We start from the raw sequence: 55797 nt of genomic DNA, 5'->3' as shown, positions 1-55797 counted from the left end.
GTGCCGGGGGTCTGCGGCTCAGGATCGGGGGGCCCGGCCACGGGGGGCAGCGGGGGCGGGGTGAGGGTGGTGCTCATCGGACTTCTCCTGTCTGCGGCTGTCCGCCGTCATGCGAGATGTAGGCGAGTGCGGCGAGCACCCGTCGGTTGCCGGACTCGTCCTGCTCGAGGTCGAGCTTCTGGAAGACGGCCGTGATGTGCTTCTCGACACTGCCCTCGGTGACGAAGAGCGTCCGTGCGATCGCCTGATTGGACCGGCCTTCGGCGATGAGCGCCAGCACGGCGGCCTCGCGGTCGGTCAGCCGCCGCATCCGCTCGTCCCGGGTGCGCCGGCTCAGCAGTTGGGCGACGACCTCGGGATCGAGCACCGTGCCGCCGGCGCCGATGGTCTCCACTGCGGCGAGGAAGTCGGTCACATCGGCGACCCGGTCCTTGAGGAGGTAGCCGAGGGCGCCGCGCCTGGTCGAGATGAGGTCTGACGCGTAACGCTCTTCGACGTACTGCGACAAGACGAGCACCGCGAGCTCGGGCAGCCGTGCCCGCAGGGCGAGGGCCGCGCGAATCCCCTCGTCGGTCCAGGTGGGAGGAAGACGCACGTCGAGGATGCAGAGTTCGGGCGCCGACTCGTCGACGGCCTCGTCGAGGCGCGTGGCGTCGGGGAGGGCCGCGACCACGACGTGCCCCGAGTCCTCGAGCAGTCGGACCAGGCCTTCGCGCAGCAACGCGGAGTCTTCGCAGATCAGGATGCGCATGGGATGCTCACCTCCACCGAGGTCGGTCCGCCGATCGGACTGTCGATCCGCGCCTGCCCGCCGGCGGCGAGCACGCGGTTGACGATGCCGTCGAGGCCGCCGCCGGGAAGCACGCGCGCTCCCCCGACACCGTTGTCCTCGACCCGCGCCCAGAGCGTACCGCCGTCCCGGCGTCGCACGACCACTCGAACTCCCGTGCCACGGGAGTGCTTCGTCGCGTTGGTCAGCGCCTCGGCGATCGCGAAGTAGGCGGCGGCCTCGGCATCCCGGCTGCAGCGTCCGTCCAAGCGGACATCGAGGTGCACGGGCACGATGGAGCGGGCGGCAACCGCCGACAGGGCGGCATCGAGACCGCGGTCGTCAAGCACGGCGGCGTGGATGCCGCGGGCCAGCTGTCGCAGTTCGGTGATGGCCGCCTTCGTCGAGGTGTGCGCCTCGGCGATGAGGGCCTTCGCGGCCTCCGGGTCGCTGTCGATCTTCTGCTGAGCGAGCCCGAGCGTCATGCCGACCGAGACCAGCCGCGGCTGAACCCCGTCGTGCAGATCGCGCTCGATGCGAGTTCGTTCGACATCCGCGGCGTGGACGGCGCCTGCCCGCTGGACGCTGGAGGTCCGCGCGGCCTCGGCGAGCTGCGCCTCCCGCGAGGGCACCATGATCGCCCGGGCGAGCACGCCGTGCAGTATGGCGAGGCCGACGATGGCGGCGGCAGCGAGCAGCGCGGCGATGATGCCGGCGGGCACCGCGAAGACGACCGGGACGTCGAGCCCCGTGCCGAACAGGCGCACGTGAGTGCTGTCTTCGGCGTACAGCGGGGCGAACGTCAGCGCGATCGCCGAAGTGAGTACGCCGATCAGGCCGAGCACGATCCAGCCGAGCACCGTCGCGATCGCCGCGCTGGCGACCGCGCGCCACACGCCGGGGTCGATCAGCTGCAGCCACATCGTGCGCATCAGCCCGCCGAAGCCCGGCCGTCCGCTCGACCGCGGGCGGCGCACCGGCAGGCCGAAGCCGTACAGTCCGTCGACACGCGCCGTCTCGAGCCATGCCAGGCCGAACAGCGCGTAGTCGAAGGCGATGAGGAACAGGATGCCGATCCCGAGGACGGGAAGCAGGCCCAGGCCGAGGCTGAGCAGGGTGATCAGGATCGTGAAGAAGATGGGGCCGACGACTCCGAGGGCGGCGAGCTGGAGCACGGCGCCGCCGGTGGCCAGCGGGCTGACCCGCCGAGGTGGGGAGGACTGTGCGGCCCGGATATCGGGTGAGGCGTGGGAGGTCATGGCTCCACGGTAGGACGCGGGGCCTTCGGACGCCCCCGAGGCATCCGCCCTCTTCGATTCGGGTTATCCCCCGGTCACCCGAGCATGCGCTTGATCTCGGCGATGTTGGCCTCCGACTCGGCGAGTAGCCCCCGCAGCTTCTCGACCGTCGCGGCGGAGAGGTCGGCGCCCGACGTCTCGGGTGCCGGAGCAGCGTCCTCGGGCTTGGGTGAGAGGAAGAAGTTCGCGAGGTAGCCGGTGAACGTGCCGAAGATGCCGACGCCGACCACGATGATGACGGTGCCGGTGATGCGTCCCAGCTGGCTGACCGGATACTGGTCGCCGTAGCCGACGGTCGAGATCGTGACGATCGTGTACCAGATCGCGTCGGACGCCGTCGTGATGTTCGCATCCGGGGCGTGCTCCTCGAACGCGAGCATGATGAGGCTGCCGAACTCCAGCACCAGGATCCCCATGAGCAGCAGCACATACAGCGCACTGCCGGCACGGTCCTTGATGAGCGCGCGCCCGATCGCCCTGACGCCCACCTTCTTCAGCAGTCGGTAGACGCGCACGAGCCGGAAGACGCGCAGGATCTTGAGCTGCGGGAAGGGGAGGCTCGCCAGCAGATCCGCCCAGCCGAAGTGCTTGAAGAAGTAGGCGCTCGCGGAGGGAGCCGTGAAGATCCGGTAGGTGAAGTCGGCCAGGAAGATGATGCTGAAGATCGCGTTCATCACTTCGAGCACCGTGTCGAGCGAATTGTCCCGCACGGCCAGCAGCAGCACCAGGTTGAGGATCGAGAGGATCGAGAGGATCCCGATGAAGATCTCGTAGCCGGTGCTCTTCAGCTCGCTGCGCGGCTTCTTGACCTTCATTGTCGTGACGATACTCGTCTGCGATCTCGCGCGAGCGCGTTATTTCGCGAGGCGCTCCCCGAGCCACGCGCGCGCACGAGTGAGAAGACCGCGAGCGAGGTCCGAGTCGGAGGCCCACGCCTCGAACCCGTGGGGCGCGCCCGAGACGATCTCGAGGGTGGTGTCGACGCCGGCCTCTTCGAGCCGCCGGGCGTAGTCGATGTCCTCGTCGTGGAACAGCTCGATGTCGGATGCGTAGATCCAGGCCGGCGGAAAGCCGGCGAGCGCGGTCCGGCGGGCTGCCGCGGCATACGGCGGCAGCGTCTCGGTGCCGAAGTGGCCGCCGAGGTACGACGACCATCCGACGAGGTTGCTGCGGTTGTTCCAGATGAAGTGGTCGGTGTCGTCGTGGCTGCGGTCCGCAGCCGTGCGGTCGTCGATCATGGGGCAGAACAGCCACTGCGCGGCGATCGCGTCGCCCTCGTCGTGGACGCGCTGGACGAGGCTCGCGGCGAGTCCGCCACCTGCGCTCTGCCCGCCGATGGCGAGGCGGTCGGCGTCGAGACCGAGTTCGCCGAGGTTGCTGTGCAGCCACTGCCAGCCGGCGAAGCAGTCGTCGATGGCGGCGGGGAACGGATGCTTCGGCGCGAGGCGGTAGTCGACCGAGACGATCGTCACCCCGAGCTCTCGCGCGGTCTCTCCGCAGTGCACGTCGTCCATTGCGGCGGCGCCCAGCACCAGGCCGCCGCCGTGGATCCACAGCAGCCCGGCGCCCGACGGCTCGGCGGGGATGTAGACGCGGAGCTTGACCCCGCCGGCGCGCACGATGCGCCGCTCCACGCCGTCGACCCGCTTGCCCGGCATGAGCGGGGACGCGGAGCCGACGAGCCACCTCAAGAGCCCGCTTTCGAGGTTCATCTTCGGCAGCTTCTTCGTGGCGGGCTGCAGGCTGGGGTCGACGCGCGAGATGTCCATGTGTCAGCCCCGGTCCCGCACGGGGGCCATGCGGGTCCCCGCGCTCATCACCCAGCGCGGCACGCGGAACGACGGCCGGTTGCGGTCGAGGTCGGCGATCCGCGCCAGCTCATCGGCGGTGAGCGCGAAGTCGAAGATGTCGAAGTTCTGCGCGATGTGGCCGGCGTCGGTGGACTTCGGGATCGCGATGAAGCCCGACTGGATGTGCCAGCGCAGGATGACCTGCGCCGGGCCCTTGCCGTACTTGGCCGCCAATTCGGCGAACACCGGCTCCCCGAGGAGCTTCTTCGAGCCGTGCCCCAGCGGGTACCAGGCCTCCCCCACGATGTCGTGCTTCGCGTGGAACGCGGAGAGCTCCTCCTGCGCGGAGTACGGGTGCCGTTCGACCTGGTTGATCACCGGCCGGATCTTGGCCGCCGCCAGGATCTTCTCCAGGTCGCTGATCAGGAAGTTGCTGACCCCGATCGACCGCACGGTCCCGCGCCCGACCGCCTCCTCCATCGCCTTCCAGCTGCCGACGACGTCGCCGAACGGCTGGTGCAGCAGCAGCAGATCGACGTAGTCGGTACCCAAGCGCTCGAGCGACGCTGTAATCGCCTGCTGCGTCTTGGCGTACCCGAAGTCGCTGACCCAGACCTTGGTCGTGAGGAAGATCTCCTCGCGCGCAACTCCGGAGGCCGCGATCCCGCGCCCCACCGCGCGCTCGTTCCCGTAGATCGCGGCCGTGTCGATCAATCGGTGACCGACGCGCAGGGCGGTCTCGACGCTGAATTCGCATTCCGCCACGTCGTTGACGAGGTACACGCCGAGGCCGATGCTCGGCATCGACCGGCCGTTGCTGAGTGCGAACGATTCCATGAAGATCACGCTAGACCTCGAAAGATAGGTGATCTCACCGATTCACCCCCATGCTCCGTGCGGTGTGATCAGAGGCACGACCACCTGGGTCGCACACTGGGGAAGGGAACCCACATGCCGCTCTACATGGATGTCCACCACCTCGACGGACCTGTCACTGTCGCGGACGTCGCCGCCGCACATGCGGCAGACCTCGCCCACCAGGACGAGCACGACGTGCACTACCTGCGTTACTGGGTCGACGAGAGCGCCGGCAAGATCTTCTGCCTCGTCGACGCGCCGAATCCCGAGGCCGCGAACATCGTGCACCGCGAAGCCCACGGTCTCGTCGCGGACGAGGTGAACCTCGTCGTAGAGGGGGTATGAGCGCTTAGATGGGCACATGCTCGTTGAGCGCGAGAGTCTCCTGGGGGAGCTGGCCGTAGCGCTCGACACTGCGCTCGGGGGACGGGGCCGCCTTGTCTTCCTCGGCGGTGAAGCCGGGGTCGGCAAGTCGGCCCTCGTCCGCGCGTTCGGAGAATCCGTCGTGGCGCCGGCGAAGGTCCGGGTCGGCGGCGTCGACAACCTCACCACCGCGGACGCGCTCGCCGCGTTCCAGGATGCGGTCCCCGAGATCGTGCCCCGCCTCGAGGCGGGCGGCGAACGGATCCGACTCTTCCGCGCACTGCGCAGCACGCTCATCGCCTCCCCGGGGCTCCTCATCCTCGAGGATCTGCACTGGGCGGATGAGGCGACCCTGGATGCCCTGCGCTTCCTCGCCCGCCGCCTGGACGGCGTCCCCGTCCTGATCATCGCGACCTACCGCTCCGACGAGGCGCGGGCGCGGCATCCGCTCACCCTGCTGATGGGCGACCTGACGACGGTGGCGAGCGTCCGCCGCCTGATGGTCCCGCCGCTCACCGTCGACGGCGTCGCGCTGCTCGCGGAGCAGGCGGGCGTGGCGGTCGACGCCGCGATGCTGCACGCCCGCACGGACGGCAACCCGTTCTTCGTGACCGAATCGCTCGCCGTGGGCGGCGAAGACCTTCCCGAGACGGTGAGCGATGCGGTGCTGGCCCGCGTCGCACGCCTCTCGCCGGGTGGTCAGGATGCCGCGGCCGCCGCCGCGATCCTGGGCACCGTCGCGGACGCCGCGCTGCTCTCCGCTGTCGCGGGGCGGGATGTCGCCGCCCTCGACGAGTGCGTCGAGGCGGGCGTGCTGGTGCCGACTGGCGACGGATTCGGCTTCCGGCACGAACTCGCGCGGGACGCGGTCGAGCGCAGCCTCTCGGCGGCGCGTCGGAGCGAGCTGCATCGACGCGCGCTCGGCGCCCTCACCGCGCGGACTCCGGAGGACTCGCGCACGCTCTCCCACCATGCCGCGGGGTGCGGCGACGATGCCGCGGCGGCGTACCACGCGAGGCTCGCCGGGGAGCGCGCCGCACGACTCAACGCCCATCGTGAAGCCGCCGCGCACTATCGGATGGCGCTGCGACACGGGTCCGCGGCATCCGACCGCCCCGCACTCTTCGTCGCCCTGTCGTACGAGTGCTATCTGACCGACCAGCTGCCCGAGGCACTCACGGCGCGCCAGCGTGCGCTGGAACTCCACGAGCTCGCCGGCGATGCGGCACTCGTCGGCGACGACGAGCGCTGGCTCTCGCGGGTGTCCTGGTTCCTCGGTCGCGGCCCTGACAGCGAGCGCTATGCCGCTCGCGCGATCGCGAGCCTCGAGCCACTCGGACCCAGCCGGGCGCTCGCCATGGCGTACAGCAACTTCGCGCAGCTGCGGATGCTCGCGAGCGACGACGCCGAGGCGGTGCTGTGGGCCCGGCGGGCGCTCGCGCTCGCGATCGAGTTCGGCGACGTCGAAATCGAGTCCCACGCGCTCAACAACCTCGGCGTGGTCACCATGACATCGGGCAGCATTCCCGAGGGCGAAGCGCTGCTCGCCCGGAGCCTCGACCTCGCGCTGGCAGCCGATCTGTCCGAGCACGCGGCACGCGCGTACACGAATCTCGCCTCGGAAGCGGTCGCCGAGCATCGGTACAGCGCCGGCCTCGTGCACCTCGATGCCGGCATCGCATACTGCGAGGATCGCGACCTCGACTCGTGGGCGCGCTACATGCGGGCGTGGCGGTGCGTGGCTCTCGGCGACATCGGACGCTTCGACGACGCCCTCGCGGATGCGCTGCTGCTGCTCGACCACCCGGACATCGCGCCCGTCTCGGCGATTCCCGCCGCCGCCGCCGCCGGGCGAGTCCTCGCGCGTCGAGGGGAGGAGGCATCCGCCTTCCTCTCCCACGCGACCGAGCTCGCCGCCGGCACGCGGGAGATCCAGCGCATCGCCCCCGCCGCGTGCGCTGCCGCCGAGGACGCGTGGCTGCGCGGCACGACCGGCACGATCGGACCGCTGACGGATGCCGCATGGACCCTCGCGCTCGCTCATTCCGACCCGTGGGCCGTGGGTGAGCTCGCCTGGTGGCGGATGCTCGGCGGATGCGAGCGGGAGACCGATCTGCCGCTCGCCGAGCCGTTCCGTCTCGCTCTCGAGGGAAGTCCCCTCGCCGCCGCGGACGCGTGGGATGCCCTGGGAAGCCCGGTCTGGAGCGCCTATGCCTGCGGACTCGCGCCGGATGCGGCATCCGCGGATCGCGCGGTGCGCGTGCTCGATGCCCTCGGCGCCGCCCAGTCCGTGCAGGCCGTGCTGCGCACCAGGCGCGAGCTCGGCCTGCCGCTCCCCCGCCGTCCGCGCACGGCGGCCCGCACGCAGCCCGGTCAGCTGACCGCACGCGAGCTCGAGGTGCTCGGGCTGCTCGATCGCGGACTGTCGACGGCGGAGATCGCGGCGACGCTCATCGTCTCGCCGCGCACGGTCGATCACCACATCGCGGCGGTGCTGCGCAAACTCGGCGAGCCGACCCGCGCCCGCGCCGTCGCCGCGGCGCGCCTACTGGGACTGCTCGACCGCTGACGAGACTTCGACGCGCGTCGGCTCAGAGCTCCTTGGTGAGGCCGCCGTCGATGAGGAAGTCGGCGCCGGTGACGTTGCCGGCACGGTCGCTCGCGAGCAGGAGCACGAGGTCGGCGACCTCTTCAGGCTCGGTGAATCGTCCGGTGGAGAATCCGCCGCCGCCCTCGATGATCCTGCGGCGGGCTTCTTCGGGCGTGACGCCCATGCTCTTCGCGACGGTCGCGGCCACTCCGTTCTCGCCGAGCCAGAGCGGGGTCGAGACCGGTCCGGGACTGATCGTGTTGAAGCGGATGCCGCGAGGCCCGAACTCCTTCGACAGCGACTTGGAGAGGTTCCACACCGCTGCCTTCGTGGCCGCGTAGTCGATCACGCCGGGGTCGGGAAGGAAGGCATTGACCGAGCCGATCGTCACGACGTTTCCGCCCCCACGCTCGAGCAGCAGCGGAATCGCCGCGCGCGTGGTGCGCACGGCTGCCATCAGGCTGAGGTTCAGGGTGGCCAGCCAGTCGTCATCGCTGACTTCGAGGAATCCGGCGGTTCGCGGGGCGACCGCACCGACGTTGTTCACGACGATGTCGAGCCCGCCGAAGTGCGCAGCTCGAGACACGAGCTCGGCAGGTCCCTCGGCGGTGGAGAGGTCGATCGCGACCGCGAGCACCTGACCCGTGTCTGCCAGGGCGCCCAGCTCATCGGTGATCGAACGAGCCCCGGCAACGACATTCGCGCCCTCGGCGACGAGGGCGCGAGTGATCGCAAGCCCGATTCCCTTGCTCGCGCCGGTGACGACCGCGACTTTGCCTGCCAGATGAAGGTCCATCTTGCTGACGCTAGTGGCCGTGGGAGCGCTCCACCAAATGGGTCGAGTCGGCCCCGCCGCGACCTACCGAAGGGCGGCTCGCTGCGCGGCGACGACGGCAGCCATCGCGGGCGCGGCGCTGCGCGCGAACCGCGGGAAATTGAGGAATCCGTGCGGCATCGCGGGATAGTCGACGAGTTCGACCTCGACGCCCGCCGCACGCAGCGCCTCGGCATACAGCACGCCGTCGTCGTGCAGGGGGTCGTGGCCTCCGACGATCACGATCGCAGCGGGCAGCCCGGCCAGCGATGCGGCCTTGAGCGGTGAGACGCGCCAGTCCGCGTCGTCACCGGCGTAGAGCTCGCCGAACCGCTTCATGTCGGCGGCGGTCAGGATGAAGGCGTCCGCGTTCGCGCGGCGGGACGCCGTGTCTCCGCCCCCGGTCGCCGGATAGAGCAGAGCCTGGTGGCGGATGCCGGGGCCGCCGTCATCTCGCGCCATCAGTGCGACGACCGCGGCCAGGTTGCCGCCGGCCGACTCCCCCATGATGCCGATCCGCGCCGCGTCGGCGCCCAGCTCCGTCGCATGCTCGGCGGCCCACGCGAGCGCGGCGCGGCAGTCGTCGATGCCGGCGGGGAACGGATGCTTCGGCGCGAGCCGGTAGCCGACGGACACGACGATCGCGTCCAGGTCCTTCGCGACGGTGCCGCACATCCAGTCGCCCCCGCGGAGGTCGCCGAAGACGAACCCGCCACCGTGGAAGTAGACGATCAGCGGTCGCGTTGCGCGGGGACCCTCCGGCGTGTAGACGCGGATGGGGATTCCGTCGACCGTGCGATCCTCGCTCGTCACGCCTTTCGGGCGAGATCCCATCAGGATCGCCGCGATCGCCTCCGGGGCTCCGGCGCCGCTCGATCGGTCGATCTGCTCCGGCGTCGCCTTGGCCACCGACGACCCGGGGAGGCGTCTCATGACCTTGCCGATGCGCCGCATCCCTGGGGCGAGTGGTTCCATGATGCCGACCTTAACGCCGAAGCCCTCCCGCGGTGCACTGCGCACCGCGGGAGGGCTTTCGGACTGGGCTCAGCTGATCTTGCGCTTGTAGATCGCCATCGCCGCGAAGTACGCGACGACCAGGATGCCGACGCACCACGCCAGGGCGACCCAGATATCGGATGTCACCGGCTGACCGGAGAAGATGTCGCGGATGGTGTCGATGATGGGCGTCACGGGCTGGTTCTCAGCGAACCACGCGACTGCCGGGGGCATCGTGTCGGTGGGGACGAAGGCCGAGCTGATGAACGGCAGGAAGATCAGCGGGTACGAGAACGCACTCGCACCGTCCACGGTCTTGGCCGACAGACCGGCAATCACGGCGATCCACGTCAGAGAAAGGGTGAACAGGATCAGGATGCCGGCTACCGCCAGCCAGCCGAGCACACTCGTGCCGGTGCGGAAGCCCAGAATCAAGGCCACGCCGACCACGATCACGATCGACGCCATGTTGGCGACGAGCGAGGTCAGCACGTGCGCCCAGAGCGAGCTCGCCCGGGCGATCGGCATCGACTGGAAGCGCTCGAAGATGCCGCCCTGCAGATCCAGGAAGAGCCGGTAGGCGGTGTACGCGATGCCCGACGCGATCGTGATGAGCAGGATGCCGGGGAGCATGTAGTCGATGTACGAGACCCCGCCGGTGTCGATGGCGCCGCCGAACACGAAGACGAAGAGCAGCATCAGGGCGACCGGGGTGACGGCAGTCGTGATGATCGTGTCGGGGCTGCGCAGGATGTGGCGCAGCGACCGTCCGGTCAGGACAGTGGTGTCGCCGAAGAAGTGCGTGGTGGTCATGATCGCTCCTTGATCTCGGTCCCTGAGCCTGTCGAAGGGTCGCCGACGAGGGCGAGGAAGACGTCTTCGAGGCTGGGCTGCTTCTCGACGTATTCGACCTTCGCGGGCGGCAGCAGCTTCTTGAGTTCGGCGAGCGTGCCGTTGACGATGATCCGACCCTCGTGGAGGATCGCGATCCGATCGGCGAGCTGCTCCGCCTCGTCGAGGTACTGCGTGGTGAGCAGCACCGTGGTGCCCCGGCCGGCGAGCTCCTTCACCGTCTGCCACACCTCGATCCGCGCCTGCGGGTCGAGGCCCGTCGTCGGCTCGTCGAGGAAGATGACCGGCGGGTTGCCGATGAGGCTCATCGCGATGTCGAGGCGACGGCGCATGCCACCGGAATAGGTCGCGGCCTTCCGGCCCCCGGCATCCGTAAGGGAGAAGCGCGCGAGCAGGTCGTCCGCGATCTTGCCCGGGTTCTTCAGGTGTCGCAGCTTCGCCACCAGCACGAGGTTCTCGCGTCCGCTGAGGATCTCGTCGACGGCCGCGAACTGGCCGGTGAGGCTGATCGATTCGCGCACGTCCTGCGCCTGTGCGGCGACATCGAAGCCGTGCACATTCGCGGTGCCTGCGTCCTGCTTGAGCAGCGTGGACAGGATCCGGATGACCGTGGTCTTGCCGGCGCCGTTCGAGCCGAGCAGGGCGAAGATGCTGCCCCGCGCCACGTCGAAGTCGACGCCACGCAGCACGTGCACCTCTTTGAAGGACTTCTCGATTCCGCTGACGCGGATCGCGGCATCCGTGGTCATTGTCCGTCCTCCTTGCTGAGTCCCTGAATGGTGTCGGTCAGGCGGGCGCGCTCCTTGTCGATCCAGCGCTTGCCCGAGTAGGCGGCGGCGAAGGCCTCGGCGAACTCGACGGGGTCGTCACCGACGATCTCGTCGACGGGCGTCCCATCGGCGGCGGCCCGCTCCCACAGGTCGGCGAAGTCGTTCAGCATCGTCATCATCACGGCAGGGTCGCCGTCGGTGATCCCGCCGTTGTACATGAAGTAGCGCTCGAAGGCCTTCGCGGCCGTTCCATACGGCTCGGGCAGCGCCGCGATGCGGGCCTTGTACTGCCGGTATGCCTTCTTGTCATCGAGCGATCCGGTGAGGAACTCGATCCACTTTGCAGCCATGATTACTTCTCTCCTTCGCGCTGGTCATTCGTCTGGTCTTGGTGGAGCTGTTCGATGCGTTCTGCGAGGAAACTCCACGTCCCCCAGAACTCGCCGAGCTGCGCTCGGCCGTTCGCGTTGAGCGAGTACACCTTGCGCGGCGGACCCTTCTCGGACGGAACCTTCTCGACATCCACGAAGCCCCGCTGCTCGATGCGTACGAGCAAGGCGTAGACGGTGCCTTCGACGATGTCCGAGAAGCCCTGCTCCCGCAGCCAGGCCGTGATCTCGTACCCGTACGCGGAGCGCTCGGCGAGGATCGCGAGCACGATGCCTTCGAGAGTGCCCTTGAGCATCTCCGTCATCTGGTTTCCCACGACTCACCTCCTATCTACTCGGTGTTGCTGACTACTGGTAAACGGTAACACTAAGTACTGGTAGTTGGCAACACTGAGTAGCAACTTTTTCCTACGGCGACGCGCGCGGGTGGGCGATACTGGCGCCGTGAGCCCTGATGACGTCTACGCATACTGCGCCGCGAAGCCCGGCGCCTGGGAGGACCAGCCCTGGGAAGGCGACGTCGTCTTCAAGGTGGGGCCCGGCGAGCGCGGCAAGATCTTCGCCTTCTTCGGCGACGGGCACGCGATCGGCGTCAAAGCGGCGACGACCCGCGACGAAGCCGACGAGTGGATCGCGCGGTATCCGCAGGATGCCCGGGTCTCGGCGTACATCGGCCGGTCAGGCTGGAACTCGCTGAACACCGGCGGCGGCATCCCGGAAGACGAGCTCCGTGAGGCGATCGACCGGTCCTATGAGCTCGTCGTGGCGGGGCTGCCGAAGAAGTACCGCGAGTTCGGCGCCTAGGCGACCAAGCCTTCGGTGAACCGATCTCGTAGCCGATCGTCTCGAGGGCTATCTTTCTCGCATGGGGACGACGCCGAGCGGGTGGTACGACGATGGTCACGGCACGATGCGCTGGTGGGACGGTTCCCGCTGGACGGAGCACGTCGCTGCAGCGGGCACGGACACGCCGGTGGATGTCCCACCGCCGGCCGATGGCGGCTACGCGCCGCAGGGCTCCGTGATCACTGAAGCACCCGCGGGCGCACCCCCCGCACCCGTCCCGCCGACGAAGTCGAAGCTGTGGATCGTGTGGGCGGTGCTCGGGGTCGTGGTGCTCGGCGTGCTCATCCTCGCCGCGGTCTTCATTCCGCGGCTGTTCGTCGGGCTGCTCGGTCAGGGCGCGGGGGCGGGAGGCGATCTGACGGCCGACCAGCAGGCGGCAGTCGCCGCCACCCAGCTGTACAACGACGCGTGGCAGGATGCCGACTGCGATGCCTACATGTCATCGACCACCGAGGCATTCCGCACGCAGTCCGGTCTCACGGACTGCTCGGCGTTCGAGAGCCAGGCGGAGGCGTTCGCCGTCGCCGCGGACGACTACACGGTCACGCTCGTCGATGTCCAGGAGGAGGGCGGCAAGATCCTCGTGGGCACCACCGAGACGTACACTCTCCTGCTCGACGAAGGGGGCACCCCGCTCGACGAGCCGAGTGCGGAGTCGATCGACTGGGTGTACATCGTCGTCGCGGACGGCGAAGACTGGCTCATCGACGACATGCGGTAATCGGGTCTATGATCCGGCCATGGGCGGCTCTGGGGGCTGGAACGATCGTCGCCGCGCGCCGCGGCATCCCTCACGGTGGGCGTTCGCCGCTGCGGCACTCCTCGCATGCACCGGATTGCTCACCACGATCCCCGCGACAGCGACAGCCGCCGAGCCGTCGCCGTCGCCCTCCGGCGACAACACCGCGGAGGTCATGAAGGCCATCGCGCAGTACGACCAGGCATTCGCGGAAGCCGACTGCGACGCCTTTTTCGAAGTCACCACCGCCGGATTCCGGAACTACCTCGCAATTCCCGATTGCGAGACCTTCGTCAACCGGGCGCACGGCCGCTCCGAGATCATGGACCCGATGGAGTTCACACCGATATCCATCGGCGGCACGGGTCGTGCCACCATCGCTGCGCTGGTGCACGTCAAGTTCGACAGTCTCATCGACCAGAACTTCGAACGGGTACCATCCCCTGTTCCGGTCGAATTCGACTACCGGTTCCATCTCGTGCATTTGGGGGGCGCCTGGAAGATCCAGGATGTCCACGATCTCACCGGCGGACGCACGCAAGGGCTGGTGAGCGCCGAGGAGCAGCAGGCGGTCGACCGACTGATGGTCGATTGGCAGTCCGCCTACTCGACCGGTGACTGCGACGCTCTGATGGCCTCGACGACGGCGGGCTATCGGGAGACCATGAAATGGCCGGACTGCGCGACCTTCCAGCAGTACATCGCCGATCAGAACGCGTACTGCCCGATGGACGTGCACCAGGAGGACATCCGCTTCCATGACAGCCTCGATGTGCACAACACCGAGATCGAGCTCGACGTGGTCGAGGTGTGCACGCTCGACACCGACGAGGCCGGCAATCCGCTCGATCCGCCCTACCAGTCCGGCGCCCCCTACCGGTATCACCTGGTCGACGTGGACGGCACCTGGCTGATCGCCGAAGGCGACGACCAGGCCGCGGCCGAAGACGATGCCGACAACACGAACGAACGTGCGGCGCTCGAGACGATGGGTGCCTATAACCAGGCATGGAGCGATGCGGACTGCGTCGCCTACGCGAGCACGACCACCGAGGGACTGCGCGACTCGTATGGCCTCTCGGGATGCGCCGCGTTCGGCCCAGCTGCGAGAGAGTGGAGCGCGGGGGTCGCCAACTTCGCGTTCACTGCAACAGACATCGAACGGCCGTCCGCGACCCGCTTCGAGATCAAGTCCCACGAGACCTTCGACTCACTGACCGACGCCGATGGTCAGCCCTTGGACGCACCGGTCCTCATCGACGAATACTGGGTCTACACGATCGACCTGGTGCAGGGCGAGTGGGTGATCTCCGACATCGTCATGCTGGTGTGATTCAAGACCGGCGGATGCGCGCCTTCGAGACCAGCACCATGGCCACCGCGGCACCGACGGCGCCGGCACCGGCTGCGACCCAGAAGGCCAGCGAGAATGCGGCCGTCGGGGCTGCGGCCGAGACGGCGCCGGCGGCCAGCACCGCGCTCACGACCGGAGCGGCGGCGGCCGAGCCGATCGTGCGCACCACGCTGTTCAGGCCGGTGGCGGCACCGGTCTCGTTCGCGGGCGACCAGGTCACGACCAGCTGCGCGCAGATCGCATAGCCGATGCCGTTGCCGAGGCCGAGCACGGCGAAGCCGACGATGACGACGACGGGCATGGTCGGCCAGATCGCGAGGACGACTGCGCCGACTCCCATGACCGCGGCGGCGAGGACGGCGGTGACGGCGCCGCCCACGCGAGCGACGAGCACCGGCGTCAGCCGGCCGCCGAGGAAGACGAGGACGGCGCTCGGGAGCATCGCCAGCGCCGAGGCGGTGACGCTCATCCCCCAGCCGTACCCCGTGCCGGCCGGTGCCTGCATGAGCAGCGGCAGGGCGATGTAGAAGACATAGGGGACGAAGCCGACGACGACGGTGAGCAGACTGAGCAGCGCGATCGGCCCCTGACGGAACGTGCGCACATCGACCACCGGGGCTGCGCTGCGGAGTTCGACCAGGACGAGCGCGATGAGCAGCACAATGCCCGCGGCGCCCACGCCGATGGTGAGCGGTGAGGTCCAACCCCAGGCGCCCCCCTGCGACACGGCGAGCAGCACACCGACGAGGCCACCGGCGAGCAGCCCGATGCCGGGCCAGTCGATCGGCCCGCTGGCGATCGCTGCGGAGCCGCGGGGCACCCAGGCGAGCACCATCGCGGCAGCGACCAGGATCAGGATCGCGCCGAGGATGAAGATCCACCGCCACGACAGCACGTCCACGACGATCCCGCCGACGACGAGGGCGAGACCGGCACCCAGCCCGATCATGCCGGGGATCCAGCCGAATGCCGCCGCGAGCCGCGGGCCCTTCAGGGTCGACCGCGCGAGCGCAAGCGCGAGCGGGAAGGTCGCGGTGCCGACGCCCTGCAGGGCACGGGCTGCGAGCAGCACGCCGAGGTTCGGGGCGACAGCGGCCAGGAGGGTCGCGGCGGCGAACACCATCATCGAGATGAGCATGACCCGGCGGTGGCCGAAGCGGTCGCCGAGCTTGCCGACCACGGGCGAGAAGACGGCACCGGCGAGCAGGAACGCCGTGAGGATCCACCCCGTGCCGAGGCTCGACGCACCCAGTTCCTTGCCGATCGTCGGCAGCGCGGGCACCACGAGGGTCTGCATGAGTGAGAACGCGAGCACCGCCGCGCTGAGCGCGAAGGTGAACCGGCCAGGGTGACGCAGCTCGGGCGAAGCAGGGGCTGCGCTGACTGCGGGGACGCTGGGAGCGGCCGGCTCCAGAACGGTGGTCGCGAGGGACATGGGGTTCGCTCTCTGTCGTGCGGGATTAAAGGTATCGGAACGGAACTTCCGTTCCGATACAACCGTAGCACTGTCTACACTGATGTCATGCCCGAGCCCGTCGCCCCCGATCGCCGTCTGCCCGGACGACAGCAGGAAGCTCGATCGAACGACTCCGCCGTGCTCGCGGCCGCGCGCGAGGTCTTCTCCGCTCGAGGGCATGACGCCTCGATGGCCGAGATCGCCCGCCAGGCGGGCGTCGGCGTCGCCTCGATCTATCGCCGCTATCCGACTAAGGAAGCTCTGGTCGAGGCTCTCCGCGTGAACGCCGTGAGCGACGCGGCCCTGCTCGCCCGCGAAGTCGCCGCCGGCGACGATGCGGCGCCTGCGGGGGCCGTGGCCACTTTCCTCGCTCGGCAGATCACCGGCGCCACCGGTCCGATCCTGCAGCCGCCTGGCGGCGGCAACCCGATTCCCGCCGAGCTGGCGGCCACTTCAGAGGAGCTGCGCGGCAGCCTCGAACTCCTTGTCGCCCGAGACCAGGCCGACGGCCTGCTCCCCCACGGATTCACGACCGCCGATGTGATGCAGCTCCTCCTGCACCTGCGCCCGGCGCTGCCACTGCCGCGGGCCCAGGCCGACGCCCTGCACCTCCGCTACCTCGACTTCGCGATGCGAGGCCTCCACGAGCAGGCTCGCGCAGGCCTCGCGCTCAGCGAAGGACCCCACTGGGATGAGTGGATGGGCTCCTGGCGCGACTGAGCCGGGAGCCGGATTTCTCCGCCGTGCGATAGCACGCGAGCCCCACCGAGAAGGAATGACATGAGCGCCACACCGATCATCCCCGGGTTCCACCCCGACCCTTCGATCTGCCGGGTCGGCGACGACTACTACCTGGTCAACTCGTCCTTCGAGTACCTGCCGGGGGTGCCGATCTTCCACAGCCGCGACCTCGTCACCTGGGAGCTCATCGGCAACGTGCTCGATCGCGAGGACCAGCTGTCGCTGCCGTCGTCGGCCGGCAGCAGCGGGATCTTCGCCCCGACGATCCGTCACCACGACGGCCGGTTCTGGATGATCACGACGAACATCAACCGGGTGCGCGATGGGCATCTGATCGTCTCTGCGGCCGAGCCGGCAGGGCCGTGGTCTGAGCCCGTCTACACGACAGGGGCTCTCGGCATCGACCCGGATCTGTTCTGGGACGCAGACGGCACCTGCTATCTCACCTGGGCCGGCGGCTGGGACGGGGGTCTGCCGATCATGCAGGTCGCACTCGATCCCGCGACCGGCGAACTGCTCGGCGAGCCCCGCGGCATCTCGAGCGGAACCGGACTCGCGAATCCCGAAGGACCGCATATCTACCGCCGCGGCGACTGGTATTACCTGCTGCTCGCCGAGGGCGGCACCGAACGTGGGCACACCGTGACGATCGCGCGGTCGCGCTCGGTCGACGGGCCGTACGAGGGCAATCCGGCGAATCCGATCCTCAGCCACCGCAGCACGATCGACCCGGTGCAGAACACCGGGCACGCCGACCTCGTCGAGACGGCGGACGGCTGGGCGATGGTCTACCTCGGCGTGCGCCCGGTCGGCCCGAGCCCCCATTTCCACCTGAACGGGCGCGAGACCTTCCTCGCGGGCGTCGAGTGGATAGACGACTGGCCCGTCGTCGACGAGTCGGCATTCGAGATCCCACCCTGGTCGGGTGACCTCGACGACGACTTCTCGTCGCCCGCGCTCGACCTGCGTTGGATCGCGCCGGGCGTGCACCCGGCGTCGATAACGAGCCCGGCACCCGGCGGCGGCATCGAGGTGCGGCATCCGGAATCTCTCGACCACCGCCCGCTGCTCGCGACCCGCGTCGAGCACTCGGCGTGGGAGGCGCAGGCGACGGTGGCGTCGGGCAGCGCCCGGCTCGTGCTGCGCTCCGACGATGCACACTGGGTGGCGGTCGAGTCGACGGGCGGCGCCGTCTCGGCTCGCGCAGTGGTCGGGCCGTTCGACCAGGTGCTCGGAACAGCCGACGCTCCGGCGGGGTCGACTGTCACGCTCGCGATCCGCTCGAGCGCGCCCGCCCAGGGCATGTTCGGGATGACGTCGACCACCGACACGCTCGAACTCGGGATGATCGGCGCCGATGGATTCCAGCCGATCGCCTCACTCGACGGCCGGTACCTCTCGACCGAGGTCGCCGGGGGGTTCACCGGCCGGGTCATCGGCGTCGAACCGCTGCCCGATCAGGACGAGCCCGCGATCCTCCGGCACTTCCGATACCGCGGCCTCTGATCGGGGAGGATGGTTCCATCACGTCTCGATGATGAGGAACCCCATGTCCAGCACCCCGACCGCACTTCTGCGCGACGCCCGCGACCAGCTCGTCTCGCTCCGTGAGGACTACTCCAGGGCCCTGGCGGAGTTCCGCTGGCCCGAGATCCACGGCGCCTTCAACTGGGCGATCGAATGGTTCGATGTCATCGCCCGCGGCAACGCCGCCCCGGCGCTCATCATCGTCGAAGAGGACGGCAGCCGGACTGTCCGCTCGTTCGACGAGATGGCGACCCGCTCGGACCAGCTCGCCGCATGGCTCAAGACGCTCGGGGTCGCGCGCGGCGATTCCGTGATGCTCATGCTCGGCAACCAGGTCGAGCTCTGGGAATCGATGCTCGCGCTCATCAAGATCGGGGCGATCATCCTGCCGACGACGGTCGCGATCGGCGGCGCCGACCTCGATGACCGCATCGTGCGCGGCTCGGTCGGATATGTCATCGCCTCCGGCGGCCACGCGGACAAGTTCGAAGGCATCAGCACGCCGGTCACCGGCATCCGGATCGGGGCCGGCCCCGCAGACTGGGCCGCCTACGACGACGCCTTCCTGACCCCGGCGACGCCGCAGGATCACCCCGGCACCCGGGTGGACCAGCCGCTGCTGCACTACTTCACGTCGGGAACCACGAGCCGGCCGAAGCTCGTGGAGCACACCCACGCGTCGTACCCGATCGGTCACCTCACCACGATGTACTGGCTGGGCCTCCGCCCCGGTGACGTGCACCTCGCGATCAGCTCGCCGGGCTGGGCGAAGCACGCCTGGAGCTGCTTCTTCGCACCGTGGATCGCCGAGGCGACGATCTTCGTCTACAACTACGAGCGCTTCAACGCCGAGCGGATGCTGCAGACCATCCGCTCCGAGAGCATCACGTCGTTCTGCGCACCCCCGACGGTGTGGCGGATGCTCATCCAAGCCGACCTGTCCCTGGGAGCCGGCGTGCTCCGTGAGGCGATCTCGGCGGGCGAGCCGCTGAATCCCGAGGTCATCGGCCAGGTGCGCCGGCACTGGGGGCTCACCATCCGCGATGGCTACGGCCAGACCGAGATGACCGCTGTCATCGCCAACTCACCCGGCGGCGTCGTCAGGGACGGCGCCATGGGTCGTCCCCTGCCCGGCTGCCCGATCGTGCTCGTCGACCCGATCACCGGGACGGAGTCCGACGAGGGAGAGATCTGCATCGACCTCTCGAAGCAGCCGACCAACCTGATGACCGGGTACGTCGGCGACCCCGAGCGCAACGCCGAGTCCACGGAGGGCGGCTACTTCCACACCGGCGACATTGCCTCGCGGGATGCCGACGGGTACCTCACTTACATCGGCCGCACCGACGATGTGTTCAAGGCCTCCGACTACAAGATCAGCCCATTCGAACTCGAAAGCGTGCTCATCGAGCACCCGGCCGTCGTCGAAGCGGCGATCGTGCCGGCGCCCGATGAGCTTCGGCTCGCCGTCCCGAAGGCGTATGTCGTGCTCGCCGCGGGATTCGAGCCGACATCCGACACAGCGGACGACATCCTGAGCTACGCGCGAGAGCACCTTGCCCCGTTTCAGCGGATCCGGCGCCTCGAGTTCTTCGACCTGCCCAAGACGATCTCGGGCAAGATCCGCCGGGTCGAGCTGCGGCAGCGGGAGGAGCGGATCGCCCGCGGCGAGCAGACCTGCCAGGAATGGCGGGATGACCGGCTGCGAGGCCTGCCGAAGGCACCCGTGGACGGCGAGAACGCCGAAGCCGAGGAGTAGGTCGCGACGCGCCGTTGCATCTCTGCATCGGCTCTGGCCCCGGCATCCCGGCCCGCACTATCTTGAGCGCATGCGATGCACTGAGCGAGCGAGCGAGACGAAGTGACTCAGACTGCCGGGACCGGCATGCCGCTGCGCGACTACCGGATCCATCGGTACGTCAACGCCTTCTGCCCGCACTGCCACGAGGAAGACCCCGATCGGGCGCTCTCCGAGGTCCGGCGCCTCTCCGGATGGCTCGCGGTGCGCGACGGCAGCGTCTGGCTGGAACGCGGATGCCCCGACCACGGCATGGTGCGCACGATGTATGACGAGTCGGCCGAGATCCTCCGTTACCTCGAAGAGTGGACCGCGCCGACGAAGGTGCACGGCCCGGACATCGTCGGCAACTTCAAGCCGGTGCCCTCCGCGTACGAGGACGGGCTGCCGCAGATGCAGACGCAGCACACCTGCATCCTGCTCGAGGATCTCACCGACCACTGCAACCTGCGCTGCCCGACCTGCTTCGCGGAGTCGGGTCCTGCGGCGAGCGCGGTCGCGCCGCTCGCCGCGGTGCTCGCGTCAGTGGACGCGCGCCTGGCCAAGGAGAACAACCGCATCGACGTGCTGATGCTCTCCGGCGGCGAGCCGACGCTCTACCCGTGGCTCGAGCAGCTGCTCGACCACCTCGTCGCCCGGCCGATCGTCCGCATCCTGATCAACTCGAACGGTCTGCGCATCGCCCAGGACGACGCCTTCGTCGAGACGCTGCGCAAGCACCGCGAACGGGTCGAGATCTACCTGCAGTACGACGGCGAGAGCGCCGAGGCATCCGCCTTCCATCGCGGAGCAGACATCCGGCGCTTCAAGCAGCGCGCGATCGAGCGGCTCTCTGCCGCCGGCGTCTTCATGACCCTCACGATGACCGCGACGCTCGGCGTCAACGACGGCGAGATCGGCGCGGTCATCCGCCGCGCGATGGCCACGCCCTATGTGGGCGGGGTGACCGTCCAGCCCGTGTTCGGCTCAGGGCGATCGGCCGGCATCGACCCGAACAATCGGCTCACCCACACCGGCGTGCTCGCCCGGCTTGAAGGACAGACCGACGGCGAGGTCACCTGGCGCGACCTGACGGCGCTGCCGTGCAGCCATCCGCACTGCTGCTCGGTCGGCTATCTGCTGCGCGACGACTCCGGGGTGTGGCGGTCGCTGACGAGCCTCATCGGTCACGACCAGCTCAAGGAGTTCCTCGACCTCGAACCCGACATGCTCGCGAACCGCATCGCCGACCACAAGATCTCCCAGGCCATGCGCGACGTCGTGAAGGGCTCGCTGCTGGATCTGCTCAGCGAGCAGTCGTCGCTGACGCACCCGTCGATGTCGACGATCTGGCGCGACATCTGCCAGAACTGCGACCTCGGCATCGGCACGCTCACCGCGCTCGCGACCTCCACCCTGCCCGGCCAGCACAAGCGCCTGCGCGCCATGCTGGGCGAACGCGTGATGCGGATCACGGTCAAGCCGTTCATGGACATCAACACGATGATCGAGGAACGGCTCACCCAGTGCTGCGTGCACGTCGCGACCGTCAATGAGACGACCGATGCGCACCAGTGCGCCCCGTTCTGCGCCGTGCAGGCGTGGGCGCCGCTCTCGCGCACGCGGCTGTCGACCGCGACCGGCGGCACCCGCCGCCAGCTCCCGGTGACCGTGTCATGACCGCCGCCGACTTCAGCGACCTCAACCGGTACGACGAGTCGGTCGGCGACCCCGCGCCGCCGTTCGATCCACTTCGGCTCTGCATCTACACGACTGTCGCGCTGATCGCGTTCCTGCTCGGCCCGATCGCCGTGCTCGGCTTCTCGATCCTCGCGATCGCCGGGTACGCGCGGGCGCGCCGCAATGGGCTGCTGCGCTCGCGCTGCAAGCTCGGCGACACCCGGCTGGTGCTGCTGTACCTCTCGGTCGTCGCGGTGTCTGCGGCCATCGCGACTCCCTTCTGGGTCACGTTCTGGATCGACCGGCTGGTCTGAGCCGATGTTCCCCACGCTGCAGGAGCTGTTCGGGTGGGGACCGCCCATCGACACCCACTCCGCCTTCGTCGCCCTCGGCATGATGGCGGCGAGTGTGGTGTTCCTGATCGAGAAGCGCCGCCGAGGGGTGACCGATCCCCGCATCCCGTACCTCGTGCTCGGCGCGCTGGCCGGCGCGGCGGTGGCATCGCGCCTCGGGACGTGGGCGCAGCATCTCGATCCGACGAAGAACCTCAGCCTCGGCGAGCAGCTCGCCTTCGGCAACGCCTCGATGCTCAGCGCCCTCGTCGGGGCATGGCTCGGCGTGCATGTCGCGAAGCGGATCGTGCGGTATCCCCTGCGCACCGGCGACCTGTTCGCGCCGGCGGTCGCGCTCGCGATGGCGATCGGACGATTCGGATGCTTCTTCACCGAGCACCCCGGAAGCCCGACCGGCGCCGGCTGGGGCATCGTCCTCGACGCCGAGACCGCGGCGCGCGTGGGGTCGCCGGCGGGGGTGCCGCTGCATCCGTCGTTCCTCTATGAGATCGCGTTCCACGCCGCCGCCTTCGCGGTGATCTGGTTCTGGCTGCGGCACCGGGACATCGCGGCCGGCGAGATCCTCACCCTCTACATCGCCGCGTATGGGCTGTTCCGCTTCTTCGTGGAGTTCGTCCGCGGCAACGACATCGCCTGGATGGGTCTCACCAGACCACAGCTCTTCCTGCTCGTGACCATCCCGCTGCTGCTCGGCCGCATCGCGTTCAAAGCGCGCCGGGGAACGCTGCTCCGAAACGAAAGGATCCCCGCACGTGGATAAGACGCCTGAGAACGAGCCGGAGGATCCGACGCCACCAGACGGCGAGACGGATGCCGCGACCCCGGCCGCGGAGCCCTCTGGGGAGGCGGCACCACCGCCTCCCGCGCCGCCGTACGAGGCCTGGGCGCCACCGACACCGCCCGGCCAGGCCCCACCCACCCAGGGCTATGCGGGCTACGGTGCCGTGCCGCCCATCGACGCGCCCCCGGAGAAGCGCCCGAGTGTCGGAGCGGGCATCGGCATCGGCTTCGTCCTGCAGCTCGCCGGAGTGGTGCTGTTCCTGCTGACGCTCTTCGTGATCCCGTACCCGGTGCTGATGCTGTGGCCGTTCATCCTGATCACGGTGGGCTTCGCGGCGTTGCTCTTCTCAAAGAAGTGGCGGCGCTTCGCCACCGGCGTGCTGATCGTCGCCGCCGCCATGTGGATCGTCGTGATCGGGCCCTGCTACGGCATCCTGCTCGTGCCGGGCATGATCGCCTAGCGCTATCCCGCGGGCTGCACCTTCGGCTTCGCGAACTTCGCCAGTCGGTGCGCCCATCGCACGGCGAAGCGCACCGGGATCCCGACGGCGACCACCGCGAGGCCGGCCGCCGAGCGGTCCTTGCGGCCCAGGGCGACCTTGCGCTCCCACGTGTCGCGCGCCGCTCCCCCGCGGCGATCCCGCGGCGGCTTCGGGGGCAGCTCCCCCGCCCTTCGACGGGCGACGAGCTCCTCGATGCGAATCACCCAGTCATCGGCAGCCGCGTCGTGGAAGTAGTTGTCGGCGCGCCACTCGAGGTCGGGCTGCCGGAAGTCCCCAGCGATGACCGCGCTCTCGGAGGCGAGCAGCCCGCTGCCGAGGAATACCGTGTTGATCAGCTTGTCGGTCACCCCGAAGCTGTCCAGGGCGATGACCGGTATGCCGCGGGCGATCGCCTCGATGGCGGCCGTGGAACTGACGGTCACGAGCCCCTCCGCCGTGTCCAGCGCTCGGCTCATTGCGACGGTCGAGACCACGAGGTTGGGCGGCAGGGGCGCCAGCCTGGCGAGCAGATCGGGGATGCCGATGCGCTGCCGGTGGGTCTGATGCTCACCCTTGACGGCGCGCTCCTTCACCACGACGCGACGACTCGGGTCGGCCTCGGCCGCCGCGACGAGCAGCTTCGCCACCCGCATCCGCTCGGGCCGTTCCTGCGGCACGAGCGCCTGCGAGGCGAAGACCAGGTCGGTGGCCCCCGCCGCCGGTCCCGCCGCTGCGGCGTGCGCGGCGAACGGCAGCTGCGCGAGCGCGAAGTTCTGCGCGAGGCCCCGGTATTCGGCGAGCTCCGCGAATTCCCTGACCTCCCGGGTGGAGTGGAGGACGAACAAGTCGCTCTGCGTCCGGTGGATGAGCGCCGCGGTCGTCGCGGGGATCGAGATCCCCGGCAGCCCCGACACGATGACGGGGCGCGGGGTCAGCTCCGCGACGAGGCGGATGAGCACCCGCGCCACCGGTCCCCGCGCCGCGACCAGCACGACATCCGGCCGCAGCGCCGCCAGCTGCTCGGCCAGGCGGTCGAAGTCGACGCGACGCACGGAGTCCCGGCTCAGACCGCTGCGGGCGAGCGCGGTCTCCTGCTGAGCCGGACTGACCGCGAGTGCGGTCTCCACGATCAGCAGGTCGGCAGTGGAGCCGTCCGGAAGGCGGCCCAGCAGGGCCGCCGCCCACTTGACGTACGAGTCGGTGTCGGCCAGGCCGACCACGCGCAGACCTCCAGGCGTCACGCTGTCACACCGTGACGCGGCGCAGCTTCGCCATCGGCGCGAGCTCGCCGGGGAACACGCGCTTCACGCCATCGCCGAGCGCCGTCTCGACGATGCGGATGTCGCGGACCAGATGCCGCAGCCCGGTCGGCTCGAGCGACGCCGCGTGGTCCGAACCCCACATCGTGCGGTCGAGCGTGATGTGCCGCTCGACCGCGACCGCGCCGAGCGCGACGGCGGCGAGGGAGATCTGGATGCCGCGCTCATGGCCCGAGTAGCCCACGGGCACGCCCGGGTAGCGGTCGCGAAGGACCGGGATGACCCGCAGGTTCGCCTCTTCGGGCTCCATCGGGTACGTCGAGGTGGCGTGCATGAGCACGAGCCGATCCGTGCCGAGGGTGTCGATCGCGGCATCGATCTCTGCCGGGGTGGACATGCCGGTGGAGAGGATGACGGGCTTGCCGGTGTCGCGCAGAGCCTCCAGCAGCGCGCGATCGGTGAGGCAGGCGGAAGCGACCTTGTGCGCGGCGACCTGCAGGTCTTCAAGGAACTCGACGCTCGGAACATCCCACGGGGAGGCGAACCAGTCGACCCCGCGCAGCAGCGCGTGATCGGCGATCGCAATGTACTCGTCGCGCCCGAACTCGACCCGGTGGCGGTATTCGAGGTAGGTCATCGTTCCCCACGGCGTCTCGCGCGGCATCCCGCGCATGTGCTCAGGAGTGGAGATCTCCGGTGTGCGCTTCTGGAACTTGACCGCGTCGGCACCGGCATCCGCGGCGACGTCGATGAGCTGCTTGGCGATCTCGACGTCGCCGTTGTGGTTGAGGCCGATCTCGGCGATGACATAGGTGGGGCGTCCGCCGCCTACCACTCGGGATCCGATCGTCACGGTCATTTCTGGCTTCCTTCGGTCTGGTCGGGAACGGCGTGCGGGTCGATGGTCTGCGGCGGCTTCTCGCGCGCACGGAGCACGAGCTCCGCGAGGTCGCGCACGGCGCCCTTGCCGCCGGGACGCGGCACGACGACGCGCGCAGCGGCGAGCACGAGTGGATGCGCATCGGGCACCGCCACCGGCCAGCCGACCGCGTCGAGGCACGCCAGGTCGTTGACGTCATTGCCGAGGTAGGCGACGCGCGCGAGCGGGATGCCCTGGGTCGACGCCCACGAGCGCAGCGCGGTGAGCTTGTCCTCGACGCCCTGCCGCACCTCCACCCGCAGCTTGTTCGCACGCGCCGTGACGACGGGGTGGGTCTCGGTGGAGAGGATGAGCACCGGGATGCCGGCGCGACGGAGCCGCGCGACGCCCATCCCGTCGGTGCGACTGACCCGGACTGTCTCATGGCCCTCGGCGTCGATCACGGCGGTGTCGTCGGTGTGCACGCCGTCGAAGTCGGTGACGACGGCGTCGACATCGATCGCGCCTGCATCGTCACGCCACAGCGGCGCGATCGCCTGTGCGACCTGCAGCTGCTCCTCGGAGTCGATCTCGATCGCGCCGTTCTCGGCGACCTCGACGTATCCCGTCCGTCCGAAGAACCGGTGCTTCGCGGAGCGGAAGCCCGCGGCATCCATCACGTAGAAAGCACCGGTTTCAAGGAAGTGCGGCTCGCGGTCCTGACGACGTGGGCGGGTGCCGGGATCGTGGTTGATCCCCTGTGCGGCACCGGATGCGTCCCGGCTCCACAGGAACCCGTACGTCTCGACCGCGGAGAAGGCGCTGTCGAACTCGCCGTCGCGCACGATGGCGACACCACGGTCCAGGTCCGCCGACGAGACGAAGGGCGATGTCGCCTGAATGAACACGACCACGCCGACATCGATCGACTGGTCGTGCAGCGTCTCGAGCGCGTGGAGCAGGGCGGATTCGCTCGATGCCGTGTCGCCGGAGAGGGCGGCAGGACGGGTGATCACCGATGCCCCCCATTCGTAGGCCGTCGCGGCGATCTCGTCGTCGTCGGTGGAGACCACGACGAGATCGATGCTCTCGGCGGCCTGGGCCGCAGCGATGGCCCGCGCAACGAGCGGCACGCCGCCGACACGACGGAGGTTCTTGCGCGGCACACCCTTCGAACCCCCACGGGCCGGGATGATCGCGACGACGAGACTCATCGAGCCACCCGGACCTTCGCCCCGATGCCTTGAAGCACGAGCGGCAGCGTCGTGGTGGTGCTGGAAGGCAGCGTGATGATCTCGATCGGCTGGGTCGCCCCGGCGAGCACGAGTTCGACCGGAAGCTTCAGCTGACGCACCGTCACGCCCGGGATCTTCCGCACGGCGTCGAGCAGCGCCGTGGGCTCGCGACGGTGCGGGAGGTAGGTGAGCGGGGCGACTGATGCCTCGACCTCGACCCAGGCGAGATACTCGCGCAGCGGCATCCGTCCGTCCACCGAGCGGGCACTGCCGAGCATGACCCGGCCGCTGGGTGCGTCGAACGGGCGCGCGGTGCGCCGCGTCCACTCGAAGCGGTGGCGCTCGACGCGGACGCCGAGGTCGGCGAGGCCGCTGGAGCGCTCCGCGCCGAAGTCGAAGGCCGTGAAGAAGGACACCTGGCCGGCGAGCGCACGACCGAGGATCTGGTCGCGGGCGAACGGTGCCATCCGCGTGGTGAGCCCGCGCTCCGCGACGCCGGGACGGGCGTACGGCTCGACGCCGAGCAGCGCCCCGGCGAACGCCGTGGCGTTGGCCCCGTCGTCGAGGAAGGTGATGCGGCGCGGGCGGAGGACCGTCGCGGCGAGCCGGAACTGACCGGAGAACCCATCGCCCACCAGCCAGTGGTGGTGCGTGGAGAGGAGCTTCCAGGGGATGCCGAGATATGGCTCAGTCGCGCCGAAGGACGCACCACGCGCAATGAGCTCGTCCGCGGTCTCGGACATCTGCGCCGTGAGACGACCGGCGATGGGCACCGTGCGATCGTGGGCGGCGGCCCACTCGGCCGCGCCGAGCAGCTGCAGGGGGGACTCCACCCAGGCGACGGCGGGTGCAGCTGCTCGTTCCACGTCGCCTCCGTTTCACGATGTGCAGGCCAGATCCACGATGCGTGGCACGGCTGAACAGGAACGGTCGGAACGCTGAATCGATCCCGACCACTGGGCAAACCTCCGGTGGACGGATCGCGAGGGCGATCCGACGGAAATCCACGCTAAAGCGGTGCGGGAACCTTGCCCACGGGGTTGACAACCTCCCAAATGCCCCTCCGCGCAGAAGCGCTCAGGCGCTCGACCCCGCGCTCAGAGCCCCACCGTCGATGCGCGGGCGATGAGGCGCAGCGCGTCGCCCGGCTCCGCGTCTTCGGGCAGCGAGGTCGTCGCTGACCGCCCTCGCGGCAGCGCGGCGAGCAGATCCCGCACCATCACGCGCGCGAAGTGCTCGGGCGACAGCTTCACCGACGAGAGCGGGGGATCGCTGACCTGGGCAGTCGGGATGTCGTCGACGCCGATGACGGCGAGGTCGTCGGGGCAGCGCAGCCCGGCGCGGCGGATGCCGTGCAGCACGCGCATCGCGACCTCGTCGTTGTACGCGGCCACGGCGGTGATCCCCGCGTCGTGCCAGCGGMGGACGATCGATTCGGCATCCGATCCGTCCACGGCGAAACCATCGACGGCGATCGTGGCACCGCGCCGGGCGGCCGCCTCGGCGACTCCCGTCCGCCGTGTCGCGACGAACGAGTCGAGTCCGGGCTCGTGCGTGCTCGCGAAGGCGATGCGGCGATGTCCCTGCTCCCAGAGGTGCTCGATCTGCTTCTCGCCCGTGGCTTCGTTGACCTGAGCGAAGCCTCCGCCGCCCGTGACGACCGTGACGCCCATGGCATCGAGCCCCGACCGCTCCTCGGGTGTCAGCGCACGCATGACGGCTATCGTGCTCGCTCCCGTCGCACGCGCGATATCGGCGAGCGGAGGGGCGTGCTCGACGTCGAACGCCACCGACATCAGAAGATCGCGGGCACCGAGCTCCTGCGTGAGGTGCGAAGCGAGCGCCGTGACCTGATCGGAGGAGCGGATAGCGGGGATGAGCAGGAGGATGCCCCCTGCCCCGCCGGCGAGCTGACGTGCCGCGAGATTCGGCCGGTACCCGAGCTCCTCAGCAGCGCGCTGCACGGCCTCCTGGGTCGCCAGCGGGATGCCGTGTCCGGGCTTGTTGTTGAGCACATAGCTCACCGTTGCCCGTGACACTTTCGCACGTCGCGCAACGTCCGCGCTCGTCACGCGCACTTTGCTTGGCCCGTCCGTCACGATCACCCTTCCATTCCGCCCGCGAATCCGAGACCTTTCGCGGATTTGCATCGCGCCGACCACAAGCGTAGGTTACAACTTACCCGCGTCACTTACGCGCGTAATGGCAAAGTTGCTATCGAAAGGACGCAGATGTCTGCCCCCGTGACCACCGAATCAGCCCACCCGCTGGATGCACCCCCCAGTGACGCCCCTCTGCGCGGGAAGGTCGGCAACGGACGCCTCATCGCGGCGTTCGCGATCGCCGCGCTCGCATGGGCTGTGCCGTTCATCGGCAGCATCGTGGTGCTCCTGCCCGCGAAGCTGTCGGAGCTGGATGCCCTGGCTCAGCCGGTCAACCTCGGCATCGTCTCGATCGTCGGATCGATCGTCGCCCTGCTGTCGAACGTCATCTTCGGCGCGCTCTCCGACCGCAGCCGCACCCGGATCGGCGGACGCACCGGCTGGATCATCGCCGGTGGTGTCGGCATGAGCCTCGCTGTGCTCGGCCTGTCGGCCACCAGCACCTTCGCGATGTTCCTGCTCGTCTGGTGCATCATGCAGATGTTCCTCAACATGTACCTCGCGCCGATGACCGCCGTCATCGCCGACCGCGTGGCACCGAAGCGCCAGGGCCTCATCTCGGGCGTCCTCGGCGCCAGCACTGCCCTCGCCCAGTCCGTCGGAGCGATCATCGGCGGCAGCTTCGTCACGAACCCCGACGCGGGCTTCGTGATCTTCGCGATCTTCCCGGTGGTCTTCGCTACGGCGTTCGTCCTGCTGGCACCCGACACCTCGAACCTCGACATCCCCAAGCCGAAGCTCACCGCGCGCGTCTTCTTCGAGGCGTTCTCGTTCCCCACGAAGGGTGTGCGCGACTACTACTGGGCGTTCGCCGGCCGCTTCCTGCTCGTGCTCGGCTACTTCATGGTGTCGCTGTTCCAGCTCAACATCCTCGTGTCCTACCTCGGTCTCGAGGCATCGGGCGCTGGTGCACTCATCCAGCTTTCGGGCCTCATCGGCCTCGCGACGGGTGTCGTGACCGGCCTGGTCGTCGGGCCGATCTCGGACCGCCTCGGCAAGCGCAAGCCCATGGTCATCCTCGCGACGATCCTCGTCGGGATCGGCCTCGTGTTCCCGATGCTCGCCCCCACCGCGGTGTCGATGATCATCTTCTGGACGATCGCCGGCCTCGGCATGGGCGCCTACTGGGCGGTCGATGTCGCGCTCGTCGTGCAGCTGCTGCCCAACAAGGCGACGCAGGCCAAGGACCTCGGCATCCTGAATCTCGCCAACACGGGCGGGCAGATCGTCGCACCGGCGGTCTCGGCGATCATCGTCGCGACCTCGGCGCAGGGCGGGAACAGCTACCAGACGATCTTCATCGTCGCGCTCGTCTTCGTCGTCGCCGCCGCGGCGTGCATCCTGCCGATCAAGAGCGCCAAGTAGTCCGCTCAAGAAGGCCGCTGCCGTAATCGAACGGGGTGTCTGCGCGAGCAGCGAAGACACCCCGTTCGACACCGAGCCACACCAATCGATCACACCGAAGGACAGATTCATCATGGATCGCATCGACATCCCCGCCACCGGCACCCCCGACGAGCGCGCGACACTGCTCGCCGCGCAGCTGACGGTCGAAGAGAAGGCCCAGCAGCTCGTCGGCATCATGCCGTTCGGCCTGGTCGGCCCGCAGGGCCTCGTGCCCGCGGCCGTCGAGCAGGCGCTCGGCGGCGGCATCGGCCAGGTCTCCGGCATCGGCATGTTCGGCTCGCAGAGCGCGCCGCAGGTCGCCGCGTCGGTCAACGCGCTGCAGCGATATCTCGTCGAGAACACCCGCGCGGGCATCCCGGCCATCTTCCACAACGAGGCCCTGAACGGCGTCGTCGCCCCCGGCTTCACGTCGTTCCCCACCGCGATCGCGCTGGCAGCGACCTGGAACCCCGACGCCGTCGAGGAGATGGCCGAGCTCATCCGTGAGCAGATGCGCACCGTCGGTCTGACGCAGGCGCTCTCGCCGGTGCTCGACGTCGCGCGCGACGCCCGCTGGGGCCGAGTGCACGAGACCTACGGTGAAGACCCCTACCTCGCCTCGGCCTTCGGCGTCGCCTTCATCCGCGGCCTGCAGGGCGACGACCTCGACACCGGCGTGATCGCGACGGCCAAGCACTTCCTCGGCTACGCCGTGACCGAGGCGGGCCAGAACATGGCCGCCACCGCGGTCACCCGCCGCGAGCTCCGCGAGGTGTACGCCCGCCCGTTCGAGGCGGCGATCCGCCTCGCCAACCTCGCCTCGGTGATGAACTCGTACTCGACCATCGACGGCGTCCCGGTCGCAGCCTCCCCCGCGATCCTGCGCGGACTGCTGCGCGACGAGCTGGGCTTCACCGGCACCGTCGTCTCCGACTACATGACCACCCAGATGCTCGTGGAGCGCAACGAGGTCGCCGAAGACAAGGTCGAGGCCGCGGCGCTCGCCCTGGCCGCGGGCCTGGATGTCGAGCTGCCCAACCCGTACGCCTACGGGCCGGTCTTGGCCGGTGCCGTCCGCGACGGTCGCATCCCCGAGTCCGCCGTCGACGAGGCCGTGCATCGCGTGCTGCGCGACAAGTTCGCGCTCGGCCTGTTCGAGCACCCGTACGCGAGCGAAGATCCGATCGAGATCAACGCGGTGGCCGGACGCGGCGGCGAGCTCGCCGTCAGCCTCGCGAACCAGTCGGTCACCCTGCTCAAGAACGACGACCACGTGCTGCCCCTCGCGGCGTCGACACGCAAGGTCGCGGTGCTCGGCCCGCACGCCGAGTCGGCGTACACGGCCTTCGCCGCGTACACCCAGCCGGCCGGCATCGAGCTGATGAAGGTCATGATGTCCGGCGGCATGGGCAACATGGCAGGCCTCGACGACACCCCGACCGACCTGCCCGAAGAGGTCGCCGCCGAGGCTGCCGAGGCCATGGCGGCGTTCATGTCGATCGACCTGGAGCAGGTCGTGCGCGGCGCCTACGGCGCCCAGTCGCTCACCGACGCGCTGCGCGACGCGCTCCCCGCGGCCGAGATCGCCTCCGTCGTCACCCCGCTCCGCGAGGAGGAGTGGGACTCTGCGGAGGCCCTGCGCGCCGCCGCGGACGCCGACGTCATCGTGCTCGCGCTCGGCGGACGGTCCTCGTGGCTGGCCGGCGCGGTCGGCGGCACCGAAGGCGAAGGCGTGGACTCGGCAGACGTCGACCTGCCCGCCATCCAGGTGCGCCTGGCACAGGAGGCCGCACGCCTCGGCAAGCCCGTCATCGCGGTCGTGCAGATGGGCCGCCCCTACGCGCTCAGCTCGATCGAGGGCTCGGTGTCCGCGATCGTCACCGCCTACTTCGGCGGCGGCGAGCAGGGCCGGGCCGTGGCATCCGTCCTCACCGGCGCAGCCAACCCCGGCGGAAAGCTGCCCTTCACGATCCCGCGCACGTCGGGCCAGGTCCCGATCCACAGCGGTCAGCACCTCGGCTCGGGCTACCGCCGCAGCGAGACCGACATGCACAAGGGCTACCAAGACCACCCCGCCACGCCCCTGTACGCGTTCGGGCACGGCCTGTCGTACACGACCTTCGAGTACGGCACGATCGAGCTGGCGGATGCCGCGGTCACGACATCCGGAGCCGTCACGGCGACGATCTCGGTCACGAACACCGGCACCGTGGACGGCGAAGAGGTCGTGCAGGCCTATGTCGCCGATCGCGCCCGTGGCGTGACGCGCCCTGCCCAGCAGCTCGTCGGCTTCGCGCGGGTCGCACTCGCCGCGGGCGAGTCGAAGCAGGTCACGGTCGAATTCGACCTGAGCCAGCTGGCCTACATCGGCCTCGAGGACGACGGGTTCATCTTCGAGCCCGGCGCGATCGAGGTGGCGTTCGGGGCGGCGTCCGACGACCTGCGCCAGTCCGCGCGCGTCGAGGTCAACGGCCCGACCGTGCACGTCGGCGGCGAGCGCAGCTTCCTCGCGCGCGTGCACGTGGCGCAGCCCGTCTTCGCCTGATCGTCAATCGCTGATCGGCAGCGCCGGTCACTCCTTCGGGGTGGCCGGCGCTCCAGGCAGCCCGGTGAGCTCGGCATGGTCGGAGTCTGCGGTGATGTCGAGCCGGGCGGGCCCCGCCGGCAGGCGTTCGATGCGCACGGAGCCGATGATCGCCGGAGTCGGCTCCACCCGGGCGACACCGCGCGGGAGGTCGAGCTCGAGCCCTACGGCGATCCGGACCAGCTCGAACGGCGTCGCGGCTGCCCAGGCCTGGGGTGAGCACGAGGCGGGGTAGCTCACCGGCACGGGCTTCTCGTCGCGGCTGAATCCGCAGAAAAGCTCGGGAAGCCGGCCCCCGTGGGCCTCGAGAGCGTCCAGCAGCCCCTCGATGACGGTGGCTGCGGGATCCCGCCGTCCGTATGCCGCCATGCCGGCCGCGGCGAGCACCGTGTCGTGCGGCCAGACCGACCCATTGTGGTAGCTCACCGGGTTGTAGGCACCCGACTGCGCCGAGAGGGTGCGGATTCCGAAGCCGGTGAACATGTCCGGGGCGACGAGCCGGTCGATCACGGCGTCGGCGCGGTGCGGCGGCACGATGCCGCTCCACAGGCAATGGCCGATGTTCGATGTGACGGAGTCGACCTGCCGCTTGTCGGCATCGAGCGCGAGCGCATAGGTGTTCTCCGCCGGCATCCAGAACGCCTCGTCGAACCGCGTGCGCAGCGCTTCCGCCCGGTCGTCCCAGGCACGGGCTGCAACCTCGTCGCCCCACGCTCTCAGGAGGTCGGCTCCCCCGCGCATCGCCGCGTAGCTGTAACCCTGCACCTCCGCGAGGGCGATCGGCGGCCGCGCGGTCGTCCCGCGGTGGAAGGTGACGCCATCGGAGCTGTCCTTCCAGCCCTGATTGAGCAGTCCCCGATCGCTCGAGCGGAGATACTCGACAAACCCATCGCCGTCTCGGTCGCCGTACCGGATGATCCATTCGAGCGCCAGTTCGACGGCGGGCCGGAATTCCGCCAGATCCTCGGCCGGGATGCCCCAGCGCAAGGCGCGGCCCACGAGCATCACGAACAGCGGGGTCGAGTCGATGGAGCCGTAGTAGACGTTCGTCCCGCCCAGGACGAGCGAGAGATCCGCGCCCAGGCGCACCTCATGCAGGATCCGCCCTGGCTGCTCCTCGCTCCGCGGGTCCAGCCGCGTTCCCTGAAGACGGGCGAGAGTTCGCAGTGTGCCCAGAGTGAGCCGCGGTGCGAACGGAAGCATCATCCAGCCGGTGAGGAGTGAGTCGCGGCCGAAAAGAGCCATGAACCACGGCGCGCCGGCGGCCACGACGTCGTCTTCGGGATGCTCGGGGTCCTGGATGCGCAACGCTCCCAGGTCGCGCTCGCTGGTGCGCAGCGCCTCCGCGAGCACGCGGTTGGAGGTGACCGTGTCCGGCACCTCGTCTCGCCAGTCCCGCATCCGCTGCGCCGGTGCGGTCTCGGCGAATGGCCGGTCGGCGGGGTAGAGGAACTCGAGGTCGATCCCCTGAGCGCTGGGCACCGCCTCGATGGTCGTGCGCCACTCGTCGCGCGCGGGAACGACGACGCGGAAGGTGAGGGTGTTCGGACTGGACAGTGCTCCCGGAGCGGAGATCCGGATGCCGCGCTGCGCGCCCGGCCGGTCGAGCCAGTAGACGAGGTCCCCACCGACGTGACGATGACCCACCGGCGGCACGTGCGCGAGCCGGTGCTCTTTGACCAGGAAGAGGTCGGCGAAGTCGGCGTCCGCGGTCAGCGTCAGATCGACGCCCGCCGGCTCGGAGCCGTAGTTGCGCAGGCGGATGTCCTCGCGCATGCCCTGTCCGACCATGCGGTGCCGTTCGACGATGACCGTACCCTCGGCATGACCGGCGCGAGGCGCCGCTCGGCCGACGAACACCGATTCGTAGGGCTCCGCGGCGACCACGCCGAGGGGCTCGATCGGCATCCCGTCCAGACGCAGCTGCCAGCGCGACACGACCCGCGTGTCCTGTACGAAGAGGCCGTCCGGGCGCAGCGGGTCGATGTCGCCGTCGTGGCTCGATACGCAGAATGTCGAGCCTTCGACGAGGGTCACACTCGACTGGACGAGCAGGACTCGCTCGACTCCATCCGTTCGGGGTTCTCGCGACCCGGTGGCGGAGTGCCCGTCGGGCCCACCAGCCGTGTCGTCGTTCGAGGGAACTGGCACGGTTACGTTCAGTGTCACGCGGGATCCTCTCGGATTGCGAAACATCGATCCTACGCTTCACCGGGCGGCGGGTAAACGCCCCCCGTGAAAACGAGTGCTCACCAGGTTCCTCCCCTACCATCCGGAGAGTGCGATCCCGGTCCGTCCGGACCGCACCGGTCACTGCCACGACCTCGATCCACAAGGAGGCGCCCCCATGTCCACTGCCGCCGTCGCCCCTGCGGACCGCCCGACGCAGCGCGCGGAGGTCGCGCTGCGGATCGGCATGATCGCTCCGCCCTGGTTCGCGATTCCGCCCGAGGGCTATGGCGGCACCGAGGCCGTCGTCGCGAGTCTCGTCGACCAGCTCGTCGAGCGCGGACACGAGGTGACCCTCGTCGCCGCGGGCCCGGCGGCCACCCGGGCGACTCGGCACATCACGACCTACCCCGAGCCTCCCTCCGATCAGCTCGGGTCGTCGCCGATGCCCGAGGTCATCCACGTCGCCATGGCGGCCGAGGCGCTCGAGGGACTCGACCTCGATCTGGTGCACGACCACTCCCTCGCCGGCCCGCTGCTCGCGCGCGGCCGCGACATCTCGACCCTGGCGACCATCCACGGCCCGTCCCTGGGCGAGAACGGCGACTACTTCACGCGCCTGGGGCGCACCCTCGACCTCGTTTCGATCTCGCGGGCTCAGCGCAACGATGCGCCGCACCTGAACTGGGCGGGCACGGTGTACAACGCGATCGACCTGAGCACCTTCCCGTTCCGCGAGTCGAAGGACCGCGACGTCCTGTGGGTCGGGCGATTCTCCCCGGAGAAAGGGGCGCACGTCGCGATCCAGGCGGCACGGCGCGCGGGTCGCCGCATCGTCCTCGCCGGCAAGCTCAACGAGCCGGCAGAGCAGGAGTATTTCGACAGCGAGGTGCGTCCTCTCCTGGGGCCCGACGCGGAATACGTCGGAGAGGCGGATGCTGCACTGAAGCGCGAGCTCTACGCGAAGTCGTCGTGCCTGGTGTTCCCGATCTCCTGGGACGAGCCGTTCGGCATGGTCATGGTCGAGGCGATGGCCTGCGGCACGCCCGTCGTCGCGACCCGGCGCGGATCAGTCCCCGAGGTCATCGACGATGGCCGTACCGGGATCATCGTCGACGACGTCGACGACCTTCCCGCGGCGATCGCCCGCAGCGACGAGATCGACCCGTACGCGTGCCGCGAGCGGGTCGCGGCGCACTTCGACCTTCCGGTGATGGGTGCCGGGTACGAGCGCGTCTATCAGCGCGTGCTGAACCGCAGCCGTCGGACCCGGAGCGCCGCGCAGGCTGTGGCATAGCGTCCGCCCGCGCGGGGTCGTCGGCCACGCGGCTGTGAGACGATGGCGCTCGGCATCCGCTCCACGGTGCCGCACCGAAAGGACCCGGACAGTGTCAGCAGCGCCGCAGATCGGAATCATGCTCCCCCGCGACATGGACCCCCGGCGCGTGCTGGAATTCGCCCGTCACGTCGACGAGCTGGGCTTCGACGAACTCTGGGTCGTCGAAGACCTCGGATTCCGCGGCGGCATCGCGCAGGCCGCCGCCACGCTCGCCGTCACCGAGCGGATCCGCGTGGGGGTCGGCATCCTCCCCGCCGCCGTCCGCAACGTCGCCTACACGGCGATGGAGGCCGCCACGCTCGCGCAGCTCTTCCCCGGTCGCGTCGACTTCGGCATCGGACACGGGATGCCGGGATGGATGCGCGCACTCGGAGTCTGGCCGGACCGGCCGCTGCGCTTCCTCGGCGACCAGGTCCTCTCCCTCAAAGGGCTGCTCCGTGGCGAGTCCATCGCGAGCCTGATCGACGGCGACGACCCCATCGTGCTCGACCCCCGCGTCGTGCCCGCGGTCGCACCAGACGTGGTGCTGGGCGTGCGCGGCCCCAAGTCGCTGAAGGTGTCGGGGCAGGTCGCCGACGGCACGGTGCTGGCCGAGCCGTGCACGCCGGAGTACGTGCGCGCGGCCATCGACCAGATTGACGCGGCCGGCCCGCACCGGGTCATCGCCTACAACATCGCGGCGGTGGCCGCATCCGAAGGTGACGCGATCGCCGCCGCCCGGCCAGGGCTGGAGTGGATCGGCGAACCCGACTGGTCGCCGCACATCACGCCCCTCGACATCGCCGAGGAGTTCGCCGCGCTGCGCGCGCGCTGCGGGTCGCCTGCCGAGTTCGCGCAGCGACTGCCCGACGAGTGGGTCGCTCGGCTCGCGCTCGCGGGCACCGCACCGCAGGTGCGTGCGCGGATCAGCGAACTCGGCGAGGCAGGCGTCACCTCGGCGGTGCTCATCCCGGTCGGTGCCGATCCGCTCGCGGCCGCCGACGCCCTCGCGGAGGTGCTCGGATCATGACCGGCCTTGTTCCTTACCTGCACTTCGAGGGCCGCGCGCGAGAGGCCCTCACCTTCTATCACGAGATCTTCGGCGGCGAGCTGACCCTGCACACCTTCGCCGATTTCGGGCGCACGGATGGCCCGGCCGACGCCATCGCCCACGGCATCCTGAGCGGACCCGTCGAGCTGTTCGGCGCGGATGCCGACGGCGACACCGCACCGCTGCGCCTCGAGGGCATCCTGTTCTCGCTGCTGGGGACCGCGGATGCCGCGACCCTCGAGTCGTGGTTCACCCAGCTGTCCGCCGGCGGAACGGTCACCGATCCGCTGCAGCTGCGGCCGTGGGGCGCGCACGACGGGCAGCTGATCGACCGGTTCGGCGTGACCTGGCTCATCGGCTACGAGGACTGATGGAGGCCGTGGCGCACGCGCTCGAGATCCGCGGCCTCACCAAGCGCTTCGGCGGAGCGAATGCCGTCGACGACCTGAGTCTCACGGTGCCGCACGGCTCGTTCTATGGCCTCGTCGGCCCCAATGGCGCCGGCAAGACCACGACCCTCTCGATGGCGACGGGGCTGTTGAAACCGGACGCCGGGACCGCCCTCGTCCACGGCATCGACGTGTGGCAGCACCCGCTCGAGGCCAAGCGGCTGATCGGCAACCTGGCCGACGGGGTCGATCTGTACGACCGGCTCACCGGCGAGCAGCTGATCACCTTCGCCGGGCTCCTGTTCGGACTCGATCGCACGACCCTCGCCGGCCGCGTGCAGGATCTGCTGCGGCTGCTGGATCTCGAGGACGACGCCGGACGCCTCGTCGCGGACTACTCCGCCGGCATGACCAAGAAGATCGCCCTCGCCGCAGCCCTCGTCCACTCGCCGCGCCTGCTCGTGCTCGACGAGCCGTTCGAGTCGGTCGATCCGGTGGCGGCGGCGAACATCCGCGACATCCTGGACAGCTTCGTCAAAGCCGGGGGCACCGTGGTCGTATCCAGCCACTCGATGGAACTGGTGGAGCGGATGTGCGACCACGTCGCGATCATCGCCGGGGGCCGGGTGCTGGTCGCAGGCTCCATGGACGAAGTGCGCGGGTCGGGCGACCTCGAGACGCGCTTCCTCGACCTGGTCGGCGGACGACGACGGGGCGAGGGCCCGGCATGGTTGCTCTCCTCCTGAGACTGCGCTTCCGGGTGCTCGCCAACACCCTGCAGCGCAACACGTTCCAGCTGGTCGCTGTGATCGTGGGCGGAACGCTCACCGCGGGGCTGGCCCTGCTGGCGCTCGGAGTGATGTTCCTCGCCTCGGCGCTCTCCCCCGCCGTGACGCAGGCGGTGGTGGTCGTCGGCGGCGCCACGCTGGTGCTCGGCTGGCTGGTCGTGCCCCTGCTGTTCGACGGGGTCGACCGCACGCTCGACCCCCTCAAGCTCGCGCGGTTCCCGCTGCGCACCCGCACGCTGATGATCGCGATGTTCCTGGTCGGCATCACGTGGGTGCCTGGCATCGCCACCCTCGCGGTGTCCGTGGGCGTCGCGATCGCGTGGCGCGGGTATCCGGCCGCTGTGGCGGCGGCCGTCGTCGGCGGCCTCATCGGCGCCGCGACGTGCATCACGGGATCCCAGCTGGCCACGACCGTGGTCGGCACCCTGCTGCGCGGCCGCGGGGCCGCACGCGTCGCGATCGCCGCCCTCGGCGCACTCGCCCTCGCCGTGCCGCTGGCCATCGCGACGCTGGGTGGTGCGACGGCGGCGAGCGGCGGATCGACCTCCGGTCTCATCACGGCGCTGGACGTGCTCGGCTGGTCGCCGCTGGGCGCGGTCTGGTCGGTGCCCGGCCGTCTCGCGATGGGCGACCCCGCGGGCGCCGCGGTGGCCGCGCTCGTCGCGGTCGGCACCCTCGCCGGCATCGTCGTGCTATGGCGGCTGACCCTCGGAGCCGGCCTGCGCGTACGCGGCGAGCGTCCGCCGCGTGCGATCGCCGGCGGCCGCCTCGGGCCGCTCGGCTGGGTGCCGGCGACCCCGACCGGGGCGGTCGCCGCCCGCTCGCTCATCTACTGGTTCCGCGATGCCCGGCAGTCCCGGCAGCTCCTCCTGCTGCCGGTGATGCCAGCGCTCCTGCTGATCTGGTGGCGGCTGTTCGACCTCGATGCATTCGCCCTGGCCATCGGTCCGATCGTCGCCTCGATCCTGCCGCTGGCCGCGTTCGCGGGGCTCTCCTACGACGGCACCGCCTTCGCCGCCGAGCTCGCGGCCGGCGTGCGCGGCTGGCAGGACCGACTCGGCCGCGCCGTCGCGCTGCTGGTCGTGGCCGGTCCGGCGTCCGTCATCGTGCAGCTCGCCGTCGCCGTGATCATCGGACGGATGTCCGACCTTCCCGCGCTCCTCGGCCTGACCCTCGGCATCCTGCTCATCTCCATCGGCGTGGTGAGCGTGTCGTCGGCGCGGCTCGTGGTGCCGGTGGCGCGCACCGGGCGCAACCCGTTCTCGGCGCAGGCGGGTTCGGCGACCACCGCGATCTTCGCCTCGTACCTGGTGGCCATCGTGACGTTCGTGCTGGCGATCCCGGTCGTCGCACTGACGATCGGCGCGCTGCTGTCGGCCATCCCCGCGCTCGGCTGGTTCACCCTCGCCGCGGGCCTCGCCTTCGGCGGCGCCGTCGCCGCGGGCGGGGTCGCGCTGGGCGGCCACGTGCTCGATGGGTCGGGGCACGCCGTGCTCGCCCGGCTCCGGCTCGTCCGCGCCTGACCCTGCGACAACCGCGTACCCGGCTGCGGGCGTGACGGCCGACACGCCGGGTCGAGGCATCCCTCCCCCGGCGTGTCGCCGATCATCCCCGCAGCTGGGTACGCGGCGTCGCGCGCCGGGCGCTTCGCGGCGAGCCGGTTGCTCACTCCGCGGGATGCGAGTGCCGGTGGTGGCTGTCCGGGTAGTGCTCGTGGGTGTGGGTGAGTTCGGGATGCGCGTGCGGATGCCGATGGCGCGTGCCTGGCGCCACCGGCTCCGCATGCGCGTGGTCGTGGTGGTCGTCGGGGTGCGTGTGCCAGTGATCGTGCTCGAGCGGCTCATGGGTGTGCGGGTGCTCGTGCCGTTCGGTGAGGTGCAGCCAGACGCCGAGCGCCATCAGCGCGCCGGCGATGAGGAGCGGGATCGTGACCGGATCGCCCAGCGCGATCGCGAGCAGCGCGCCGAAGAACGGAGCGATCGAGAAGTAGGCACCCGCCCGGGCGGTGCCGACGTGGCGCATCGCGACGATGAACAGCACGAGGCTGATGCCATAGGCGAACAGCCCGGCGAGCATCGCCGCGCCGACATTGAGGATCGGAGGGACGGATGCCCCGAGCGCGAACGCGAGCGCCAGGTTCACCGGTCCGGCGACCAGACCCTTCGCCGCGGCGAGCCACGTCGCGTCGTGGAGGGCGACCTTGCGGGTGAGGTTGTTATCGAGGCCCCACGCGAGGCACGCGCCGAGGATCGCGACGGTCGGCCAGATCCCGGCGAAGTCCGCCTGTCCCGGCCACGAGAGCACCACCGCCCCCGCGACGATCGCGGCCATGCCAAGCGCGACGCGGCGATCGAAGTTCTCCCGGAACACGAACCATGCCAGCAGCGCGGTCGCAACACCCTCCGCGTTCAGTAACAGGGACGCACCGGATGCCGGCATCCCGCTCAGCCCGAACATCAGGAGCACGGGACCGACCACGCCACCGAAGAACACCCCTCCGCCCAGCGGCAGCAGCTCGCGGCGCGCGAGACGCACCCGCTCCGGCCGGCGGATCAGACGGTACACGCCGAGCCCGATCCCTGACCCGAGGTAGAGCAGGCCGGCGAGCATCCACGGGCTGACGTCGTCGAGCAGCAGCTTCGCGATCGGGGTGCCCGCGCCGAACAGCGCGGCCGCGGCCAGGGCCGCGAGCACTCCGGGGTTGCGCAGCGAGGCGAGCTTCACCGTTCGAGCGTACGCCGGGGGAATCCACCCTCGCCCTGTACCCAGCTGCGGGCGGGACGGCCGACGCGCCGGGTCGAGGCATCCCTCTCCCGGCGTGTCGCCGATCATCCCCGCAGCTGGGTACGCGGTCGCGCGCCGGGCGGCGGCTAGGTCGTGTGCGGGACCCCGCCCACCTGCATTCCGGGGTGGTCGCGCTCGAGGGACGCGCCCTCGAGGTCGACATTCGGCATGACCTTGTCGAGCCAGCGCGGCAGCCACCAGGCCGACCGGCCGAGGAGGTGCATCAGGGCGGGCATCAGCAGCATCCGCACCACGAACGCGTCGAGCAGCACGCCGAACGCGAGGCCGAAGCCGATCGACCGGATCATCGTCGACTGCGAGAAGATGAACCCTCCGAAGACCGAGACCATGATGAGCGCCGCGGCGGTCACCACTGAGCGACCGGCCCGGAAGCCCTGTGCGACCGCCATCTTGGCCGACGACCCGTGCACGTAGGCCTCTCGCATTCCCGAGGCGAGGAACAGCTGGTAGTCCATCGCGAGCCCGAACAGGATGCCGACCAAGATCACCGGCAGGAAGCTCAGGATCGGTCCGGTGCTGCTCAGCCCGATGAGCGACGCGCCCCAGCCGTACTGGAAGACGCCGACGATCAGGCCATAGGTCGCGAACAGCGAGAGCACGAAGCCGCCGGTCGCGATGACCGGCACCAGGAGTGAGCGGAACACCAGGATCATGATGAGGAACGACAGGCCGACGACCACCAGGAGGTAGATCGGCAGGGCGTCGCTCAGCGCGTCCGAGATGTCGATGTTGCTCGCCGCCTGACCGGCCACACCCAGCGTGAGATCTCCGCCGACCGGCGGGAGGGCGCGGATGTCCTGCACGAGCTGCGCGGTCGATTCGCTGTTGGGGCCCTCTTCAGGCACGACCTGGAAGGCGAGGAGAGTGTTGTCGTCGGAGGTCGCGATCGGCGCGACCGCGGCCACGTTGTCGAGGCCGGCGAGCTGCTCGGCCACCTCCACCTGGGCGGCGAGAAGATCGTCTTCGCTGATCGGGTCAGCTGACGTCGCGGTCACCAGCAGCGGTCCGTTCGCGCCGGCGCCGAACTCCTCCTCGATGATCTGGAACGCCTGGTAGCTGGTCGAACCGGCCGGCTCGCTGCCGCCGTCGGGCAGTCCGAGCCGCATCGACATAGACGGAATGGCGATGACCAGCAGCGCCACGATGGTGCCGAGCACGGTGAGGATCGCGCGCAGGTTCGACATCGGCGTGATCGGCTTGGCCACCTTCGCGGGCGTGATCTCGGCGCCGATGGTCGCGCGCTTGCGGCGCGACAGCAGGCGCATGCCGAGCAGCCCCAGCAGGGCCGGCGCGAGCGTGATCGCGACGAGCACGGCGACGCCGATGCAGACTGCGCCGACGGTGCCCATCAGCCCGAGGAACGGGATCCCGGTGACATTGAGGGCGAGCAGCGCCACGATGACGGTCGATCCGGCGAACACCACCGCGGTGCCCGAGGTTCCGGTCGCGAGTCCGATCGACTCGCGCACCGGCACTCCGCGCAGCAGCTGCTTACGGTGCCGGTAGACGATGAACAGCGAATAGTCGATGCCGACGGCGAGCCCGAGCATGACGCCCAGCACCGGCGTGATCGACGCCATGTTCACGATGCCCGAGAACGCCAGCGAGGCGGTCACGCCGACGGCGATGCCGACGAGCGCCGTGACGATCGGAAGGGCTGCGGCCAGCAGCGACCCGAGCGTCACGATCAGCACGATGCCCGCGAAGATCAGACCGATCGCCTCGCCGACGCCGAACAGCTCGGGAACGCCCTGGGCGAGTTCCGATCCGAAGTAGACCGAGACGCCATCGATCGGCTGGGACTCGAAGTGATCGATCGTGGTCTGCTTCGCGTCTTCGGGCAGCTCCAGCCGGGTCTCGTTGAAGGTGACATTGACGATCGCGGTCGATCCGTCCTCGGACACCACGCCGATTCCGTCGGCCAGTTCGAGGAGCGTCGAACCCTGCTCGACCTGCTCGGCCTTGTCGTCGAGCTCGGCACGCGAGGCATCCAGCGTGTCCTGCTGCGCCTGCAGCGCCGCGGTCTGCGCCTCCAGCTGCGCCTGCTGCTGGTCGAGCACGGCGAGCTGCTCGGGCGGGGCGCCGGCCGCCTCGGCCTGGGTCCGCGCCGCAGTCAGCTGCGCCTGCGCGGCGTCGAGCTGAGCCTTCCCCGCATCGAGCTGCGCCTGGCCGGCGTCGAGCTGGGCGCGCCCGTCGTCGATCTGCGTCTGCCCGTCGGCGAGCTGCTGAGCGCCGTCCGCCTGCTGCTGCTGCGCGTCGAAGGGGTCGATCACCGATGCGACGTCGTCGAGGTCCTCGGCGCCGGCCGCGACATCCGAGATCGCCGCCTTCTGCTCGTCGGTGAAAGGCGAGCCGTCATCAGTCTGATAGACGACGGATGCCGTCATGCCGGCGCTGTCCGGAAGCTCTTTGGTGAGCTCGTCGACGACCGCACCGGACGCCGTGCCGGGGATGTCGAAGCTGTTGCTGAGCGACCCGCCGAAGGCGAGGAAGGCGCCGAGCGACAGGCCCAGGATGAGCACCCAGGCGACGATCACCTGCCAGGCCCGGCGTGCAGCGAATGAACCAAGGCGGTAGAGCAGCGCGGCCATGGAGATCTCCTTGAAGTCGCGTTTGATCATACGCACCGTCTCGTCTACTCCCTGGGAGTTAGCCTGGAGCCGTGAACGAGCATCGAGCGGGACCGCTTCGCAGCGCAGCTGCGCGCGAATCCATCCTTGCCGCGACCGCGAAGATGTTCCAGGAGGTGGGCTACGAGCAGCTCACGATCGAAGGCATCGCCAAGCAGGCCGGCGTCGGCAAGCAGACCATCTATCGGTGGTGGGGATCGAAGAGCGCACTCATCGCGGAGTGCCTGACCGACGGGCGGCTCTTTCCGGTCGACCTCGCCGCCCCGAACACCGGCGACCTCGTCGCCGACGTGGAGGCCTGGGTCTCGAGCGTGACTGGCATCCTCGTCTCGCACAATGGCGAGTCGCTGCTGCGCTCCCTGGTCGCCGCGGCCGCCGAGGACGCGGAGATCGGTGACCGCCTCACCACGAGCCTGGGCGTGGATCGGCAGCTAGCCGAGCGGCTGCGCATCGGGATCCGAGAGGGTCAGCTGCCGGATTCCGCACCCGCCGACGAGATCGGCGCCGCCATCATGGGCGCCATCATCCTGCAGGTCCTGTCGCGGAACACCGGCTACGAGGCGCCGATGCGCCGCCTGGTGCGCTTCATCCTGGCGCGGACTTAGATCGACGCCACGCCTGCCCGGTGGAGGTGAGGTGGACGACTCGACCGACCGTCAGCGCGATGAGGAGGATGATCGCCAGCACGAGCAGCCATCCGATGTAGGTGAATCCGATGCCGAGGACGCCGTATCGACTGGCGGAATCTGCGAACAGCGTCGGAAGGACGACTCGGCCCACCAGTCCGGCCACGGCGAACCCGAACCCAGCCAGCACCGAGCCGGGCAGGAGCTCACCAAGGCTCACGCGTCGATTGATGACGATCCACGACGCGATCCACCACAGCAGGCCCCACAGCACCACCTCGGCGATGAATTCGATGACCGGGATCGGACCATCTCCGCGCACGATGATTCGGGTCACGACGATCAGGGCCAGTCCGAGGATCACTGCGAAGACCGTGACGAACCATCTCCACGCGAACTTGAGACTGACGGCCGGCGAATGCCAGATCGTATGGAGCGCCCGTTCCAGGGCCCGGGCCAACGAGGTCGCGGCGATGATGAGGACCACCACGCCGATGACGCCCGTGGCCCGCAGCTCCTGCACTCCTCCGGGCAGGGAATTCTCCAGGATGTCCGCCGTCGCATCGTCGAAGCCGAGGTGCTCGACGAAGATGGGCCCGGTCTGCGGGTCCAATCTCGAGCGCAGCGCGCCCGCGACGATCAGCATCGGAAGGACCGAAGTGAACGCTGTCGCAGCCAGGGTCATGCCGCGATCGATCAGCGCGAGGTTACCCAGGTCGCGCAGAACCCGCAGCGCGAATCGCCCCGCCGACGACCGGGCACCGGCTCGCACCAGGCCAGAGGCGGACCACCGATCCATGTGGCACCTCGCAGACGGTGGGCGATCGGCGCCGATATCACCCGATCCAGTGCGAGGCTAGCACCGCATCGACGGAGCGCCTCAGAGTTCGATGGAGTAGTAGACCTGGGTACATGGTCCTCCTCGTCGATCGCATTCAGGAGGTCGGCCCTCGTCCCACTGTCAGACACAGCAATCGGGCGCCAACGAGGTTGTGTCGGATCGGGCACGATGGACGCACGGCGGGTGCCGCGCGCGCGCACGTCGACTTTGAGGAGGACCCGATGACCGAGAACGCCGTCCGCATGGTGGTGCTGACCACCGACGACCTGGACGCGTCGATCCAGTTCTACGCCGAGACCCTCGGCTTTCCGCTGAAGTTCCGCGATGGCGACCACTTCGCCGCGCTCGACGGCGGCACGATCACCCTGGCGCTCGCGACCGCACTCGACCACCCGATCCCCGGGCAGGTCGTCGTTGGCATCAAGAGCGACGATGTGGATGCTGCCGCATCCGCCATCGACGCCGCCGGCGGCGCCATTGCCCGAGGCCCCTATAACGACGCCCACGAACGCCGCGCCGTGGTGTACGACAGCATGGGCAACGGCCTGGTCGTGTACAAGTCGCTGCCGCGCTGAGGGTTGCGGATCCCCCTTATGGTTCTCGGGAGTTCATCGGGTGACGAGGATGCTGTGGCTCCGGGCGTTGTCACACCTCGTTGGGTCACGCCCTCGCTCTTCGTGCTGGGGGGTGCGGCAGCAATCGCGTTGATGCTCACCGGGCGATTCGTGTTCGGGCTGGTAGTTGCAGCAGTCGTCGTCGTCTTGCTCTTGCTGGCCGTGATCTTTCGTCCGCAGCTTCGCGCATTCAATCGCGGCACGGCCCGCGCGAACACGGCGACATACGGATCATTGGCCGCAATCGGGATCGGTTGGATGATCCTCGGCGTCTGGCGACTGAGCCTTCCCGGCTCGGACGTCATTCTCGGCGCCGTCTGCGTTGTCTTCGGGCTGCTCATGGTGCTTGCTTATGCACCGAAGTACTTTCAAATCCGATTCGCGGCTCGAAGCCGTTAGTGGAGGCGGCACCATCCCGTCTTGCCGGGAGGCGTTCACCCGTTTCTAACGCCCGATTCGGGTGAGCGACTCCGACAGCGCATCGCGAGTTCGCAGCAGTTCCTGAGCGCGGGCATCCATGTCGTCACGGATCGCGACCACCTGGTCGACGATGCTGGGGCACTGGTCTTCGACCTTCTTGCCCCGCGTGCACGGGAGGATCTGCTCGATCAACGCGGACGGCAGACCCAGGTCGAGCAGTGTCTTGATGGTGCCGACGACTGCGACGGCGGACTCGTCGTAGTCGCGGTATCCGTTGGATCGGCGCCGCGGGCTGATGAACCCGAGCTCCTCGTAGTACCGGAGGGAGCGGGCGCTGGCACCGGTTGTGCGGGCGAGCTCACTGATCTTCATCCGCACATCGTGCTTGACATTGACATTGATGTCAATGTTTAGCGTGGAGTTCGCGGCGAGAGACGCCGCAGAACGGATGCGCAATGAACGTCTTCATCATCGGTGGCACCGGCTACCTCGGCTCGGTCCTCGTGGAACACCTCCTCCAGGCAGGACACACGGTGGACGCACTGGCCCGATCGGACGAGGGCGCCGACCGGCTGCGCAGCCTCGGCGCAACCCCGGTCGCCGGGTCGATCAGCGATGCCGACGTGCTCGAAGCGGCCGCCGCGGGCGCTGATGCCGTCGTCTACGCGGCTTCGGATTACGCCGCGACCGCCGAGTCGATGCAGCTCGAACTCGACGCCGTGGCAGCGGTCGTCGCCGGTGCGGGCTCATCCTCGTCAGCGACGCCGGTCATCTACACCTCGACCGGCCTGGTCTACGGGTTCGATCCGACCGACACTGGCGAGGACGCCGAGCTGCCCGAGATCAGCGCTCAGCCCGTGAAGGCCAAGGCGGAGCAGATCGTCCTCGGCAGCGACGCGGTGTCGGGCATCGTGATCAGGGCTGGACTGATCTTCGGACGCGGCGGCACCGGCCTAGTCACCAGCCTCATCGCCGGGGCGGTCGCGAACGGCGCATCCACCTACATCGGCGATGGGGAGAACACCTGGTACCCCGTGCATGTGGACGACCTCGCCGACCTGTACCTCCGCGCCCTCGAGCAGCCGGTACCGGGCATCTTCAATGCCGCCGGCGCAGTCCCGTTCGCGTTCAAGGACCTCGCCGCGGCCATCGGCGACCTGACCGCAACACCCACCGCCTCGGTACCCGTGGTCGTCGCCGAGCAGCACCTGGGCCCGGCGGCCCGCATCATGACGACGTCCAGTCGGCTCCCCGCAGCCAAGGCCCATTCGAGCTACGGATGGAAGCCCACCACCCGATCCCTCATCGACGACGTCCGCAACGGCTCGTACGCAGTTCCGGCTTGATCCGAAACCTGGGTACCCGATTCCGAGCACGCTCGACCGTGTATCGCAAGCCCTCGCTCCGCTCGACGGACGCCGCTACCCTGACGACGAGCGGGGACGAACGACCTCGCGGTGTGGAGATGATCATGGCCGGAGACGACGAGATCCTGAAATCACTGCCGGTGGACGAGATCGCCGCCAAGCTCGGGGTCGACCCGAGCGTTGCGCGGCAGGCGATCCAAGAGGGCGGCGCGACGATCCTGACCGGTCTGCAGCGAAACGCGCAGACACCCGAAGGCTCGCAGGCGATCCTGAATGCCCTCGACAAGCACTCGGGCACCGTGGGCGAGGGAACAGTGGATGTCGACCGCGTCGACACCACGGACGGTCAGAAGATCCTCGGGCACATCTTCGGCGACCAGCAGCACGCCGTTGCGCAGAAGCTCACGTCGGAGCCTAAGACGGCCGGCATCGACTTCGGCAAACTCCTGCCGATCCTCGCGCCCATTGTGCTCGGCTTGATCGCGAAGAGGCAGGGCGGCGCGGCAGGCCAAGCGGATGCCGGCACCGCCGGCGGAGGCGGCATCGGGGACATCATCGGCGGACTGCTCGGGGGCGGTGGCACGGGCGGCGGGTCTCCGGCGGGCGGCATCGACATCGGCGGACTGCTGGGCGGCCTCTTCGGGGGGAAGAAGTAGCGGTTTCGGCGCGCCCCCGCAGATCGCGGGGGGGCTAACTACGCAAGGTGCCGATCTCGTCCAGCGGCACGTAGAACGTGACCTCGCCTGTTTTGGCATCCACCCGCGCCTTGAGATTCACCTTCTGCTTGACGCGATGCCCCCGCGAAATGGCCACAGGGTATGACATCGCAGCATAGACATCACAGTCATCAAGAAACTCAGACATGCACCGGAGCCTAACCTGCGAGAGCACCCTTCTCCGCGACCTGTTTCGTTCACATGGGCTCGCCACCCCCACGTCGAGGCGTGATGGCCCGCTGACCGGCGCGGCTCAGTCGCGCGATGACGCGTTGATGGTGCCGGAGCGTTCCTGGCGGCTGAGGGCGGCGATGGCGGCCATCATGCGCTCGGTGATCTCGCGACGAGCCTTCCCATCCGGCACACCGTCGAGGTCGGCGAGATCGAGCGGCTGGCCGAAATGCACCTCGAGACGCGGCCTCCCCGGCAGGAGGTGGCGCAGCGGCTTGATGGTGGCTGTCCCGATCAGCCCGACGGGCACGACTGCGGCGCCCGTGTCGCGCGCCATCCAGGCGGTGCCACCGTGACCCGCGTGCAGCTTTCCGTCGCGTGAGCGGGTGCCCTCGGGGAACACCGCGAACACGCTGCCGGCTCGCAGGATGCTGGCGCCCGCGTCCAGCGCGGCACGCGCGTCGCGTCCGGTTGCCCGGTACACCGGCACACCGCCTATCGACGCGAAGAACCAGCGCCGAAGGCGGCCGAGCGGCCCCGAGCCGGTGAAGTACGAGGACTTGATGAGGAACTGCACGGGGCGGGCCGCGGATGTCGGGATGATGACCGTGTCGAGTGCCGCAAGGTGGTTGCTCGCCAGCAGCACCGGTCCACGCACGGGCACGTTCGCTCGGCCAACGATGCGCGGGCGGTACATCAGCCAGAACAGCGGCCGCAGGACCGCGCGCCCGAGAAAGTAGATGGCACCCGGCCGTGGTGCAGGGGCAGGGCTCGTGGGAGCAGACGCTGTCACCTCGCCACCATATCCGTCGCCGCCGAAGCGGATCCGCAATCGGGCGATGCCCGGCGGGCGTGGTTTGTGAAGCCCCCGGTGGCGGGATCCTATTCCACGCGGCATCCTGGGTCGCATGACCCGCTTCCTGCTCTCGGCGATGCCGTTCACAGGGCACGTCAGCCCCGTTCGCGCCGTGGCGACTGCGCTCGTTGCACGCGGACACGACGTGCGGGTCTATTCGGGCGAGGCGTTCCGCGCGGCCGTCGAGTCGACGGGCTCGCGGCTCGTCCCGTGGCATCACGCTCCCGACTTCGATGAGAATGACCTCGCCGCGACGTTCCCGCGGCTCAGGGGCAAGAAGGGGCTCAGTCAGCTCCTCATCAACGTCGAAGACGTCTTCATCAACACTTCCGCCGGGCAGGTGCAGGATCTGCGAGAGGAGTGGGTCAGGGAACCGTGGGATGCGATCGCCGGCGACGACCTCTCGATCGGCGCGGCGCTGTACACGGCGCAGAACGGCGGGCCCCGGGCGACGATCTCGATCACCCCGCTGAATCTCTCCGGAACGCAGGGCCCTCCCGCCGGACTGGGTCTATGGCCCGGCACGAATCCGTTCACCAAGGCGAGGGATGCCACCCTCCGCGCGGCTGCGCCGCTCATGGCCCGATCGCTCACGAAGGCGATCGCGAGATCCGAGAAATCCATCGGCCTCCGGCCGCGAGGGCTGACCATGGAGGAGGTCACCTTCTCGCGTCAGCTCATCGTGGCGAGCGGATCCCCGCTCCTGGACTTCGAGCGCACCGACCGGCCCGACTTCCTGCACTTCGTCGGCGAGCTCCGGATGCCTCCGCAGGCGTCGCATCCGCTGCCGGCGTGGTGGAGCGAACTCGAAGGCCGACGGGTCGTACATGTCACGCAGGGGACGCAGAACATCGATCCCGCCGACCTGATCGTGCCCACGCTGGAGGCGCTGGCCGACCGCGACGACCTGCTCGTGGTGGTGGCGACGGGCGTCCCCGGAGATGATGAGCTGCCCTTCCCCGTCCCCTCCAATACGCGGGTCGCAGGATTCCTGCCTTACGCCGAGCTCCTTCCGCGAGTGGATGTCGCCCTGACGAACGGAGGATGGGGCGGGACGCTCGCGATGCTCGCCCACGACATCCCTCTCGTGATCGCTGGAGGGGACCTCGACAAACCCGAGATCGCATCCCGCGTCGCATGGACCGGAGCAGCCGTCAATCTCAAGACCGGCACGCCAACCGCGGCTCAGGTCGCAGCCGCCGTCGACAGAGTGACCACAGACCCGTCATACCGGGATGCCGCAGCCCGCGTCGGCGCACAGCTGCGGTCGCTCGGCGGGGCTGCTCGCGCAGCCGAACTGCTCGAGCAGCTCGCTCAACCAGCGGACAAGTCGACCCTTCGATCCGGCGGCTGACACCGACAACGTTGACGATCTAGGTAGGGTTCKGTCCGTATCCGCGGCCCCATCGGAGCATCCAAGACTCGGGGTCGGCGAGTTGCTCGAACCCGAACTTCTCGTAGAGGCCGTGGGCGTCTTCGGTGAAGAGAGCCGTCCGCTTCAAGCCGAGCGGTTCCAGGTCGTCGATGATGCCTTGCATGATCAGCTTTCCCACGCCACGACCTCGCGCTTCCGGGGCGACGAAGACATCCGCGATCCACGCGAAGGTGGCACCGTCGGTGATCGCCCGCGCGTAGGCGAGCTGTGGGCCACTTTCGCCGTCGAACACGCCGTAGTTGCGGGAGCCGGCCATCGCCGCGTCGTGGGCTTCTCGAGTTCGACCGCGCGCCCAATAGGACTCCTCGGAGAGCCAGCGGTGCACGCGCTCGACATCCATCGCGGATGCCTCGGATGAGAAGACCAGATCATTCGCCATGTCTCGATGAAATCAGCAATGGCGTCGGCATCCGCCGTGCTGACTCGATGCAAGTGGACTGGCAGGTGGGCTGATCAGGAAGTTCGACCGACCGATCTCACTCGGCGAAGGAGAGGATGAGCCCATCGTCGGCGGCGGTCACGCGGCAGGATGCAACGGATGCGATAGCCCAGGTCGGCTCGGCTCGCTTGGCGTCGGGACCGACGCCGAGCACTCGCATCCCGGCGCTGATTCCCGCGGCGATCCCGTTTGCGGAGTCCTCGACCACGATGCAGTCGGCAGGATCCACTCCGAGGCCCGCCGCAGCGAGCAGAAACGCGTCGGGGTGTGGCTTTCCCCGGCGGACGTCCTCCGCGGTGACGGACAGGTCCGGCATCCGCAGTCCTGCCGCGCCCATGCGCGCAACCGCCAGATCCCGCGTTGCGGAAGTGACGAGTGCGTGCGGAACGCCGAAAAGATCGTTCAAGAGCTGTGCGGCGCCATCGATCGCGACAACGCCGTCCAGCTCCGCCGTCTCGGCGGCGAGGAGCTCGCGGTTCTCGGCGAGGTTGAACGTGTGTGGCCGCCCCGGCAGCAGAATCGCCATGCTCTCGTGACCCTGCCGACCATGGATGACCTCGAGCGTGCGCGCGGGGTCGATACCGTGCTCGTGCGACCACTGCGTCCAGACACGCTCGACGACAGCGTTCGAATCGACCAGTGTGCCGTCCATGTCCAGAAGGAGGGCTCCCCCTCGGGTCGACGTCACGTGATCACCCTAACGCCGCGTTCAACTCGTCCCATGCTGCCCGGTTCTCTGCCACCCGATCAGCGCTCGCCCAGATCCCCATCAGTCTCTAGGCCCGTGGCACGCTGACTTCGTGTGGGCACGCGGCGTGATGCTGGTGGCGACACGATCGCCCTAATGAAGCGCATACTGATGACGGTCTGCAAGGGGCTGGGTCAGGAGTGTGGGTGTGCCAGTTCGAAGCATTAATACACTGCGGGCGTGGCTCGACGAGTTCGCCGGTTTGGGGTATCCGACTGCGGAAGCGGCGCGTGTCATCGTTCAGGACGGGGCCGACGACGCTAATACGGGCTTAGTGGTCTTCCAGTTCGTGAACTCACCCACACTGGCTTACCTCCAGCCGGAACMGCCCTCGCTGGAGTGGGTTATCACCATCGAAGGGCGGGAAGGCTCGATCCCGATGAGGCCGTCGACAGCGATGAACGTCGCCTACGAATTCTCAGTGGTCTCAGCTCTGGGGGCGTTCCTTGAGGCGAAGTCTCGGACCTGGATAGCGGATCAAGAAGCAGATTGAGCCCAGAACTCCTGCGGCACCCTGATGCCGTGACAGGGAGCTCCAAGGAGGTTCATCAGGAACCACCCGACGGGTCGGCTTATGCGCGTCAGATGTTTCGTCGCTTGACGGTGATGGCCCCGGMGACCAGCCATAGGGCTGTCCAGAGGACCGTGGTGAAGGCGAGCACTACCGGGTCGAGCTGACCCTCTGCGGTGGTGATGGAGATGAGCGTGCCGAGGGACGCGCCTGGGATAGATCTGCCGACGAGGTTCACGGCGTCGACGGGGATGAGGCCCAGGATCAGGGGCACGAGGTAGAAGAAGCCGAGTACGACTCCGAGGGATCCGATCGCGGATCGCACGATCAGGCCGGCGGCGACCCCGATCAATGCGCAGCACGTTTCGGCTAGGGCCAGATCGAGCAGGACTCTTGTGGCCTCAGGGGACCACGCGTCCATCCCGCCGCCTCTCAAGACGTCGGCGAGAGCGAACGTCCCGATGGCAGTGACGAGCGAAATGGCCACGGCGACCACGAGCACGATCGCGTACTTGGCGAGCACCACGGGGATGCGTGCGGGCACGACGCTGTACGTCTGGATCGCGGCGTTGCTCTCATAGTCGGAGGTCGCCGTCATGATCGCGATCAGGATCAAGAAGATGAGCGTCGCGGCCGAGGATGGTGTTGCGGTGTCGAGGATCGCGGCCGCATCAACGGGTCCGCTCGCCCCGGATGCCCAGATCAGCGTGACCAGGAACGGCACGACGAGTGCGGCGCCGATCAGCCACGGTGTCGCGCGCAGTCCGGCGAGCTTGATCGACTCAGACCGAATGGCACGCCGCATCGTGATGCGGTGCTCGATCGTGGTCTGTGCGACGCTCATCGCTGCTCCTCATGAATCGGCGCGCCGGAGGCGAACTGCTCCTCACCCTCGGTCAAGGCCAGAAAAGCGTCCTCCAGCGAGCCCTGCCGGGGAGTGAGCTGGTGCAAGGGGATCGCGTGAGCCGCGGCGAGGTCCCCAATCGCCTCAGCAGTGATACCGGTAACGACTAGTGCGCCGTCGGGTGCGGTGCTCTCCACCCGACCCCCCTTTGTCGCGACGACGGCGGCCAGGTCGGGGCTGCGCGGCGAGCGGACGAGGACCGAGGAGCGGGTGGCGTGCGCGATGACGTCCGCGATCGGCCCATCCGTGATGACGCGTCCCCTGCCCATCACGATGACCCGGTCAGCGGTCAGCGCCATCTCACTCATCAAGTGGCTGGAGATCAGAATCGTTCTGCCCTCCGCCGCGAGAGAGCGGGCAAGTTCGCGCACCCAGTGAACCCCGTCGGGATCGAGCCCGTTCACCGGCTCATCAAGAACGAGCGTCGCCGGGTCGCCGAGAAGTGCGGCGGCGATGCCGAGCCGCTGACGCATCCCCAGCGAGTAGGTGCCGATGCGCCGAGCCCCGGCATCCGTCAATCCGGTCATCGTCAGCACCGCGTCGACTCGGTGATCGGCAATCCCGTTGGTCGCGGCCAATGCGCGCAGGTGCGTCCGCCCGGTACGGCCGGGATGCACAGCGGTCGCGTCCAGAAGCGCGCCCAACGTCGACATCGGCGTCATCGAGCGGGAGAACGGTGCGCCGTCCACCAACGCCGTGCCGGAGGTCGGCCGATCCAATCCCACTATCAGCCGCATCGTCGTCGACTTGCCGGCCCCGTTCGGACCGAGCAACCCGGTTACCGTGCCCGGCCGCACGGTGAAGCTGACATCATCCACGGCCACGCGAGAGCCGAAAAGCCGCGTCAGACCAGCTACCTCGATCACTCGGACACCTCTCGATCACATTGAGCCTAAGGGCGTGAAGCTTCTCGCGCCCGGATCGAAAACGATCCCCTTGCGGGCAATAAGCCCACTAGCAGTTGACGCCTCTATGCGGTCGGGAGGCCGCAGGTCGCGTCGCCGGTACCTGGAAGATCGACCGGACGGCATGATCGAGACATGGATATCGGCGATCACTACGCGTTGGCTTCCGGTCAGGCTCCGCTGCCTGATGGGCGATCGGTGCAACTGACTGTTGTGGACCTTGGCGAACTGCATGTTGATTCGGGGATGCTCGGCGTCTGCGACCCATACGTGAACCTCGATGCGCCGCTCGTCATCCCGGTCCCGTCAGGCCACTACCCGGTGCGAGTGACCTATGCGGATCTGTCAGAAGCCCAAGACGGGTCGCAGTGGCGGGAGGCATATCTCTCCGTCGTGCTCTCCGCGTCGGAAGCAGCGTCCCTCGAGCCGGCCCCGAGTCTTGACGGACCACCTGACCCCGGCCGGTACTGGGGTATAGAGGTCGATGCCGGCACCGTCGCCTTCGTCGACGCGGAAGCCGCGACCCGCTGCATGCCCGGTGCAGCAGTCGACTGGCGCTCCGAGATTTTCAACTCAGGCAGGCCCGACTCCTGGTTTGCGCAGGCGAAAAGTGACGGCCCACAACCGGTCGACACTGCAAACGTCGTCTTGCCTCTGGCGACTCGCGGGGAGAACCTGATCCTGGCGCGGGCCGGCTACGGCGACGACGGGTTCTATGCACTGGAGCGCACCCTCGCCGCCGACGGCACAGTCACCGGAATCCACATCGACTTCCTAGTCGTCGGCCTGACGGAATAATGGCGAGCCCCCGGGCCGCGACGCCGAATCGGGGCTTCGCCCGGCAGTTCCGACAGAAGTCGGCAGCGTTGGGTGATGCGGTCCTGGCGGCCACGGATCCGGTTGGCGTGCGCCCCGGGCTCGACGAATCCCACACTCGAAACATTAGGTAGACGTGATTCGGCGCCGTCCCTCGCCCGATCAGTATCGGCTGCTCGCACCGGCCAGGGCCCTCAGCGGTCCTCGAAGCTAGTGCACGCAGAGGGATCCTTGCTTGCGGTGGTCGCAAAACAGGCCACTTGCAGGACCCGAGCGGTCGTCGGGCGGGGGCGTCCCGCCCGCCTACGACATCAGCTGTCGCCGCACGACAGCGGCGCTCCACCGTCCCAGCATTGCGCCCGCGACGGTGTCCGAGATGTGGTGCTGGCCACGGTAGACCCGCGAAAACGCGATCGCCCCGGGAATCCCGTACCGAAGGAAGGGGCCCAGGAGCCGCGCGCCACGGGTGCCGTGGTGATCGAGCAGGTCGGCAAGCGTGCCGTGGAGCGCGAAGGCCGCCGCCGTGTGCCCGGAAGGGAACGACGACGTCGCGTGCGGCAGCTCCGGGC

Annotated in this window: 57 protein-coding genes (1 of these 57 only partly in view); 27 read left to right on the top strand and 30 right to left on the bottom strand. The window is 69.1% G+C overall.

The features are described 5' to 3' along the window. From ACXJ3V_RS13920 to ACXJ3V_RS13895, 6 genes are all read right to left on the bottom strand, one after another. Positions 1–77, bottom strand: partial view of a hypothetical protein gene (locus tag ACXJ3V_RS13920; protein ID WP_457100917.1) — the start only. It extends 778 nt beyond the left edge of the window; 77 of the gene's 855 nt are visible here — the first part of the coding sequence; its start codon is at positions 75–77; its stop codon lies off the left edge, out of view. Then, positions 74–751, bottom strand: a complete 678-nt coding sequence (locus tag ACXJ3V_RS13915; protein WP_457100916.1) for a response regulator — start codon at positions 749–751, stop codon at positions 74–76. Before ACXJ3V_RS13915 ends, ACXJ3V_RS13920 begins: the two co-directional genes overlap by 4 nt. Then, entirely contained in the window at positions 739–2028 is a 1290-nt protein-coding gene (locus ACXJ3V_RS13910) for a histidine kinase (protein ID WP_457100915.1), read from the bottom strand. Before ACXJ3V_RS13910 ends, ACXJ3V_RS13915 begins: the two co-directional genes overlap by 13 nt. A gap of 74 nt (positions 2029–2102) precedes the next feature. After that, the gene (locus tag ACXJ3V_RS13905; RefSeq protein WP_457100914.1) at positions 2103–2882 is read right to left on the bottom strand and encodes an ion transporter; all 780 of its coding nucleotides are present in this window, start codon (positions 2880–2882) and stop codon (positions 2103–2105) included. Between the two features lie 39 nt (positions 2883–2921). After that, on the bottom strand, positions 2922–3836 hold the full coding sequence (locus tag ACXJ3V_RS13900) for an alpha/beta hydrolase (protein ID WP_457100913.1): 915 nt from the start codon (positions 3834–3836) through the stop codon (positions 2922–2924). 3 nt (positions 3837–3839) lie between these two features. Then, a complete protein-coding gene (locus tag ACXJ3V_RS13895) occupies positions 3840–4694 on the bottom strand; it encodes an aldo/keto reductase (protein ID WP_457100912.1) in 855 nt (284 codons plus the stop codon). A gap of 114 nt (positions 4695–4808) precedes the next feature. Here ACXJ3V_RS13895 and ACXJ3V_RS13890 point away from each other — a divergent pair, with 114 nt between their 5' ends. Then, complete coding sequence (locus ACXJ3V_RS13890) at positions 4809–5060, top strand: DUF4242 domain-containing protein (protein WP_457100911.1); 252 nt, start codon at positions 4809–4811, stop codon at positions 5058–5060. Positions 5061–5076: 16 nt separating this feature from the next. Next, positions 5077–7647 (top strand): ATP-binding protein, encoded by a 2571-nt coding sequence (locus tag ACXJ3V_RS13885; RefSeq protein WP_457100910.1) that lies wholly within the window; start codon positions 5077–5079, stop codon positions 7645–7647. A gap of 22 nt (positions 7648–7669) precedes the next feature. Here ACXJ3V_RS13885 and ACXJ3V_RS13880 read toward each other — a convergent pair whose 3' ends face one another. The 6 genes from ACXJ3V_RS13880 to ACXJ3V_RS13855 all read right to left on the bottom strand — a co-directional run bounded on the left by ACXJ3V_RS13880 (position 7670) and on the right by ACXJ3V_RS13855 (position 11806). Next, entirely contained in the window at positions 7670–8464 is a 795-nt protein-coding gene (locus ACXJ3V_RS13880) for an oxidoreductase (RefSeq protein WP_457100909.1), read from the bottom strand. 63 nt (positions 8465–8527) lie between these two features. Continuing rightward, positions 8528–9457: an alpha/beta hydrolase gene (locus ACXJ3V_RS13875; RefSeq protein ID WP_457100908.1), complete on the bottom strand. Its 930-nt coding sequence runs from the start codon at positions 9455–9457 to the stop codon at positions 8528–8530. Positions 9458–9526: 69 nt separating this feature from the next. Next, positions 9527–10291 carry an ABC transporter permease gene (locus ACXJ3V_RS13870; RefSeq protein ID WP_457100907.1) on the bottom strand — a complete coding sequence of 255 codons (765 nt, stop codon included), beginning with the start codon at positions 10289–10291 and terminating at the stop codon, positions 9527–9529. Continuing rightward, complete coding sequence (locus tag ACXJ3V_RS13865; protein WP_457100906.1) at positions 10288–11079, bottom strand: ABC transporter ATP-binding protein; 792 nt, start codon at positions 11077–11079, stop codon at positions 10288–10290. The genes ACXJ3V_RS13870 and ACXJ3V_RS13865 overlap by 4 nt, the downstream gene beginning before the upstream one ends. Next, positions 11076–11450: a DUF1048 domain-containing protein gene (locus ACXJ3V_RS13860; RefSeq protein ID WP_457100905.1), complete on the bottom strand. Its 375-nt coding sequence runs from the start codon at positions 11448–11450 to the stop codon at positions 11076–11078. The genes ACXJ3V_RS13865 and ACXJ3V_RS13860 overlap by 4 nt, the downstream gene beginning before the upstream one ends. A gap of 2 nt (positions 11451–11452) precedes the next feature. Next, positions 11453–11806: a PadR family transcriptional regulator gene (locus tag ACXJ3V_RS13855; RefSeq protein WP_457100904.1), complete on the bottom strand. Its 354-nt coding sequence runs from the start codon at positions 11804–11806 to the stop codon at positions 11453–11455. A 127-nt stretch (positions 11807–11933) separates the two neighbouring features. On the opposite strand from ACXJ3V_RS13855, the gene ACXJ3V_RS13850 reads away from it, so the two are divergent. The 3 genes from ACXJ3V_RS13850 (at position 11934) to ACXJ3V_RS13840 (ending at position 14407) form a co-directional block, all read left to right on the top strand. Then, positions 11934–12293, top strand: a complete 360-nt coding sequence (locus ACXJ3V_RS13850) for an MmcQ/YjbR family DNA-binding protein (protein WP_457100903.1) — start codon at positions 11934–11936, stop codon at positions 12291–12293. Between the two features lie 61 nt (positions 12294–12354). Continuing rightward, positions 12355–13056, top strand: a complete 702-nt coding sequence (locus ACXJ3V_RS13845) for a DUF2510 domain-containing protein (RefSeq protein WP_457100902.1) — start codon at positions 12355–12357, stop codon at positions 13054–13056. A 19-nt stretch (positions 13057–13075) separates the two neighbouring features. Next, a complete protein-coding gene (locus ACXJ3V_RS13840) occupies positions 13076–14407 on the top strand; it encodes a hypothetical protein (protein WP_457100901.1) in 1332 nt (443 codons plus the stop codon). 1 nt (position 14408) lies between these two features. Here ACXJ3V_RS13840 and ACXJ3V_RS13835 read toward each other — a convergent pair whose 3' ends face one another. Then, positions 14409–15863, bottom strand: coding sequence for an MFS transporter (locus ACXJ3V_RS13835; protein ID WP_457100900.1), 1455 nt, complete (start codon positions 15861–15863; stop codon positions 14409–14411). Positions 15864–15950: 87 nt separating this feature from the next. On the opposite strand from ACXJ3V_RS13835, the gene ACXJ3V_RS13830 reads away from it, so the two are divergent. The 7 genes from ACXJ3V_RS13830 to ACXJ3V_RS13800 all read left to right on the top strand — a co-directional run bounded on the left by ACXJ3V_RS13830 (position 15951) and on the right by ACXJ3V_RS13800 (position 23203). Further along, complete coding sequence (locus ACXJ3V_RS13830) at positions 15951–16604, top strand: helix-turn-helix domain-containing protein (RefSeq protein WP_457100899.1); 654 nt, start codon at positions 15951–15953, stop codon at positions 16602–16604. A gap of 60 nt (positions 16605–16664) precedes the next feature. Further along, positions 16665–18131, top strand: coding sequence for a family 43 glycosylhydrolase (locus tag ACXJ3V_RS13825; protein WP_457100898.1), 1467 nt, complete (start codon positions 16665–16667; stop codon positions 18129–18131). A gap of 43 nt (positions 18132–18174) precedes the next feature. Continuing rightward, entirely contained in the window at positions 18175–19911 is a 1737-nt protein-coding gene (locus ACXJ3V_RS13820) for an AMP-binding protein (protein WP_457100897.1), read from the top strand. A gap of 102 nt (positions 19912–20013) precedes the next feature. After that, positions 20014–21609 carry a radical SAM protein gene (locus tag ACXJ3V_RS13815; protein WP_457100896.1) on the top strand — a complete coding sequence of 532 codons (1596 nt, stop codon included), beginning with the start codon at positions 20014–20016 and terminating at the stop codon, positions 21607–21609. Then, positions 21606–21923, top strand: a complete 318-nt coding sequence (locus ACXJ3V_RS13810; RefSeq protein WP_457100895.1) for a hypothetical protein — start codon at positions 21606–21608, stop codon at positions 21921–21923. Before ACXJ3V_RS13815 ends, ACXJ3V_RS13810 begins: the two co-directional genes overlap by 4 nt. Positions 21924–21927: 4 nt before the next feature. Continuing rightward, positions 21928–22722: a prolipoprotein diacylglyceryl transferase gene (locus ACXJ3V_RS13805; protein WP_457100894.1), complete on the top strand. Its 795-nt coding sequence runs from the start codon at positions 21928–21930 to the stop codon at positions 22720–22722. Next, the gene (locus tag ACXJ3V_RS13800; protein WP_457100893.1) at positions 22715–23203 is read left to right on the top strand and encodes a hypothetical protein; all 489 of its coding nucleotides are present in this window, start codon (positions 22715–22717) and stop codon (positions 23201–23203) included. The genes ACXJ3V_RS13805 and ACXJ3V_RS13800 overlap by 8 nt, the downstream gene beginning before the upstream one ends. A gap of 2 nt (positions 23204–23205) precedes the next feature. On the opposite strand, the gene ACXJ3V_RS13795 is transcribed toward ACXJ3V_RS13800, so the two are convergent. From ACXJ3V_RS13795 to ACXJ3V_RS13775, 5 genes are all read right to left on the bottom strand, one after another. After that, complete coding sequence (locus tag ACXJ3V_RS13795) at positions 23206–24465, bottom strand: DUF6716 putative glycosyltransferase (protein ID WP_457100892.1); 1260 nt, start codon at positions 24463–24465, stop codon at positions 23206–23208. Positions 24466–24469: 4 nt separating this feature from the next. After that, entirely contained in the window at positions 24470–25342 is an 873-nt protein-coding gene (locus tag ACXJ3V_RS13790) for an N-acetylneuraminate synthase family protein (protein WP_457100891.1), read from the bottom strand. Further along, positions 25339–26556 carry a cytidylyltransferase domain-containing protein gene (locus ACXJ3V_RS13785; RefSeq protein WP_457100890.1) on the bottom strand — a complete coding sequence of 406 codons (1218 nt, stop codon included), beginning with the start codon at positions 26554–26556 and terminating at the stop codon, positions 25339–25341. Before ACXJ3V_RS13785 ends, ACXJ3V_RS13790 begins: the two co-directional genes overlap by 4 nt. After that, entirely contained in the window at positions 26553–27443 is an 891-nt protein-coding gene (locus ACXJ3V_RS13780; protein WP_457100889.1) for a hypothetical protein, read from the bottom strand. Before ACXJ3V_RS13780 ends, ACXJ3V_RS13785 begins: the two co-directional genes overlap by 4 nt. Before the next feature lie 231 nt (positions 27444–27674). Beyond that, positions 27675–28649, bottom strand: a complete 975-nt coding sequence (locus ACXJ3V_RS13775) for a LacI family DNA-binding transcriptional regulator (RefSeq protein ID WP_457100888.1) — start codon at positions 28647–28649, stop codon at positions 27675–27677. A gap of 171 nt (positions 28650–28820) precedes the next feature. Here ACXJ3V_RS13775 and ACXJ3V_RS13770 point away from each other — a divergent pair, with 171 nt between their 5' ends. Both ACXJ3V_RS13770 and ACXJ3V_RS13765 read left to right on the top strand, forming a co-directional pair. Then, complete coding sequence (locus ACXJ3V_RS13770; RefSeq protein WP_457100887.1) at positions 28821–30104, top strand: MFS transporter; 1284 nt, start codon at positions 28821–28823, stop codon at positions 30102–30104. Positions 30105–30216: 112 nt separating this feature from the next. Beyond that, a complete protein-coding gene (locus tag ACXJ3V_RS13765; RefSeq protein WP_457100886.1) occupies positions 30217–32670 on the top strand; it encodes a beta-glucosidase in 2454 nt (817 codons plus the stop codon). A gap of 27 nt (positions 32671–32697) precedes the next feature. On the opposite strand, the gene ACXJ3V_RS13760 is transcribed toward ACXJ3V_RS13765, so the two are convergent. After that, positions 32698–34878 carry an amylo-alpha-1,6-glucosidase gene (locus ACXJ3V_RS13760; RefSeq protein ID WP_457100885.1) on the bottom strand — a complete coding sequence of 727 codons (2181 nt, stop codon included), beginning with the start codon at positions 34876–34878 and terminating at the stop codon, positions 32698–32700. 178 nt (positions 34879–35056) lie between these two features. On the opposite strand from ACXJ3V_RS13760, the gene ACXJ3V_RS13755 reads away from it, so the two are divergent. The 5 genes from ACXJ3V_RS13755 to ACXJ3V_RS13735 all read left to right on the top strand — a co-directional run bounded on the left by ACXJ3V_RS13755 (position 35057) and on the right by ACXJ3V_RS13735 (position 39947). Continuing rightward, a complete protein-coding gene (locus ACXJ3V_RS13755; protein WP_457100884.1) occupies positions 35057–36175 on the top strand; it encodes a glycosyltransferase family 4 protein in 1119 nt (372 codons plus the stop codon). Positions 36176–36266: 91 nt separating this feature from the next. After that, a complete protein-coding gene (locus tag ACXJ3V_RS13750; RefSeq protein WP_457100883.1) occupies positions 36267–37226 on the top strand; it encodes an LLM class flavin-dependent oxidoreductase in 960 nt (319 codons plus the stop codon). Then, a complete protein-coding gene (locus ACXJ3V_RS13745; protein ID WP_457100882.1) occupies positions 37223–37618 on the top strand; it encodes a VOC family protein in 396 nt (131 codons plus the stop codon). The genes ACXJ3V_RS13750 and ACXJ3V_RS13745 overlap by 4 nt, the downstream gene beginning before the upstream one ends. Next, positions 37618–38382 (top strand): ABC transporter ATP-binding protein, encoded by a 765-nt coding sequence (locus tag ACXJ3V_RS13740; protein ID WP_457100881.1) that lies wholly within the window; start codon positions 37618–37620, stop codon positions 38380–38382. The genes ACXJ3V_RS13745 and ACXJ3V_RS13740 overlap by 1 nt, the downstream gene beginning before the upstream one ends. Then, entirely contained in the window at positions 38364–39947 is a 1584-nt protein-coding gene (locus ACXJ3V_RS13735; protein ID WP_457100880.1) for a transporter, read from the top strand. The genes ACXJ3V_RS13740 and ACXJ3V_RS13735 overlap by 19 nt, the downstream gene beginning before the upstream one ends. Before the next feature lie 142 nt (positions 39948–40089). Here ACXJ3V_RS13735 and ACXJ3V_RS13730 read toward each other — a convergent pair whose 3' ends face one another. Continuing rightward, a complete protein-coding gene (locus ACXJ3V_RS13730; protein ID WP_457100879.1) occupies positions 40090–41148 on the bottom strand; it encodes an EamA family transporter in 1059 nt (352 codons plus the stop codon). A 146-nt stretch (positions 41149–41294) separates the two neighbouring features. Next, a complete protein-coding gene (locus ACXJ3V_RS13725; RefSeq protein ID WP_457100959.1) occupies positions 41295–43820 on the bottom strand; it encodes an MMPL family transporter in 2526 nt (841 codons plus the stop codon). 71 nt (positions 43821–43891) lie between these two features. Here ACXJ3V_RS13725 and ACXJ3V_RS13720 point away from each other — a divergent pair, with 71 nt between their 5' ends. Beyond that, on the top strand, positions 43892–44464 hold the full coding sequence (locus tag ACXJ3V_RS13720) for a TetR/AcrR family transcriptional regulator (RefSeq protein ID WP_457100878.1): 573 nt from the start codon (positions 43892–43894) through the stop codon (positions 44462–44464). Here the strand turns inward: ACXJ3V_RS13720 and ACXJ3V_RS13715 are convergent. Next, positions 44445–45284, bottom strand: a complete 840-nt coding sequence (locus tag ACXJ3V_RS13715; RefSeq protein WP_457100877.1) for a YhjD/YihY/BrkB family envelope integrity protein — start codon at positions 45282–45284, stop codon at positions 44445–44447. The two genes, ACXJ3V_RS13720 and ACXJ3V_RS13715, sit on opposite strands and share 20 nt — an antisense overlap. Before the next feature lie 263 nt (positions 45285–45547). Here ACXJ3V_RS13715 and ACXJ3V_RS13710 point away from each other — a divergent pair, with 263 nt between their 5' ends. After that, positions 45548–45901: a VOC family protein gene (locus ACXJ3V_RS13710; RefSeq protein WP_457100876.1), complete on the top strand. Its 354-nt coding sequence runs from the start codon at positions 45548–45550 to the stop codon at positions 45899–45901. A gap of 54 nt (positions 45902–45955) precedes the next feature. Beyond that, complete coding sequence (locus ACXJ3V_RS13705) at positions 45956–46339, top strand: hypothetical protein (protein WP_457100875.1); 384 nt, start codon at positions 45956–45958, stop codon at positions 46337–46339. Between the two features lie 45 nt (positions 46340–46384). Here ACXJ3V_RS13705 and ACXJ3V_RS13700 read toward each other — a convergent pair whose 3' ends face one another. Beyond that, on the bottom strand, positions 46385–46732 hold the full coding sequence (locus ACXJ3V_RS13700) for a MerR family transcriptional regulator (RefSeq protein WP_457100874.1): 348 nt from the start codon (positions 46730–46732) through the stop codon (positions 46385–46387). An 83-nt stretch (positions 46733–46815) separates the two neighbouring features. Between ACXJ3V_RS13700 and ACXJ3V_RS13695 the strand changes: the two genes are divergently transcribed. Both ACXJ3V_RS13695 and ACXJ3V_RS13690 read left to right on the top strand, forming a co-directional pair. Continuing rightward, entirely contained in the window at positions 46816–47706 is an 891-nt protein-coding gene (locus ACXJ3V_RS13695; protein ID WP_457100873.1) for an NAD-dependent epimerase/dehydratase family protein, read from the top strand. A 125-nt stretch (positions 47707–47831) separates the two neighbouring features. Beyond that, on the top strand, positions 47832–48383 hold the full coding sequence (locus ACXJ3V_RS13690; RefSeq protein WP_457100872.1) for a DUF937 domain-containing protein: 552 nt from the start codon (positions 47832–47834) through the stop codon (positions 48381–48383). 34 nt (positions 48384–48417) lie between these two features. On the opposite strand, the gene ACXJ3V_RS13685 is transcribed toward ACXJ3V_RS13690, so the two are convergent. Together ACXJ3V_RS13685 and ACXJ3V_RS13680 are read right to left on the bottom strand one after the other, a co-directional pair. Further along, positions 48418–48591 (bottom strand): hypothetical protein, encoded by a 174-nt coding sequence (locus ACXJ3V_RS13685; protein WP_457100871.1) that lies wholly within the window; start codon positions 48589–48591, stop codon positions 48418–48420. Between the two features lie 105 nt (positions 48592–48696). Further along, a complete protein-coding gene (locus tag ACXJ3V_RS13680) occupies positions 48697–49407 on the bottom strand; it encodes a lysophospholipid acyltransferase family protein (RefSeq protein WP_457100870.1) in 711 nt (236 codons plus the stop codon). A gap of 115 nt (positions 49408–49522) precedes the next feature. On the opposite strand from ACXJ3V_RS13680, the gene ACXJ3V_RS13675 reads away from it, so the two are divergent. Beyond that, positions 49523–50824 carry a glycosyltransferase gene (locus tag ACXJ3V_RS13675; RefSeq protein ID WP_457100869.1) on the top strand — a complete coding sequence of 434 codons (1302 nt, stop codon included), beginning with the start codon at positions 49523–49525 and terminating at the stop codon, positions 50822–50824. Positions 50825–50843: 19 nt separating this feature from the next. Here the strand turns inward: ACXJ3V_RS13675 and ACXJ3V_RS13670 are convergent, their stop codons facing one another. Both ACXJ3V_RS13670 and ACXJ3V_RS13665 read right to left on the bottom strand, forming a co-directional pair. Further along, positions 50844–51284, bottom strand: coding sequence for a GNAT family N-acetyltransferase (locus ACXJ3V_RS13670; protein WP_457100868.1), 441 nt, complete (start codon positions 51282–51284; stop codon positions 50844–50846). Positions 51285–51381: 97 nt separating this feature from the next. Beyond that, complete coding sequence (locus ACXJ3V_RS13665; protein WP_457100867.1) at positions 51382–52032, bottom strand: HAD-IA family hydrolase; 651 nt, start codon at positions 52030–52032, stop codon at positions 51382–51384. 208 nt (positions 52033–52240) lie between these two features. Here ACXJ3V_RS13665 and ACXJ3V_RS13660 point away from each other — a divergent pair, with 208 nt between their 5' ends. Continuing rightward, the gene (locus tag ACXJ3V_RS13660; RefSeq protein WP_457100866.1) at positions 52241–52585 is read left to right on the top strand and encodes a hypothetical protein; all 345 of its coding nucleotides are present in this window, start codon (positions 52241–52243) and stop codon (positions 52583–52585) included. Between the two features lie 88 nt (positions 52586–52673). Here the strand turns inward: ACXJ3V_RS13660 and ACXJ3V_RS13655 are convergent, their stop codons facing one another. Both ACXJ3V_RS13655 and ACXJ3V_RS13650 read right to left on the bottom strand, forming a co-directional pair. Then, positions 52674–53447, bottom strand: a complete 774-nt coding sequence (locus tag ACXJ3V_RS13655) for an ABC transporter permease (RefSeq protein WP_457100865.1) — start codon at positions 53445–53447, stop codon at positions 52674–52676. Next, positions 53444–54373, bottom strand: coding sequence for an ATP-binding cassette domain-containing protein (locus tag ACXJ3V_RS13650; protein ID WP_457100864.1), 930 nt, complete (start codon positions 54371–54373; stop codon positions 53444–53446). Before ACXJ3V_RS13650 ends, ACXJ3V_RS13655 begins: the two co-directional genes overlap by 4 nt. Before the next feature lie 174 nt (positions 54374–54547). On the opposite strand from ACXJ3V_RS13650, the gene ACXJ3V_RS13645 reads away from it, so the two are divergent. After that, positions 54548–55210 carry a DUF4241 domain-containing protein gene (locus ACXJ3V_RS13645; RefSeq protein WP_457100863.1) on the top strand — a complete coding sequence of 221 codons (663 nt, stop codon included), beginning with the start codon at positions 54548–54550 and terminating at the stop codon, positions 55208–55210. 321 nt (positions 55211–55531) lie between these two features. Here ACXJ3V_RS13645 and ACXJ3V_RS13640 read toward each other — a convergent pair. Next, positions 55532–55797: phosphatase PAP2 family protein (locus tag ACXJ3V_RS13640; protein WP_457100862.1), on the bottom strand; the 266-nt coding region annotated here is incomplete at its 5' end.

Source organism: Microbacterium sp. P5_E9 (assembly GCF_054049175.1).
The sequence above is the reverse complement of the archived record's forward strand: the minus strand, read 5'-3'. Positions and strand labels throughout refer to the sequence as shown.

Bases quoted from the DNA above. Each gene is read 5' to 3' on its own strand.
- ACXJ3V_RS13915 (WP_457100916.1), bottom strand. From the start codon at position 751: ATGCGCATCCTGATCTGCGAAGACTCCGCGTTGCTGCGCGAAGGCCTG.
- ACXJ3V_RS13910 (WP_457100915.1), bottom strand. From the start codon at position 2,028: ATGACCTCCCACGCCTCACCCGATATCCGGGCCGCACAGTCCTCCCCA.
- ACXJ3V_RS13905 (WP_457100914.1), bottom strand. From the start codon at position 2,882: ATGAAGGTCAAGAAGCCGCGCAGCGAGCTGAAGAGCACCGGCTACGAG.
- ACXJ3V_RS13900 (WP_457100913.1), bottom strand. From the start codon at position 3,836: ATGGACATCTCGCGCGTCGACCCCAGCCTGCAGCCCGCCACGAAGAAG.
- ACXJ3V_RS13895 (WP_457100912.1), bottom strand. From the start codon at position 4,694: ATGGAATCGTTCGCACTCAGCAACGGCCGGTCGATGCCGAGCATCGGC.
- ACXJ3V_RS13890 (WP_457100911.1), top strand. From the start codon at position 4,809: ATGCCGCTCTACATGGATGTCCACCACCTCGACGGACCTGTCACTGTC.
- ACXJ3V_RS13885 (WP_457100910.1), top strand. From the start codon at position 5,077: ATGCTCGTTGAGCGCGAGAGTCTCCTGGGGGAGCTGGCCGTAGCGCTC.
- ACXJ3V_RS13880 (WP_457100909.1), bottom strand. From the start codon at position 8,464: ATGGACCTTCATCTGGCAGGCAAAGTCGCGGTCGTCACCGGCGCGAGC.
- ACXJ3V_RS13875 (WP_457100908.1), bottom strand. From the start codon at position 9,457: ATGGAACCACTCGCCCCAGGGATGCGGCGCATCGGCAAGGTCATGAGA.
- ACXJ3V_RS13870 (WP_457100907.1), bottom strand. From the start codon at position 10,291: ATGACCACCACGCACTTCTTCGGCGACACCACTGTCCTGACCGGACGG.
- ACXJ3V_RS13865 (WP_457100906.1), bottom strand. From the start codon at position 11,079: ATGACCACGGATGCCGCGATCCGCGTCAGCGGAATCGAGAAGTCCTTC.
- ACXJ3V_RS13860 (WP_457100905.1), bottom strand. From the start codon at position 11,450: ATGGCTGCAAAGTGGATCGAGTTCCTCACCGGATCGCTCGATGACAAG.
- ACXJ3V_RS13845 (WP_457100902.1), top strand. From the start codon at position 12,355: ATGGGGACGACGCCGAGCGGGTGGTACGACGATGGTCACGGCACGATG.
- ACXJ3V_RS13840 (WP_457100901.1), top strand. From the start codon at position 13,076: ATGGGCGGCTCTGGGGGCTGGAACGATCGTCGCCGCGCGCCGCGGCAT.
- ACXJ3V_RS13835 (WP_457100900.1), bottom strand. From the start codon at position 15,863: ATGTCCCTCGCGACCACCGTTCTGGAGCCGGCCGCTCCCAGCGTCCCC.
- ACXJ3V_RS13830 (WP_457100899.1), top strand. From the start codon at position 15,951: ATGCCCGAGCCCGTCGCCCCCGATCGCCGTCTGCCCGGACGACAGCAG.
- ACXJ3V_RS13825 (WP_457100898.1), top strand. From the start codon at position 16,665: ATGAGCGCCACACCGATCATCCCCGGGTTCCACCCCGACCCTTCGATC.
- ACXJ3V_RS13820 (WP_457100897.1), top strand. From the start codon at position 18,175: ATGTCCAGCACCCCGACCGCACTTCTGCGCGACGCCCGCGACCAGCTC.
- ACXJ3V_RS13810 (WP_457100895.1), top strand. From the start codon at position 21,606: ATGACCGCCGCCGACTTCAGCGACCTCAACCGGTACGACGAGTCGGTC.
- ACXJ3V_RS13805 (WP_457100894.1), top strand. From the start codon at position 21,928: ATGTTCCCCACGCTGCAGGAGCTGTTCGGGTGGGGACCGCCCATCGAC.
- ACXJ3V_RS13790 (WP_457100891.1), bottom strand. From the start codon at position 25,342: ATGACCGTGACGATCGGATCCCGAGTGGTAGGCGGCGGACGCCCCACC.
- ACXJ3V_RS13785 (WP_457100890.1), bottom strand. From the start codon at position 26,556: ATGAGTCTCGTCGTCGCGATCATCCCGGCCCGTGGGGGTTCGAAGGGT.
- ACXJ3V_RS13765 (WP_457100886.1), top strand. From the start codon at position 30,217: ATGGATCGCATCGACATCCCCGCCACCGGCACCCCCGACGAGCGCGCG.
- ACXJ3V_RS13755 (WP_457100884.1), top strand. From the start codon at position 35,057: ATGTCCACTGCCGCCGTCGCCCCTGCGGACCGCCCGACGCAGCGCGCG.
- ACXJ3V_RS13745 (WP_457100882.1), top strand. From the start codon at position 37,223: ATGACCGGCCTTGTTCCTTACCTGCACTTCGAGGGCCGCGCGCGAGAG.
- ACXJ3V_RS13740 (WP_457100881.1), top strand. From the start codon at position 37,618: ATGGAGGCCGTGGCGCACGCGCTCGAGATCCGCGGCCTCACCAAGCGC.
- ACXJ3V_RS13735 (WP_457100880.1), top strand. From the start codon at position 38,364: ATGGTTGCTCTCCTCCTGAGACTGCGCTTCCGGGTGCTCGCCAACACC.
- ACXJ3V_RS13725 (WP_457100959.1), bottom strand. From the start codon at position 43,820: ATGGCCGCGCTGCTCTACCGCCTTGGTTCATTCGCTGCACGCCGGGCC.
- ACXJ3V_RS13715 (WP_457100877.1), bottom strand. From the start codon at position 45,284: ATGGATCGGTGGTCCGCCTCTGGCCTGGTGCGAGCCGGTGCCCGGTCG.
- ACXJ3V_RS13710 (WP_457100876.1), top strand. From the start codon at position 45,548: ATGACCGAGAACGCCGTCCGCATGGTGGTGCTGACCACCGACGACCTG.
- ACXJ3V_RS13700 (WP_457100874.1), bottom strand. From the start codon at position 46,732: ATGAAGATCAGTGAGCTCGCCCGCACAACCGGTGCCAGCGCCCGCTCC.
- ACXJ3V_RS13695 (WP_457100873.1), top strand. From the start codon at position 46,816: ATGAACGTCTTCATCATCGGTGGCACCGGCTACCTCGGCTCGGTCCTC.
- ACXJ3V_RS13690 (WP_457100872.1), top strand. From the start codon at position 47,832: ATGGCCGGAGACGACGAGATCCTGAAATCACTGCCGGTGGACGAGATC.
- ACXJ3V_RS13685 (WP_457100871.1), bottom strand. From the start codon at position 48,591: ATGTCTGAGTTTCTTGATGACTGTGATGTCTATGCTGCGATGTCATAC.
- ACXJ3V_RS13675 (WP_457100869.1), top strand. From the start codon at position 49,523: ATGACCCGCTTCCTGCTCTCGGCGATGCCGTTCACAGGGCACGTCAGC.
- ACXJ3V_RS13645 (WP_457100863.1), top strand. From the start codon at position 54,548: ATGGATATCGGCGATCACTACGCGTTGGCTTCCGGTCAGGCTCCGCTG.